This window comes from Yoonia sp. (assembly GCF_017854565.1).
In the GTDB taxonomy this organism is placed as follows: Bacteria; Pseudomonadota; Alphaproteobacteria; order Rhodobacterales; family Rhodobacteraceae; genus Yoonia.
In genome coordinates this window covers 1-56624 of the sequence record NZ_JAFMHJ010000018.1, presented here as the reverse complement: position 1 = coordinate 56624, position 56624 = coordinate 1, and the positions used below count along the sequence as shown (strand labels likewise).

54 protein-coding genes, 1 tRNA gene and 1 pseudogene (1 of these 56 running past the window's edge) are annotated in these 56624 nt (G+C 59.4%); 35 read left to right on the top strand and 21 right to left on the bottom strand.

Annotation, left to right across the window (positions count from 1 at the left end):
• The 3 genes in view from QZ196_RS09440 to QZ196_RS09430 are tightly spaced (at most 59 nt apart) and all read right to left on the bottom strand, a layout consistent with a single transcriptional unit that may run on beyond the window.
• Positions 1-935, bottom strand: partial view of a zinc transporter ZntB gene (locus QZ196_RS09440; RefSeq protein ID WP_296425798.1) — the 5' portion only. Its footprint begins 31 nt before the window's first position; 935 of the gene's 966 nt are visible here — the first part of the coding sequence; it begins with the start codon at positions 933-935; its stop codon lies beyond the left edge, outside the window.
• Positions 932-2182, bottom strand: a complete 1251-nt coding sequence (locus tag QZ196_RS09435) for a sodium:proton antiporter (protein ID WP_296425797.1) — start codon at positions 2180-2182, stop codon at positions 932-934. The genes QZ196_RS09440 and QZ196_RS09435 overlap by 4 nt, the downstream gene beginning before the upstream one ends.
• A gap of 59 nt (positions 2183-2241) precedes the next feature.
• Positions 2242-3069 carry a GNAT family N-acetyltransferase gene (locus QZ196_RS09430; RefSeq protein WP_296425795.1) on the bottom strand — a complete coding sequence of 276 codons (828 nt, stop codon included), beginning with the start codon at positions 3067-3069 and terminating at the stop codon, positions 2242-2244.
• Positions 3070-3099: 30 nt separating this feature from the next.
• Here QZ196_RS09430 and QZ196_RS09425 point away from each other — a divergent pair, with 30 nt between their 5' ends.
• The gene (locus QZ196_RS09425; protein ID WP_296425793.1) at positions 3100-3255 is read left to right on the top strand and encodes a hypothetical protein; all 156 of its coding nucleotides are present in this window, start codon (positions 3100-3102) and stop codon (positions 3253-3255) included.
• Here QZ196_RS09425 and tyrS read toward each other — a convergent pair.
• Complete coding sequence (gene tyrS / locus QZ196_RS09420; protein WP_296425790.1) at positions 3252-4523, bottom strand: tyrosine--tRNA ligase; 1272 nt, start codon at positions 4521-4523, stop codon at positions 3252-3254. The two genes, QZ196_RS09425 and tyrS, sit on opposite strands and share 4 nt — an antisense overlap.
• Positions 4524-4586: 63 nt before the next feature.
• Between tyrS and QZ196_RS09415 the strand changes: the two genes are divergently transcribed.
• Positions 4587-5681 carry an anhydro-N-acetylmuramic acid kinase gene (locus tag QZ196_RS09415; protein WP_296425789.1) on the top strand — a complete coding sequence of 365 codons (1095 nt, stop codon included), beginning with the start codon at positions 4587-4589 and terminating at the stop codon, positions 5679-5681.
• 227 nt (positions 5682-5908) lie between these two features.
• Positions 5909-6538 carry a porin family protein gene (locus QZ196_RS09410; RefSeq protein ID WP_296425787.1) on the top strand — a complete coding sequence of 210 codons (630 nt, stop codon included), beginning with the start codon at positions 5909-5911 and terminating at the stop codon, positions 6536-6538.
• 257 nt (positions 6539-6795) lie between these two features.
• Here the strand turns inward: QZ196_RS09410 and QZ196_RS09405 are convergent.
• Positions 6796-6894: pseudogene (locus QZ196_RS09405) on the bottom strand (hypothetical protein); the annotation flags it as partial.
• Between QZ196_RS09405 and QZ196_RS09400 the strand changes: the two are divergent.
• The 4 genes from QZ196_RS09400 to QZ196_RS09385 are packed head-to-tail and all read left to right on the top strand — an operon-like array spanning position 6893 to position 10914.
• Positions 6893-7048: a hypothetical protein gene (locus tag QZ196_RS09400; RefSeq protein ID WP_296425785.1), complete on the top strand. Its 156-nt coding sequence runs from the start codon at positions 6893-6895 to the stop codon at positions 7046-7048. The pseudogene QZ196_RS09405 and the gene QZ196_RS09400 overlap by 2 nt on opposite strands.
• Before the next feature lie 49 nt (positions 7049-7097).
• Entirely contained in the window at positions 7098-8531 is a 1434-nt protein-coding gene (gene cysS / locus QZ196_RS09395; protein ID WP_296425783.1) for a cysteine--tRNA ligase, read from the top strand.
• On the top strand, positions 8531-10150 hold the full coding sequence (gene cimA, locus QZ196_RS09390; protein WP_296425781.1) for a citramalate synthase: 1620 nt from the start codon (positions 8531-8533) through the stop codon (positions 10148-10150). The genes cysS and cimA overlap by 1 nt, the downstream gene beginning before the upstream one ends.
• On the top strand, positions 10147-10914 hold the full coding sequence (locus QZ196_RS09385) for a squalene/phytoene synthase family protein (RefSeq protein ID WP_296425779.1): 768 nt from the start codon (positions 10147-10149) through the stop codon (positions 10912-10914). Before cimA ends, QZ196_RS09385 begins: the two co-directional genes overlap by 4 nt.
• On the opposite strand, the gene QZ196_RS09380 is transcribed toward QZ196_RS09385, so the two are convergent.
• The 3 genes from QZ196_RS09380 to cobA form a co-directional block, all read right to left on the bottom strand.
• The gene (locus QZ196_RS09380; RefSeq protein ID WP_296425778.1) at positions 10911-12128 is read right to left on the bottom strand and encodes an MFS transporter; all 1218 of its coding nucleotides are present in this window, start codon (positions 12126-12128) and stop codon (positions 10911-10913) included. The genes QZ196_RS09385 and QZ196_RS09380 overlap by 4 nt on opposite strands.
• 40 nt (positions 12129-12168) lie before the next feature.
• A complete protein-coding gene (locus tag QZ196_RS09375) occupies positions 12169-13416 on the bottom strand; it encodes a cobyrinate a,c-diamide synthase (protein ID WP_296425776.1) in 1248 nt (415 codons plus the stop codon).
• A gap of 75 nt (positions 13417-13491) precedes the next feature.
• On the bottom strand, positions 13492-14343 hold the full coding sequence (cobA, locus tag QZ196_RS09370) for a uroporphyrinogen-III C-methyltransferase (RefSeq protein ID WP_296425775.1): 852 nt from the start codon (positions 14341-14343) through the stop codon (positions 13492-13494).
• A 97-nt stretch (positions 14344-14440) separates the two neighbouring features.
• On the opposite strand from cobA, the gene QZ196_RS09365 reads away from it, so the two are divergent.
• The 6 genes from QZ196_RS09365 to QZ196_RS09340 all read left to right on the top strand — a co-directional run bounded on the left by QZ196_RS09365 (position 14441) and on the right by QZ196_RS09340 (position 19068).
• Entirely contained in the window at positions 14441-15487 is a 1047-nt protein-coding gene (locus tag QZ196_RS09365; RefSeq protein ID WP_296425773.1) for a cobalt-precorrin-5B (C(1))-methyltransferase, read from the top strand.
• Positions 15484-16206, top strand: coding sequence for a cobalt-precorrin-6A reductase (locus QZ196_RS09360; protein ID WP_296425772.1), 723 nt, complete (start codon positions 15484-15486; stop codon positions 16204-16206). The genes QZ196_RS09365 and QZ196_RS09360 overlap by 4 nt, the downstream gene beginning before the upstream one ends.
• On the top strand, positions 16203-16832 hold the full coding sequence (locus tag QZ196_RS09355; protein ID WP_296425770.1) for a DNA-3-methyladenine glycosylase 2 family protein: 630 nt from the start codon (positions 16203-16205) through the stop codon (positions 16830-16832). Before QZ196_RS09360 ends, QZ196_RS09355 begins: the two co-directional genes overlap by 4 nt.
• The gene (locus QZ196_RS09350; RefSeq protein ID WP_296425768.1) at positions 16829-17497 is read left to right on the top strand and encodes an alpha/beta fold hydrolase; all 669 of its coding nucleotides are present in this window, start codon (positions 16829-16831) and stop codon (positions 17495-17497) included. Before QZ196_RS09355 ends, QZ196_RS09350 begins: the two co-directional genes overlap by 4 nt.
• A 185-nt stretch (positions 17498-17682) precedes the next feature.
• Positions 17683-18339 carry a diguanylate cyclase gene (locus tag QZ196_RS09345; protein WP_296425767.1) on the top strand — a complete coding sequence of 219 codons (657 nt, stop codon included), beginning with the start codon at positions 17683-17685 and terminating at the stop codon, positions 18337-18339.
• Positions 18340-18480: 141 nt separating this feature from the next.
• Entirely contained in the window at positions 18481-19068 is a 588-nt protein-coding gene (locus QZ196_RS09340) for an HNH endonuclease (RefSeq protein ID WP_296425805.1), read from the top strand.
• On the opposite strand, the gene QZ196_RS09335 is transcribed toward QZ196_RS09340, so the two are convergent.
• Positions 19065-20069 carry a glycosyltransferase family 10 gene (locus QZ196_RS09335; RefSeq protein ID WP_296425764.1) on the bottom strand — a complete coding sequence of 335 codons (1005 nt, stop codon included), beginning with the start codon at positions 20067-20069 and terminating at the stop codon, positions 19065-19067. The two genes, QZ196_RS09340 and QZ196_RS09335, sit on opposite strands and share 4 nt — an antisense overlap.
• 135 nt (positions 20070-20204) lie before the next feature.
• On the opposite strand from QZ196_RS09335, the gene zwf reads away from it, so the two are divergent.
• The 4 genes from zwf to QZ196_RS09315 are packed head-to-tail and all read left to right on the top strand — an operon-like array spanning position 20205 to position 24504.
• Entirely contained in the window at positions 20205-21659 is a 1455-nt protein-coding gene (zwf, locus tag QZ196_RS09330; protein ID WP_296425760.1) for a glucose-6-phosphate dehydrogenase, read from the top strand.
• 54 nt (positions 21660-21713) lie between these two features.
• On the top strand, positions 21714-22385 hold the full coding sequence (gene pgl / locus QZ196_RS09325) for a 6-phosphogluconolactonase (RefSeq protein ID WP_296425758.1): 672 nt from the start codon (positions 21714-21716) through the stop codon (positions 22383-22385).
• A 3-nt stretch (positions 22386-22388) separates the two neighbouring features.
• Positions 22389-23987: a glucose-6-phosphate isomerase gene (pgi, locus tag QZ196_RS09320; protein ID WP_296425756.1), complete on the top strand. Its 1599-nt coding sequence runs from the start codon at positions 22389-22391 to the stop codon at positions 23985-23987.
• Positions 23988-24045: 58 nt separating this feature from the next.
• Positions 24046-24504, top strand: a complete 459-nt coding sequence (locus tag QZ196_RS09315) for a prepilin peptidase (RefSeq protein ID WP_296425754.1) — start codon at positions 24046-24048, stop codon at positions 24502-24504.
• A gap of 42 nt (positions 24505-24546) precedes the next feature.
• Here the strand turns inward: QZ196_RS09315 and QZ196_RS09310 are convergent, their stop codons facing one another.
• Positions 24547-24897 (bottom strand): RidA family protein, encoded by a 351-nt coding sequence (locus QZ196_RS09310; protein ID WP_296425752.1) that lies wholly within the window; start codon positions 24895-24897, stop codon positions 24547-24549.
• 225 nt (positions 24898-25122) lie between these two features.
• On the opposite strand from QZ196_RS09310, the gene QZ196_RS09305 reads away from it, so the two are divergent.
• Positions 25123-25299 (top strand): hypothetical protein, encoded by a 177-nt coding sequence (locus tag QZ196_RS09305; RefSeq protein WP_296425750.1) that lies wholly within the window; start codon positions 25123-25125, stop codon positions 25297-25299.
• Between the two features lie 22 nt (positions 25300-25321).
• Here QZ196_RS09305 and QZ196_RS09300 read toward each other — a convergent pair.
• The 3 genes from QZ196_RS09300 to QZ196_RS09290 form a co-directional block, all read right to left on the bottom strand.
• Positions 25322-25395 (bottom strand) — tRNA-Gly (locus QZ196_RS09300).
• Between the two features lie 104 nt (positions 25396-25499).
• Positions 25500-27530: an ASKHA domain-containing protein gene (locus QZ196_RS09295; RefSeq protein ID WP_296425749.1), complete on the bottom strand. Its 2031-nt coding sequence runs from the start codon at positions 27528-27530 to the stop codon at positions 25500-25502.
• A gap of 101 nt (positions 27531-27631) precedes the next feature.
• Entirely contained in the window at positions 27632-28318 is a 687-nt protein-coding gene (locus tag QZ196_RS09290) for a hypothetical protein (RefSeq protein ID WP_296425747.1), read from the bottom strand.
• Between the two features lie 120 nt (positions 28319-28438).
• Between QZ196_RS09290 and guaB the strand changes: the two genes are divergently transcribed.
• The 4 genes from guaB (at position 28439) to QZ196_RS09270 (ending at position 33633) form a co-directional block, all read left to right on the top strand.
• Positions 28439-29887: an IMP dehydrogenase gene (gene guaB / locus QZ196_RS09285; protein WP_296425746.1), complete on the top strand. Its 1449-nt coding sequence runs from the start codon at positions 28439-28441 to the stop codon at positions 29885-29887.
• The gene (locus tag QZ196_RS09280) at positions 29887-30027 is read left to right on the top strand and encodes a hypothetical protein (RefSeq protein WP_296425745.1); all 141 of its coding nucleotides are present in this window, start codon (positions 29887-29889) and stop codon (positions 30025-30027) included. Before guaB ends, QZ196_RS09280 begins: the two co-directional genes overlap by 1 nt.
• Complete coding sequence (locus QZ196_RS09275; RefSeq protein WP_296425744.1) at positions 30024-31208, top strand: RsmB/NOP family class I SAM-dependent RNA methyltransferase; 1185 nt, start codon at positions 30024-30026, stop codon at positions 31206-31208. Before QZ196_RS09280 ends, QZ196_RS09275 begins: the two co-directional genes overlap by 4 nt.
• 127 nt (positions 31209-31335) lie before the next feature.
• Positions 31336-33633, top strand: a complete 2298-nt coding sequence (locus QZ196_RS09270; RefSeq protein ID WP_296425743.1) for an ATP-binding protein — start codon at positions 31336-31338, stop codon at positions 33631-33633.
• Positions 33634-33665: 32 nt separating this feature from the next.
• Here QZ196_RS09270 and QZ196_RS09265 read toward each other — a convergent pair whose 3' ends face one another.
• Genes QZ196_RS09265 through QZ196_RS09255 form a run of 3 tightly spaced genes read right to left on the bottom strand, consistent with a single transcriptional unit; the run spans position 33666 to position 37028 of the window.
• Positions 33666-34658, bottom strand: coding sequence for a glucokinase (locus tag QZ196_RS09265; RefSeq protein ID WP_296425741.1), 993 nt, complete (start codon positions 34656-34658; stop codon positions 33666-33668).
• Positions 34659-34672: 14 nt separating this feature from the next.
• Positions 34673-35995, bottom strand: a complete 1323-nt coding sequence (locus QZ196_RS09260; RefSeq protein WP_296425740.1) for a GH1 family beta-glucosidase — start codon at positions 35993-35995, stop codon at positions 34673-34675.
• A gap of 1 nt (position 35996) precedes the next feature.
• Entirely contained in the window at positions 35997-37028 is a 1032-nt protein-coding gene (locus tag QZ196_RS09255; protein ID WP_296425738.1) for a substrate-binding domain-containing protein, read from the bottom strand.
• Positions 37029-37309: 281 nt separating this feature from the next.
• Here QZ196_RS09255 and QZ196_RS09250 point away from each other — a divergent pair, with 281 nt between their 5' ends.
• The 6 genes from QZ196_RS09250 to QZ196_RS09225 all read left to right on the top strand — a co-directional run bounded on the left by QZ196_RS09250 (position 37310) and on the right by QZ196_RS09225 (position 44706).
• A complete protein-coding gene (locus tag QZ196_RS09250; RefSeq protein WP_296425736.1) occupies positions 37310-38665 on the top strand; it encodes an ABC transporter substrate-binding protein in 1356 nt (451 codons plus the stop codon).
• An 89-nt stretch (positions 38666-38754) separates the two neighbouring features.
• A complete protein-coding gene (locus QZ196_RS09245) occupies positions 38755-39990 on the top strand; it encodes a sugar ABC transporter permease (protein WP_296425735.1) in 1236 nt (411 codons plus the stop codon).
• A gap of 1 nt (position 39991) precedes the next feature.
• Complete coding sequence (locus tag QZ196_RS09240) at positions 39992-41170, top strand: carbohydrate ABC transporter permease (protein ID WP_296425734.1); 1179 nt, start codon at positions 39992-39994, stop codon at positions 41168-41170.
• Positions 41171-41181: 11 nt separating this feature from the next.
• Entirely contained in the window at positions 41182-42828 is a 1647-nt protein-coding gene (locus QZ196_RS09235) for an alpha-glucosidase (protein WP_296425732.1), read from the top strand.
• Positions 42829-42850: 22 nt separating this feature from the next.
• Positions 42851-43942: a sn-glycerol-3-phosphate ABC transporter ATP-binding protein UgpC gene (ugpC, locus tag QZ196_RS09230; protein WP_296425730.1), complete on the top strand. Its 1092-nt coding sequence runs from the start codon at positions 42851-42853 to the stop codon at positions 43940-43942.
• Positions 43939-44706 (top strand): HpcH/HpaI aldolase/citrate lyase family protein, encoded by a 768-nt coding sequence (locus tag QZ196_RS09225; protein ID WP_296425728.1) that lies wholly within the window; start codon positions 43939-43941, stop codon positions 44704-44706. Before ugpC ends, QZ196_RS09225 begins: the two co-directional genes overlap by 4 nt.
• Here the strand turns inward: QZ196_RS09225 and QZ196_RS09220 are convergent.
• From QZ196_RS09220 to QZ196_RS09210, 3 genes are read right to left on the bottom strand one after another with little or no spacing between them, the layout of a single operon-like run.
• On the bottom strand, positions 44703-45770 hold the full coding sequence (locus QZ196_RS09220; RefSeq protein WP_296425726.1) for a dihydropteroate synthase: 1068 nt from the start codon (positions 45768-45770) through the stop codon (positions 44703-44705). The genes QZ196_RS09225 and QZ196_RS09220 overlap by 4 nt on opposite strands.
• Before the next feature lie 9 nt (positions 45771-45779).
• Positions 45780-46703: a methylenetetrahydrofolate reductase gene (locus QZ196_RS09215; protein WP_296425722.1), complete on the bottom strand. Its 924-nt coding sequence runs from the start codon at positions 46701-46703 to the stop codon at positions 45780-45782.
• 41 nt (positions 46704-46744) lie between these two features.
• Positions 46745-47041, bottom strand: a complete 297-nt coding sequence (locus tag QZ196_RS09210; protein ID WP_296425721.1) for a virulence factor — start codon at positions 47039-47041, stop codon at positions 46745-46747.
• Between the two features lie 250 nt (positions 47042-47291).
• Between QZ196_RS09210 and QZ196_RS09205 the strand changes: the two genes are divergently transcribed.
• Together QZ196_RS09205 and QZ196_RS09200 are read left to right on the top strand one after the other, a co-directional pair.
• Entirely contained in the window at positions 47292-48404 is a 1113-nt protein-coding gene (locus QZ196_RS09205; protein ID WP_296425719.1) for a Ppx/GppA phosphatase family protein, read from the top strand.
• 15 nt (positions 48405-48419) lie between these two features.
• Positions 48420-49145, top strand: a complete 726-nt coding sequence (locus QZ196_RS09200) for an RlmE family RNA methyltransferase (RefSeq protein ID WP_296425717.1) — start codon at positions 48420-48422, stop codon at positions 49143-49145.
• On the opposite strand, the gene QZ196_RS09195 is transcribed toward QZ196_RS09200, so the two are convergent.
• A complete protein-coding gene (locus QZ196_RS09195; protein ID WP_296425715.1) occupies positions 49131-49379 on the bottom strand; it encodes a hypothetical protein in 249 nt (82 codons plus the stop codon). The two genes, QZ196_RS09200 and QZ196_RS09195, sit on opposite strands and share 15 nt — an antisense overlap.
• A 499-nt stretch (positions 49380-49878) precedes the next feature.
• On the opposite strand from QZ196_RS09195, the gene glpK reads away from it, so the two are divergent.
• The gene (glpK, locus tag QZ196_RS09190) at positions 49879-51369 is read left to right on the top strand and encodes a glycerol kinase GlpK (RefSeq protein WP_296425713.1); all 1491 of its coding nucleotides are present in this window, start codon (positions 49879-49881) and stop codon (positions 51367-51369) included.
• 9 nt (positions 51370-51378) lie between these two features.
• On the opposite strand, the gene QZ196_RS09185 is transcribed toward glpK, so the two are convergent.
• A complete protein-coding gene (locus QZ196_RS09185) occupies positions 51379-51975 on the bottom strand; it encodes a gamma-glutamyl kinase (RefSeq protein WP_296425712.1) in 597 nt (198 codons plus the stop codon).
• 192 nt (positions 51976-52167) lie between these two features.
• Here QZ196_RS09185 and recA point away from each other — a divergent pair, with 192 nt between their 5' ends.
• From recA to QZ196_RS09165, 4 genes are all read left to right on the top strand, one after another.
• Entirely contained in the window at positions 52168-53250 is a 1083-nt protein-coding gene (gene recA, locus QZ196_RS09180; RefSeq protein ID WP_296425710.1) for a recombinase RecA, read from the top strand.
• Between the two features lie 127 nt (positions 53251-53377).
• Positions 53378-56035 carry an alanine--tRNA ligase gene (gene alaS, locus QZ196_RS09175; protein ID WP_296425708.1) on the top strand — a complete coding sequence of 886 codons (2658 nt, stop codon included), beginning with the start codon at positions 53378-53380 and terminating at the stop codon, positions 56033-56035.
• A complete protein-coding gene (locus QZ196_RS09170; protein ID WP_296425706.1) occupies positions 56032-56319 on the top strand; it encodes a DUF1330 domain-containing protein in 288 nt (95 codons plus the stop codon). Before alaS ends, QZ196_RS09170 begins: the two co-directional genes overlap by 4 nt.
• Positions 56316-56558, top strand: coding sequence for a hypothetical protein (locus QZ196_RS09165; RefSeq protein ID WP_296425705.1), 243 nt, complete (start codon positions 56316-56318; stop codon positions 56556-56558). The genes QZ196_RS09170 and QZ196_RS09165 overlap by 4 nt, the downstream gene beginning before the upstream one ends.
• The last annotated feature ends 66 nt before the right edge of the window (positions 56559-56624 follow it).

The window sequence follows — 56624 nt, the reverse complement described above, 5'->3', positions numbered from 1 at the left end:
TAGATTGCCAGCGCCAAGACAACCATCGCCCCGCACAGGACCGCAAAAGCATGCGGGTATGCCGTTCCCGGCAGGCCCGCGACATTGACCCCGAACAGCCCAGTCAGGAAACCCAGCGGCAGGAATATCGCCGCAATCACCGACAGAACATATCCGTTTCGGCCCAGCCGTGCGGAATTTGCCAGATCAAGGTGACTGGTCAACGTCTGAACCCGGTCCCGCACCTCTACGACCTCTTCGACGGATCGGGTGACCCGGTTGGCGGTATCGCGCAGGCGATGCCGCAGCTCGGGTGGGATCACTTGCGTATTCATCCGGGCCAACCCATCCAGTGCATCGCTCAGCGGGCCGATATGGCGCCGCAATTTGATGACGGTCCGGTGCAGGGGTGCCAGTTCCGGCAATTGCAGGACATGCTGATCATAGACCAGCTCCTCCATCCGGTCGGCCTGTTCTTCCAGATTGACCGACACGGTTTCGATCCGATCCACGATGTTTTCGATGATCCGTGCGATCATGCGCGCCGGAATGGCCGGCGCGTCGCCGCTTTCGATGTCGTGGCGCAGGTCATCCATGGCGAACATACGCATGCGCCGGACGGTAACCACCAGACGCGGTGTCACCCACATCCGCAGCGAGACCATATCGGTCAGCTCTGCCCCTTCATTCAGGTTGATGCCGCGCAGCGTCAGGACCAGCCCATTGTCTTGATCGTCGACGCGGGGTCGCGTTTTGGCGGCAAGCAGGCTTCGGGCTGCCATGGGCGGCAGTTGTGTGGCGCACCAGCGGGCCAGCTCAGGTTCGGCAAGGTCAAAGTGTAGCCAGCGGTAGACCGCGTTTTCCGGCGCTACGACGGACGTATCAGGCGCCGATGTCGCAGTGCCGTCGGTCCAGATGTCAAAGCCGCAGATCCGGCTGGGGGCAGGGCCAGTCAACGCAGCAGCTCTGGGGCGCGGCCCATACGCGCGGCCAACTTGGCAACCGTCAGGCCCTGCACGATAATTGAGAAGATGACGACAATGTAGGTTGCCGTGAGGATCATTGGCTTCCATTCGCCATCGGGCAGCGACAGCGCCAACGCGACGGAAATGCCCCCCTTAAGCCCGCCCCACGTCATGATCGGGATAACCCCCTCTGAGAAGGTGCGGAATGGTTTGAGCATCAGCACCGGTACGGCAACAGCCGCCAGTCGCGCGAACAGGGCCAGCGCGATCGCGGCAATCCCTGCGGTCAGATAGGCAAAGTCGAAGGCGATGGCGAAAACCTCGACCCCGATCATCAAAAACAGCACGGCGTTCAAAATTTCGTCGATCAGCTTCCAGAAGGCATCGACGTAGTGGCGGGTTTCTTCGGACATACCGTACCGCGCCCCCACATCCCCGATCAGCAGACCTGCGCAGACCGCCATGATCGGGGCCGATACATGCAGAAAAACAGCCAACTCATAGCCGCCAAAGGCCAGCCCGAGCGTGATAAGCACTTCAAGCGAATAGTCGTTGATCCTGCGCATCACCCGGAATGTGAGCCAACCCAGCACAAGACCCAAGATCGCGCCGCCCAGCGCCTCTTGGAAAAACAGCCGTGCCGCACCGGCAAACCCGGCCCCATGGCCATCGCCATGCGGAAACGCCAACCCAATCAAGACAAGGAAAACCACATAGCCAACGCCATCGTTAAACAGGCTTTCCCCGGCGATCTTGGTTTCCAGCGATTTTTCCAAGTCAGCTTCGCGCAGCACGCCCAGAACGGCAACCGGGTCGGTGGGTGAAATCAGGGCGCCAAAGACGAGCGCGACAAGCAGTGGCATGCCGGTGAGCCAGGAAAAGCCATAGCCGACGATGGTGGTTGATAAGCCGATGCCGATGGTCGCCATCAGCATAACTGGCACCCATTCGCGGCGCAGATCCGATAATTTGACGTGTAGCGCCCCGGCAAACAGCAGCAGACCCAACATCCCTTCGAGCAGCGCCTCTGAAAATTCGATGCCAATGACAGTGCTGCGCACCATGTCGGTGACACCTAAGCTGGGCACCGCAAGGTCAAGCAGCATCACGACAAAAGATGCAAAAAGGGCGACGACAAGGATGCCGATGGAAGACGGCAACCGCAGGAACAGGTAGTTGATTGATCCAAACGCCCCGGCGAGAACGATCAGAAGTGATGTAATTTGCAGCAAATTCATGGGCGTTCCCCGGTGCCGTTTTTCAACGAGTAGCATCTGGATAGGGGGCGTGCCAGCGGCTAGAGCCGTGGTATCTTGATCCATGTGCCGCCAAGCGCCCGGGTCATGGCCCCGCTGCCGATCTTAAAGCGTGCCAGACCCCGTGCATTTTCCGTGTCCACAGTGCCAAGGTCGAGGCGCAGCAGGCCAGAGGCTGCGAACGTGTCAGCGGCATGCAGCAACAGCCGATGATGTGCGGCATGCTGGCGACCTTCCGCATTGGTCCAGCCGATATGATAGGTTGCGACCGGCGCGTGGCAGAGAAACAGCATGGCCGCGACCGTTGCTTGACGTTGCTTTGCGACAAGCACAATGACATCGCGCGGGTTGGCTGCTGCATAGGCGTGGATGATGCGATGGGGCAGCGCCCGATAGCGTTTTGTGCGTTGTTGCGCCAAATCTGCCCGCAATAACCAGCCGTGCCGATCGGGATCAAAGACCGTTTGGCTGATGCGCAGGGGCGCCTGCTGTGCCTTGCGCCAGACGTTGCGCCATTTGCCATGGGCGTTGCGCAACCGGTCGTCGGATGTCCCCGCCAAACACAGCTCGGACACATGCGCAGGGGTCATCACTTGTCTGAAACCCGCCCAACGCAGCACCGGCCCGCCGGTTGCATCGCTGTTGATCATGCCAAGACCCAGCTGCCGCAGCGTGACTGTCTGGGCGTCGTGCGTGGTGGCACCGTCCCAGATGGGGCCGCGCGGCGCGAATTTCAGACCGAAACGCTTGATTGTCAGGACGGGAGCGGCACCGCATGCGTCGGTCATGGCCACATCGCGCCCCAAAAGCCGCAGTGCGGCGGCAAAGTGGGGATGTTGCTGAAGTGGAATGCAGATCGCAGAAGCCATGCCGCTGTTAAGCCATTCGAAACCTAACGCATGATTAATGAACGGATGAAACAACGACCGGATCAGAAAGTGGCGGGTGTTGTCGCGCGGGTGCCGCGACCAACGCCGCTTGGGGCGGCCATTGTGGCCGCCGCCGTCACTGTGCCGCTTGGGCTGATGTGGCTGGTCGCATTGGCTGTATTCTAGCCCAACTGCACCAGCGCGTGGCGCTTTTTGCCAGCGCTCAGTTTGATCGGTTTTGCAAAATCGTCGGAGGTAAATATCTGGCCGGGGTCCTGCGCCGGCGCGTCGTTGATCCGCGCCCCGCCTTCGGCGAACAGCCGTTTGGTATCCTTGCCAGATTTGGCAAGACCGGCCTTCATGAACATCTGCTGGGCCGAAACGCCCGCCTGACCGTCGTGACCGGTCAGAACCAGTTCAGCGATCGTGAATGTGAATGTTGGCAAATCATCCCCTACGCCACCTTTTTCAAACACTTCACGTGCCGTCGCCTCGGCTGCCGCTGCCGCCTCTGCGCCGTGCAGAAGGGTTGTCACTTCGTTGGCAAGGATGATCTTGGCGGCGTTGATCTCGGCGCCTTCAAGCGCACCAAGGCGGTCGCATTCAGCAACCGGCAATTCCGTATAAAGCTTTAGGAAACGTCCGGTGTCCGCGTCTGTGGTATTGCGCCAGAACTGCCAGAATTCATAAGGGCTGAGCAGGTCCGCATTCAGCCAGACCGCGCCGCTGAGCGATTTGCCCATCTTCTTACCGTCACTGGTGGTCAGCAATGGCGATGTCAGGCCGTAAATTTCGTGATCCAGCACCCGGCGGGTCAGATCGATTCCATTCACGATATTGCCCCATTGGTCACTGCCGCCCATCTGAAGCAGACAGCCGTAGCGGCGGTTCAACTCAAGAAAGTCGTAGGCTTGCAGGATCATGTAGTTGAATTCGAGGAACGACAGCGATTGCTCCCGGTCCAGCCGCGATTTGACGCTTTCGAACGATAGCATCCGGTTGATCGAAAAATGCCGCCCGATGTCGCGCAGGAAATCAAGGTAGTTCAGGTCATCCAGCCATTCGGCATTGTTCAGCATCAAGGCACCCGTCGGCCCTTCCGCATAGTCGATGTAGGCCGCAAAAACCTGTTTGATCCCGGCGATATTCTCGTCGATCTGTGCCGCACTCAGCAACGGCCGCTCGTCCGCGCGAAACGACGGATCGCCGACCTTCGTCGTGCCTCCGCCCATCAGCGTAATCGGTTTGTGCCCGGTCTTTTGCAGCCAGCGCAGCATCATGATCTGGATCAGCGAACCCACATGCAGGGACGACGCGGTCGCGTCGAACCCGATATAGGCGGGCACCACGCCCTTGCTCAGTACCTCGTCCAGCCCTTGATAATCGGTGCAGTCGGCCAGAAAGCCGCGCGCGATCATCACGGTCATGAATTCAGATTTTGGATGGTAGGTCATGGTCTTGTTCCCGGCTGTGGCACGGTGCACTCTATAAGCAGGTCATGGGACAAGGGAAAGCGGATGTTGAAAACGGGTGTTGTCACCGCATTGGGTACGATGTCGGGTACGTCGCTGGATGGGGTCGATGCGGCTGTGGTCCGGACCGATGGCGTTGATATCTTCGGATTTGGTCCCACGGCGTACCGTCCCTATACCCGCGCCGAACGCGATACGCTGCGCCGCCATCTGGGTCTGTGGCCTACGGATGATGTGTCGGCTGCGGCTTTGGTCGTCGAGGATGCCCATATCGCTGTCATGGCAGGCTTTGCAGATGTGAATATGGCTGGGTTTCATGGCCAGACGCTGGCCCATGATCCGGCAGGGCGCAGGACCCATCAATGCGGCGATGGGGCACGGGTCGCGCAAGCGTTGGGCTGCCCTGTCGTCTGGGATTTTCGCAGCGATGATGTCGGGCAAGGGGGGCAGGGCGCGCCGCTTGCGCCATTTTATCACTTTGCATTGGCGCGCTGGATTGGGGCGGATGCGCCTGTGGCGTTCCTGAACTTGGGCGGTGTGGGCAATATCACCTGGGTCGATCCGCGCGGCACGGTACCCGAGGCCGCAGGCGCATTGCTCGCGTTTGATACCGGCCCGGCGAATGCGCCCATCAATGATGTGATGCTGGCCCGATTGGGATGCGAATTTGACGAAGATGGCGCATTGGCGGCGCGGGGGATCGCGGATCAGGATATTCTGGCCGATTTTCTGGCGCATCCCTATTTTATCCGGTCGGCACCCAAATCGCTTGATCGGGATGACTTTGCGGATTTCAAGGGCATGGTGGCCGGTCTGCGCGATGCCGATGCGATTGCGACGCTGACGCAGGCTGCAATTACGGGCGTGATCAAGGCCGTGGCGCTGTGCCCATCGGAACCGACCGTTTTGCTGGTCGCGGGCGGAGGCCGCAAAAACCGGACGATCATGGCGGGGCTGGCGGCCACTTTGCCCTGTGACGTGAAGCCGGTCGAAGCGGTGGGGCTTGATGGGGATATGCTTGAAGCACAGGCATTTGCGTATCTTGCAGTCCGCGTTGCGCGCGGTTTGCCGACCTCTGCGCCGACAACGACGGGAATTTGTGCGCCGATATGCGGTGGACGTATTTCGGTCACCGACTGACAACCGATCGCGGCAAAAGCCAGACGTGATGTGGCGATGTTTTGTTGGGCAGTCAGCACAGGAAATATTAGGAATATGTCAATCATGCGCGGGACTTGGCCGATAATTTTCGGGCATTCCGCTTAAATCCGCCGACCACTGACCCGGTCTTGTGGGGGGTATTGAACGCAGGCCAATCGGTACCAACTGTTGCTCACACGACAACAATTCTATTAAGGAGAATAGTAATGAAGCAGACAGTAAAAATGGCGCGTACAAGCATATTGGCTTTGCCGCTGGTTATGATGGGTGGCATCGCTTTTGCCGGCGGTCTGTCCGAGCCGATCGCAACGCCTGCACCAGTGCAAGTGGTCCCGGCACCTGTTCCTGTGCGCGTTGGCTCTGACTGGACCGGCTTTTATGCAGGTGCGCAGCTTGGCTATGGCCAGCTTGATTCGGTCGCCCTGACCGAAGACCCCGATGGCGTTACATACGGTGTCCACGCCGGTTACCTGTACGATCTTGGCAATATCGTTCTGGGTGCCGAATTGGACATTGACGGGACCGACATCGAAGACGTCACTGCGGACGTAAAACTTGATTCCGTCACGCGGGCAAAGTTGCGTTTGGGCTATGATGCGGGCGATTGGCTGCCTTACATCACCGCAGGTGTTGCGCAGGCACGTACATCATCCGGCGCTGCGGCGTTTGACACCGATGACACCGGCGGTTTCGCTGGTCTGGGCGTCGAGTACCGTGTCAACAGCGGCATGCGTGTCGGCGGCGAAGTGCTGCAGCACCAGTTCAACGACTACAACGACACCGGTGTCGATATTGATGCGACAACGGCTGCGTTGCGCGTCTCGTTCCAGTTCTGATCAACTGACCGTGGAAAATGTCGTTCAAATGTTACTTTGAACGCACAGCAAGGGCTCGCAAAACTTATTTGCGGGCCCTGAATATTTTGCAGTGCCCATTGGCCGACACGGCTCACCGTGCAAAGCGCACCCGGTTTTGTCCGGCCGCCGCCTGTCCAAAGCTTTCGCCGGTCATCCCGGTCGCCCTGATATCCAACGCCGTCCCACACCAATGTGTCATGAGCTTCGTCAGAGATCAGCCACAGGTCATGGTCCCGACAGACTTGGGCAATGTCATGAAGTGTCTTTTGCGAATAGACGACCCCGGTTGGGTTGTCGGGCGCGTTGACAAGCCACAATGTCGCACCTTGTGCCATGGCGGCCATCGCATCGGGTGAGGTCGGGGCAGAAATGCTGGACGCTGCGCGATTGGGCTGCTACAGCTTCGCGCATGAACAGAACCCGCATCATTATTTGCTGCATTATTTCCTGCTGACAACTGTCGCGGGCTACTCTTTCACGTTTCAATGAGATACTGAAGTTGTTAAGCCCGCCGGCGAAACCCCGTGCGTGAGGCATTATGACCAATATCCGGCTCCAGAATACGAAAACCCGCAAACGCGAGGATTTCTTCCCCATCGATTCTACCAATGTGCGGATGTATCTGTGCGGGCCCACCGTCTATGATCGGGCGCATTTGGGCAACGCGCGCAATGTCTTGGTGTTTGACGTGCTGTTTCGTTTGCTGCGCCATGTCTATGGGCCGGATCATGTGGCCTATGTGCGCAATTTCACCGATGTCGATGACAAGATTAACGCACGTGCCGCCGAAACGGGCCGCGCCATCGGTGACATCACGGCCGAGACGATCGGGTGGTACCATGACGACATGGATGCGCTGGGGGCAATGCGCCCAACGCACGAGCCGCGCGCGACCGACTATATTGCGCAAATGGTGGCGATGATTGGTGATCTGATCACCAAGGGGCATGCCTATCACGCCGAAGGTCACGTACTTTTCGCTGTGGAAAGCTATGAAAACTATGGCGCGCTGTCGGGGCGGTCGATTGATGACATGCTCGCTGGCGCCAGGGTCGAGGTGGCACCCTACAAACGCAATCCGATGGACTTTGTCATGTGGAAGCCATCGGGTGACGGCGTGCCCGGCTGGGACAGCCCGTGGGGTTATGGGCGGCCCGGGTGGCATATCGAATGCTCTGCCATGGCGTTCGAACTGCTGGGTGCGACGTTTGACATTCATGGCGGCGGCAACGACCTGATGTTTCCGCATCATGAAAATGAGATCGCGCAATCCGCCTGTGCGCATCCCGATGGCGGATTTGCGCGCTATTGGATTCACAATGAAATGCTGCAGGTCGAGGGCAAGAAGATGTCCAAGTCCTTGGGCAACTTCTTTACGATCCGCGACCTTCTTGATCAGGGAATCCCGGGTGCGGTGATCCGCCTTGTCATTCTGGGCACGCATTACAGCAAGACGATGGACTGGACCGAAGCCCGCCGCGCCGAGGCCGACGGCACGCTGCGCAAATGGTACGGGATCTTGCATGGGCACGGCTTTGGCCCTGATCTGATCCGCGCGCTCAAAGCGGATGGAAAATGGCAGGCAGACACAGAATTTCTGGGCGTGCTGGCAAATGATCTTAACACCTATGGCGCCTTGGCGCGGCTGCATGTCTTGTCCAAGGGCAAGACAGCAGGGGCGTTGGCGGGATTTGCACACGGTCTTGAAATGCTCGGACTTGTCAAGGATTGGGCCGCAATCCCGATGTTTGATGGCGCAGAGGCCGGACCGTCGGTGGCCCCGGCCATCGCGGCACGGGTTGATGCGCTTTTGGCGCAACGGGCTGCGGCGCGCGCGGCGCGTGATTTTGATGCCGCTGACCGGGTGCGTGATATTCTGACGGCGGCAGGGGTGCAGGTGACGGACGTGGGCGGACAGGCGACTTGGGTGCCGGGGCCAGACTTTGATGCCGCTATGCTGGGTGATATGTAATGGCAAAAGAACGTCTGTATCTTTTCGACACGACGCTGCGTGATGGCGCGCAAACGCAGGGCGTCCAGTTTTCGGCCAAGGAAAAGCATCAGATCGCGGCAGTGCTGGATGGTTTGGGGGTCGATTATATCGAAGGCGGTTGGCCCGGCGCCAACCCCACCGATACTGAGTTTTTTGCCGATGAACCGCAAACCCGTGCGACGATGACCGCCTTTGGGATGACCAAACGGCTGGGCCGGTCTGCGGAAAATGACGATGTGCTTGCCGCGGTTATGAATGCGGGCACGCCTGCGGTGTGTCTTGTGGGCAAGAGCCATGAATTTCATGTCACCACGGCGCTGGGGATCACGCTGGACGAAAACCTTGAAAATCTGCGCGCCAGCTTTGCGCATATTACCGCAACGGGCCGCGAGGGGCTGTTTGATGCCGAACATTTCTTTGATGGCTACAAGGCCAATCCGGACTATGCGCTGGCATGCATCCATGCCGTCTACAATGCCGGGGCGCGTTGGATCGTGCTATGTGACACCAACGGCGGGACCTTGCCGCATGAAGTAAGCAGGATCGTAACGCAGGTGATTGCCAGCGGTATTCCCGGCGATCATCTGGCGATCCACACCCACAACGATACCGAAAACGCGGTGGCCAATTCACTGGCGGCGGTCTTGGCCGGTGCCCGACAGATACAAGGGACGCTGAACGGCTTGGGTGAACGCTGCGGCAATGCCAATCTGACAACGCTTATTCCGACATTATTGCTGAAGGAGCCGTTTGCCAGCCGATTTGAAACGGGCGTCACGCCTGAAGCATTGAAAGGGCTACGCAAAGCATCACGCCTTTTGGATGACATCCTAAACCGTGTACCCGCCAAACAGGCACCCTATGTCGGTGCATCCGCCTTTGCGCATAAATCGGGTTTGCATGCCTCGGCGATTGCAAAAGACCCCAGCACGTACGAGCACGTGGACCCCGCCACGGTGGGCAATACGCGGATTGTGCCAATGTCGAACCAAGCGGGGCAATCGAACCTCAAGGCGCGTCTGGCCGATGCCGGACTGGACGTCGAAGTGGGCGACCCGGCCCTGGCCCGCATTGTAGAGCGGATCAAGGAAAAAGAAGCGCAGGGGTATTCCTATGACACCGCGCAGGCAAGTTTTGAGCTGCTGGCCCGCGAAGAATTAGGCCTGATGCCGGCATTCTTTGAGGTGAAACGCTACCGGGTGACCGTTGAACGTCGCCGCAACAAGCGTGGCAAGATGGTATCGCTGTCCGAAGCGGTCGTTGTGACCAAAGTGCGCGGCGAAAAGTTCCTTAACGTCAGCGAAAGCCAAGGACCCGACGGGCAGGATCAGGGTCCGGTGAACGCGCTTTCGCGTGCGCTGGCCAAAGATCTTGGGCCTTATCAGGACATCATTGATGATATGCAGCTGGTCGATTTCAAGGTCCGCATCACCAATGGCGGCACCGAAGCTGTGACCCGCGTGATTATCGACAGCGAAGACGGGCAGGGCCGCCGCTGGGCCACGGTGGGCGTCAGCGCCAACATCGTCGATGCGTCGTTTGACGCGCTGGTCGATGCGATTAATTGGAAACTTATCCGGGACGGAGCCAAAGCGTGAGTTTTGACGCCTGCGCTACCCTTGTTCACAAGGCCGACCCCGAGCGGTTTCGTGCCACCATGGCCACCCCCGTTGCTGCGCGGCGCGTTTTGTTTCCGCTCTATGCCTTCAATATCGAGGTGGCGCGCGCCCCGTGGGTGACCCAAGAACCGATGATCGCCGAGATGCGATTGCAGTGGTGGCGTGATGCGCTGGAAGAAGTTGCAACCGGCGGTTCGGTGCGCAAGCACGAGGTTGTCGATGCCTTGACCGATGTGCTGGATGCCGAGGGCGCCAAATTGCTTGATGGTCTGGTCGCGGCCCGGCGTTGGGATGTCTACAAGGATGCGTTTGAAAATGCCGCGCATTTTGATGACTACATCAACGCGACCTCTGGCCATTTGATGTGGACAGCAGCACGTTTGCTGGGTTCCGCAGACGAAGCAGTCGTGCGTGATTTTGCCTATGGGGTCGGCGTCAGCAACCTGTTCCGTGCGATCCCGCTGCTTGAGGGTCGTGGGCGTAAGCCGCTGGTGGATGGGTCGCTGGCCGGTGTCGCAGCATTGGCGCGGGCCGCGCAGACCCGGCTGGATGCGGGTCGCAACGCGCGCCGGTCGGTTTCGAAATTGGCGGGTGCTGCGTTGTTTGCAGGCTATGCTGCGCGCCCGATGTTACGCCGTGTGATCAAGGACCCGGCGGTTGTCGCACAGGATGCGGTGGCGGTGTCGCCTTTTGCAGATAGTTGCCGCTTGCTACATGTGTCGTTGCGGGGCTGGTGGGTTTAGACCGCGACGCGCGGTTGCCGCACCAGCCAGATCAACGCGCCGCCCGCCAGCACCAGAAACGGCACCATCGCAAGGTTGACCGCGTTCCAGCCTTCGACCGGGGTCCCGCCTGAGCAGTTCATCAGCCCGCCTGACGCAAGCGACGCGACGGTGACCATGCCAAACACGATCATGTCATTCATGCCCTGTACCACGCCGCGTTCCTCTGGCCGATGCGCGCCTGCAAGCATGGTGGTGGCGCCGATAAAGCCAAAGTTCCAGCCAAAACCAAGTAATATTAGTGCCGCGAAGAAGTTGGTGATTGTCACGCCCGACAAAGCCACGGCGCCAGCCGTTGCAAGGATCACCAGCCCCGCCGAGATGATCCGTTCCGCGCCAAACCGCGCAATCAGATGCCCGGTGAAAAACGACGGCACAAACATCGCCAGCACATGCGCAGAGACGATGTCGTTGGCATTGTTCTTGGTAAAGCCGCAACCGATGACGGCCAGCGGTGTGGACGTCATGACAAGATTCATCAGCGCATAAGACACCATACCGCAGATGATCGCCACGACGATCCGTGGATCACGCAGCAACTCGGCGCGGCTACGCGCGATCTTGGCCGCTGTTGTTTTCGGCTCAGAGCGGGTGCCTTTGGGCAAGTCCAGCCAGAGAAACAGCAACATACCGACCAGATTGAGGATCGCTACGGCAAGGTAAGTGCCTAAAAACGGCACGACAAAAGCGTCTTGAACCAGCTTGTTCAACTGTGGTCCGATGATAGCGGATAATAATCCACCCGCCATGACATATGAAATCGCCTTGGGGCGGAATGCGTCCGACGCGGTATCGGTGGCGGCAAAGCGGTAGAAACCTTGCGCCGACATATAAATGCCAGTCAGATAGGACCCCGCTAAAAGCACTGCGAATGAGCCGATGTAAAGCCCATAGGCCGAAATCAGCGCGCCGACAGCCCCGGCAATAGCGCCGATAAAAAAGCCAAAGCGACGGCCGTTTCGCTGCATCAACGGGCTTAGCCACGGTGCGGTCGTCATCGAACCGAAGACGATGAACGAAATCGGCAATGTCGCAAGACAGGGGTTACTGGCCAACATGCCGCCCGCCAGCCCGCCGATCACGAAGATCATCGGCATCTGAGCCCCAAGGATCGCCTGGGCCATGACCAGAACAGCTACATTGCGCCGCGCGCGGGTATCATCGGTATATGTCATGTCGCATCGGTAGCGTCGGTTTCGGCCACTGGCAATGGTCTTACATGCGGTCGATGATATGCGCGAACGAGCCGGACACGCGGCCGTCGATCAACCCCATATCGGGCAGGGTGGCCCCGGCGGCATCCTTGGCGAGAAACAGCGGCGTGCCGCTGGCCCGGACGGTTGTGGCATAGTGAAACTCATGTGCTGTCCAATGCCCGGCGAAAGGTCCCGCGCTTGCGACGATGCTGCGATAGCCCAAGTGGCGTTTGCGTATTGCAAACGACGTGTCCAGCGCCAGAAGGCCCGCCATACGGTGGACGGTGCCTGATGCATCGGTCAACGTGTCACCAAGCACCATGTAGCCGCCACATTCGCCGTAAATCATGGCGGTGCTGCGGCGCAGGCTGGCATGAAATACATCATTTGCGGCCAGCTGTGCGGCGTGCAGTTCGGGATATCCGCCGGGCAGGTAAATCAGGTCTGCGTCCGGTGCGGATTCATTTGCCAAGGGCGAAAAGACCGCAACCTCGGCGCCGGCCGTTCGCCAGTCCTGTAGGATATGCGGATAGCAAAAGGCGAATGCCGCGTCCCGCGCGACCGCAATCCGCTGCGCGGGCGGTGGTTGGGGCGTTACCGCGCAATGAGAGAGCGCGCCGCCGTGCAGGCCCATCAATGCGTCAACGTCGACGGTATCGCGGACCAATGACGCGGCCCCGTTCAGATAGGTTTCCAGATCAGGCCGCTCTTGGGCCTGCACCAGCCCCAGATGCCGCGATGGATGATGCAGATCGCCCCGGCGCGGTATTGCCCCGAATATGGTCACATCCGCAAGCGCGCGGCGCAGCATGTCTTCGTGCCGTGGCGAGCCGACGTTGTTAAGGATGACCCCCGCGATGTTGACCGATGCGTCGTGATTGATGAAGCCATGGACAAGGGGCGCAATTGATCCCGCCATCTTGCCTGCATCGACGACAAGGACGACCGGCAGGTTCAGTATGCGCGCGAGATCGGCGGTGGCACCTTTGCCATCGGGCGGTGCGCCGTCGAACAGCCCCATCGCGCCTTCGATGATCAGCGGAGTATCACCCGCAGCGCGTGATTTGATCTGGTCGGGGTGCATCGCCCATGCGTCGAGATTGATACAGGGTTGCCCACAGGCGGCGGCGTGAAATTGCGGGTCGATATAGTCGGGGCCGGATTTGGCAGCGCGCACCGGGGTCACCTGGCTGATGGCGCGCAGCAAACCCAGGGTCACCGTGGTCTTGCCGCTGCCCGATGCCGGGGCGGCAATGATAAAGCTCATCGGGGGTGGCGGAGTGCGGATGCCTCCGGCGGGAGTATTTTGGGACAAAAGAAAATGCATGTTGCGCGCATCGGATCAGGCAGTTTCGGCAGGGCGGCCGCGCCCGAGTGGGTCGAGGTTGCGCGGCGCTTCGCCGGCGGCCTGACCTTGCCAGTCGAGGACTTGCCGCATCAGCACCGATTGTCCCACGCAGATGATCGCCGGCGGTTCCAATTCCGCAGCGGCAATGTCGTCGACGATCGTACCAAGGGTGGTTTCGAGGACCTGTTGGTGTGCCGTGGTCGCGGTGGTGACGACGGCCACAGGTTCATGCAGACTGCGCCCCGCAGCGATGAGTTTGGCTGCAATCTGGGCGATATGCTTCATGCCCATATAGATCACGATGACTTGGCTGCCGCGCGAAATGCTGGTCCAGTCGAGCGATCCGGGGGTGTTTCCCGATTGGTCGTGGCCTGTCACAAAGGTGACGGATTGATTGACGTCGCGGTGGGTGACCGGAATCCCCGCATAGGCCAGTCCGCCAATTCCTGCACTGATCCCCGGAATAATGCGAATCGGAATGCCATGTTGAACCAGCGTCTGCGCCTCTTCGCCGCCGCGCCCAAAGACGAACGGGTCGCCACCTTTGAGACGCAGCACTTTTTTGCCCGCCCGTGCCAAATCCACCAGCCGGAGCGAGATATCGCGCTGTTTGGCTGAGGGTTTGCCGCCGCGTTTGCCAGCATAGATCCGTTCGGCCTGTGGTGCCCAGTCAAGGATCGCTTCTTGCACAAGTGCGTCGTAAATCACCACATCCGCCTGTCGCAGTGCATTGGCGGCATGCAGCGTCAACAGTCCCGGATCGCCCGGGCCGGCACCGCACAGCCAAACCCAGCCGGGTTGCATTTGGGGCCATGCGTGGACCGGAAGGGGGACTTGTGGACTCATCGTTTCTTTATGCCGCTGAATCGATTGTTTGGAAAGGTGACAAACGACCCAAGAATGCGGATTGGCGGCATGGCCGGGCGCGCCTATAGTCGGACCGATGATCAGGAAGCCAACAGGAGAATTGCGCCGCGGCTGGACCACGGGCGCTTGCGCGACCGCAGCCACCAAGGCGGCGTTGATGCGGCTGTGGGGCGATGCCTTTCCCGCTGAGGTAGAGATCGTTCTGCCCCGGGGCGAGACGCCGGTGTTCGCGCTTGCCTTGGCGGAAGCCGGAGATGGCTGGGCGCGGGTCGGCATCACAAAGGACGCAGGCGATGATCCGGACGTGACCCATGGTGCGCTGATTGTCGTGACCGTTGCCGCAGCGTCAGGGGGCGGGGTCGTGTTTCGTGCAGGGGCTGGCGTCGGCACGGTGACAAGGCCGGGGTTGCCAATCGGCGTCGGCGAACCGGCAATCAATCCCGTGCCGCGTCAGATGATGCAGGCCGTCGTGGCCGATATGGCCGCGCTGTTCGGTCAAACACCCGACGTGACCATTGAGGTATCCATTCCCGGCGGGCAGGAAATCGCGCTCAAGACCTGGAATCCACGTTTGGGGATTGTCGGCGGGCTGTCCATCCTTGGCACGACAGGGGTGGTGCGGCCTTTCAGCTGCGCAGCTTGGATCGCGTCGATCCATCGCGGCATTGATGTGGCGCGTGCTGCGGGGCTGACCCATGTGGCGGGTTGTACCGGTGCCACGTCCGAACGGGTTGTGCAGGCGCTGTATTCCCTGCCTGATCATGCGATGCTGGACATGGGCGATTTTGCTGGCGGGATGCTGAAGTATCTGGCGAAACATCCGGTGCCCCGCGTGACCATCGGCGGTGGGATCGGCAAGATTACCAAGCTGGCACAGGGCGCGATGGATTTGCATTCGGGACGCTCGCAGGTGAATTTTGCAGCCTTGGCAGAGATGATGGGTAACCCCCGGCTTGCCGCAGCAAACACGGCGCTGGAGGCCTATGAAATTGCCGGAACCCCGCTGGCAGAGGCGGTCGTCGCTGCGGCAATGCGCAGACTGCAACAGCGTTTTGGGGGCGTCGTATTCGACGTGGTCGTGATTGACCGGGCTGGCAACATATTGGCGAGGGCCGGGGGATGACATTGCTGCTGCTGGCAGGTTCAGGGGATGCCCGCCGGGTTGCGCAGGGGTTGGTTGGGTGCGAAATCATCGCGTCTCTGGCCGGTGCGACGCGCACGCCGGACCCCTTGCCGGTGCCGACCCGCATAGGCGGATTTGGCGGCGAGACAGGGTTTCGGCAGTTTGTCGCAGAGGCCGGGATCACCGCAGTCCTGGATGTCACCCATCCTTATGCTGTGCGTATCACAGCGCGCACGGCGGCCGTATGTCGCGATTTGGGCTTGCCGTTCTTGCAACTGCTCCGCCCAGTGTGGGTGCCGGAGCCGGGTGACCGCTGGACCGAGATCGCGCGGGAGGAGGACGCCGCAGCCCTGATCGACCCAGATGCCACCGTTTTTCTGGGCACGGGGCGGCAAACGCTCGAACACTTTGTCAATCTGCAAGGGCGGCGCGTCATCTGCCGTCAGATTGACCCGCCCGACGGCCCGTTCCCGTTTGCGGGCGGAGAATTTCTTGTTGGGCGGCCGCCTTTTTCGGTCGAAGACGAGGTCGCGTTGTTCGATCGGCTGGGCGTTGACTGGCTGATCGTCAAGAATGCCGGCGGTGCGGCCAGTCGGTCCAAGCTGACAGCGGCGCGCATTCTCGAGATACCGGTATTGATGCTGGCCCGACCGCCGTGTGGGGATTGGCCGCAGGTCGCAACCGTGAACGCCGCACTGGATTGGGTGCGTGCCCTGTGATCGAACGGGTGATCACAGGCGATGCTTGTATCGCTGAAGGTGCTCAATGGCTTTGCACGCGCGAGCCGCGTTTCGCGCGTGCCATGGACGGTTTGCCGGTCTTGCCTTTGAGGCTGAAACCTGACGGCTTCGCCGAATTGCTGAACGCAATGGTCAGCCAGCAGGTCAGCGTCGCGTCGGCCAATGCGATTTGGCGGCGGATGGTTGCGGCGGGTATGGTCGAACCGGGGCCGATCAAAGCGGCGTCCGAGCAAGAGCTGAAGGCCTTGGGGCTAAGCCGCCAAAAGGTGCGCTATGCGCAGGCGCTTGCTGCTGCCGGGATCGACTATGACGGCTTGCGGCAAATGCCGACAGACGATGTGCGCAGGACGTTGATCGCTGTGCCCGGTATTGGCAGTTGGACGGCTGAAGTTTATACCATGTTCGCGTTGGGGCGGGCCGACGTCTTTGCGCCCGGTGATCTGGCATTGCAGGAGGCGGCAAAGCTGATATTTGATCTGCCGCAGCGGCCCACGGACCGCGTGTTGCGCACGATGGCGGCGAACTGGGCGCCTTGGCGGTCGGTTGCAGCCCGGATCATGTGGGCCTACTACAAGCACATCAAACAACGGGAAGGCATCAGATGACACGAGGATTACAGGCGCAGCGGCGCGAACCGGTTTCGGGCGAAATTCGGTCCTGCGTTGTGTTCTTGCATGGCTATGGGGCCAATGCGGCCGATCTTATCGGACTGGCAGATCCGTTGGCCGAACACCTGCCCGATACGCTGTTTATCGCGCCTGACGCGCCCGAAGACTGCGCCGGATCGCCAATGGGTTTTCAGTGGTTCCCAATCCCGTGGATCGACGGATCAAGCGAGGAAGAAAGCCGCGCGGGGCTGGAACGCGCAGCTGCTGATCTGGATGCATTTCTGGATGGCATCATGGTCGACGAAGACCTGCTGCCAGAACAGGTCATCGTGCTGGGCTTTAGTCAAGGCACCATGATGGCGCTGCATGTGGTGCCCCGCCGCGAAGACCCGATTGCCGGACTTGTTGCGATTTCAGGGCGCCTGCTGCAGCCCGAACTACTGGTCGATGAGGTGGTCAGCCGTCCTGCGGTTCTTTTGATCCACGGCGATCAGGATGATGTGGTGCCGCCCCAATCGCTGCCAGAGGCCGCGACTGCGTTGGAAGCGGCGGGTTGGCAAGAGGTATTTGGCCATGTCATGAAGGGCACCGGTCACGGTATTGCGCCCGATGGCCTATCGGTCGCGCTGGCATTCATGCGTGAACGGCTCGGCCAGGAATAAGCGGTTTGGACGCGCGTGATGCAGGCGATGATCGAGGGGCGTATTTCGTGCGTTAATGAAATTGTCACTTCTGCCGGGCGATAAAAAGCAATGCAGCCCGCCCGTAATTTCTGTGAGTCCCCCCCCATTTGTGTCCTTCATCGCTCGTTCGACGTATTGCCCCGCAGAGTGCCGTTGGATGGGCCGTGCGTCTTGCCGTGATACTTGCGCTTGGTGTCGCGGTTTGCATCACGGCAGATATTTTGCTGGGGGGGCGTCCGGTGGGGCCTGTCTGGCATGACATGCAGCCTGTCGCGCTTGTCGGGCTTCCCTTGGCGACGGGTTTGTTGTGGGCGGTCAGGCGCTTGGATGCGCTGCAACGCCGCATTGACCAGATCGGCAAGACTGATCCCCTGACAGGGTTGTATAATCGACGCACATTTTTGGACCGGACCCTGCGGGCACTGCCACAAAGCGGTATGCTTTTGATGCTGGATATTGATCACTTCAAGGCCGTGAATTTGTGCAGAGGGCACCAGATAGGCGACCTGTGTCTGATGGCATTGGCGCAGCGGTTTCGTGAACTGACCTGCGATACCGATATTCTCGGTCGCTTGGACGGTGCCGTGTTTGCGATTTACCTGCCCGGCGCCCCTGTCGAGCTTGGCCGCGACATCGGTGACCGGCTTAGCGAGGGGTTGTCGATTGTCGCGGACTGCCGCCTGCTACAGGCGACAATTTCTGTGGGGGCCGTGGTCGCCGATGGCCGAACCCCGCTGCGCGATGCAGACATCATGCTGGAACGGGCCAAATTGCAGGGCCGTGCCCGGATGATCCTGCAAGATACGCCGATTGCTGCCTGATGTGGCATCTGTGGCCCGGCTTTTTCGCCGCATATCGTGGGGCTTGTCACATTTCTGACGCGATATATAGTGTTCATCAAGACGACTGCGGGAACGCCGCGTTTGCACAGTTCCCGCGACCTGTCGTGTGGGATGAAAGATATGACGCAAGCAGACTTTAGAACTGAATTTGTGCGCGCAGCGGGTGCACTGAAACACTACCCGGCACTGGTGCTGAATGCGGACTATCGTCCGCTGTCGTACTACCCGTTGTCACTCTGGCCCTGGCAAGAGGCGATAAAGGCGGCCTGGCTGGATCGTGTCGATATTGTCAGTGAATACCAAGAGGTCGTGCGCAGCCCGTCCACGGTCATTCGTATTCCGTCCGTTGTTGTCCTCAAGGATTACGTCAAGCCGCAAAAGCAGGTCGCCTTTACCCGGTTCAATCTGTTTTTGCGGGACGAATTCTCCTGCCAGTACTGCGGCGCAAAGGGCGATCTGACCTTTGATCATGTCGTGCCGCGTGCCAGCGGTGGCGTGACAAGCTGGGAAAATGTCGTCGCAGCCTGCTCGCCATGCAATCTGCGCAAGGGGTCGCGGTCTTTGCGGCAGTCGGGCATGGCGTTGTCCAAACCGCCCCGTCGCCCGGCATCAGAGCAATTACATAACGTCGGGCGTAAATTCCCGCCTAACCATCTGCACGACAGCTGGCTGGACTATCTGTATTGGGATGCCGAACTGGAGGCCTAGAACCTGAACCATCGCTGGCTTTGCCATGAAAAACGATTCAGCCGCTGATGGAAATCCCCGATCCGCCCGGTCGCCGCACGTCGCCGCGCGCCGTCCTTGGGCCTGCTGATGATATCACACAAGAATGCCTCAAGGGCTGGCAGATGAATGTCGCCCTGCTGCTGGCCCAACGGCATCGGGTGCGCGTTTACCATTTGCAGATATGCGTCGTCATCAGCATCCAGACGCAATACTTCGTCTACAATGTCATCCATGGACCTGAAATCATGGCCATTTATAAAGGCTGCGGGATTGAAATCTTCTGCGGCACGCGGATTGCCCAAGTAGATTGGCACACAGCGTGCCGCCAATGGTTCCATCAATTTTTCGGTCGTATAGCCGGGATGGCCCGAGTTTTCGAAGGCGATATTAAACTTGTACTGACCAAGAAGTTTTCGTTTGGCTGCGGGCCCGGTCAATCCCTCGATCCGCTGCAGGTCATCCAATGCTGTGCTGTTGCGCAGGTGGCGGCCAGTCGAATCGGCGGGTTTACGTGCGTTCAACCGCGCAAACATGTCGTCTCTTTCGGGCATGGCGCGCGCGTTCGAGACCGTGAAATTGCAAAAGCGGTGCTTTTTCCCACGGTCTTCATGGCTCAGGGGTGCGCGCGCATCCCACAGGCTATGATATGCGTCATAGAACGCAAACAAGGGGACGCGCAGGTAGCGATCACCAAAGGATAAGTGGTCAAAGCCGATGCCGTAGTCGCAGAAGTTCAGATCCGGCAACAGGTTCTCGGATGTAAACATGATGCTGATAGCGTCCGGATGGCGATAATGTTCGGCGGTGACGCGGCAATCCTTGTTGCCTGCCGATTCCGAAAAAACCGAGCAAATCAGATAATCAGGGGCGTCGGATGTCAAAATGACGTCAAAGTTTTTGGCGATCAGCCGGTAGAAAACGCTACGCTTCGGCTCAAAGCCCGGCCAGAAATCGGAAAAGTGTAGTCTGATCTGTTTCATTGTGGCCCGCTTTTTGACATCTATTACCGCGTGGCGGTCTTTTGATGAAGTGCAAACATTGTAGACATGTGGCAAAATATGCAGTAGCCAGCCGTTGTTAGCGCTAACCTATGTATTTGCAAAGCGGAGGAAACGATGGTTTCTCGCGTCATTCCGGTCGAAACATTTGATCTTGTGATCTTTGGTGGGACGGGCGATCTGGCCCGGCGCAAGATTTTGCCAGGCCTGTTTCGCAGGTTTCGTGCGGGGCAAATGCCCCAGGATGCCCGGATCATCGGTGCTGCCCGATCAGATATGGACACAGCCGGATATCGCGCGATGATAGCAGAGGCCGTCGCCGAATTTGGCGGCGAAGAATCTTACGATAATAATGGTTTGTCGGCCTTTCTTGATCGTCTTTACTATGTGGCGATTGATGCAAAGGGTGACGGTGGCTGGTCGGAACTGGCGGCGTTGGTGCGGCAAGACGTCGTGCAAGCGTTCTACTTTTCGGTGGCGCCATCGCTGTTTGGCGACTTGGCTGAAAGGTTGCACAGGCATGCAATCGCGAATCCGCACAGCCGCATCGTGGTCGAAAAGCCGTTTGGCCGCGATCTGCAAAGTGCCCGTGCGCTGAACGCCACGCTGGCCGCGCATTTTGACGAAAGCCAAATCTACCGGATTGACCATTACCTGGGCAAGGAAACGGTGCAGAACCTGATGGCGGTGCGGTTTGGCAACGTCCTGTTCGAGCCGCTTTGGAACAACCATTACGTCGATCATATTCAGATCACAGTCGCCGAAACGGTCGGCGTCGGGGGGCGGGGTGCCTATTATGACAAATCTGGCGCGATGCGCGATATGGTGCAAAACCACCTGATGCAACTGCTGTGCCTGATCGCGATGGAGCCCCCCAGCCAGTTCGGCGCGGATGAGGTGCGCGACGAAAAGCTAAAAGTTATCAGGGCGTTGCAAGGCGTAGATCATCACCACATCATCCGTGGCCAATATGATGCAGGCCCCGACGGCCCAAGTTACCGTGATGATGCAGAGGACCCGCGCAGCTTTACCGAAAGCTTTATCGCGATGCGCTGTCATATCGCCAACTGGCGGTGGGCGGGCGTGCCGTTTTATTTGCGGACAGGCAAGCGGATGAAATCGCGCGCATCCGAAATTGCCGTGGTATTCAAGGACCTTGGCCATTCGATCTTTGAAGGTGACGAGGCGCGGCACCGCAATATCCTGTCGATCCGCCTGCAGCCAAACGAAGGCATGGATTTGCAGGTGACGATCAAGGAACCCGGCCCGGGGGGCATGCGTCTGATTGATGTGCCGCTCGATATGACCTTTGCCGATGCGTTGGGCGACGACGTCGAAGACGTCACCGACGCCTACGAGCGGCTGATCATGGACGTGATCCGCGGCAACCAGACCCTGTTCATGCGCGGTGACGAGGTCGAGGCGGCGTGGGCCTGGACCGATCCGCTGATCAAAAGCTGGGAAACGCGCGGCGATGTGCCCAAGCATTATGATTCAGGATCAAATGGGCCTGAAGATGCGATGATGCTGATGCACCGCGACGGTCGGAAGTGGCGTGACATCAGGGGCTGATTTTGCCACGGTCAGGACACTGCGCACTGACATATCACTACGGGGGAACGGGCGATGAAAGTCATCGAATATCCAGATGCAGAAATGATGATGATGATTCTGGCAGATACGCTGGCCGGAGAATTGAAGACCTGCCTTCTGACGCATGATCATGCCTCATTTGCCGTGCCGGGCGGTACGACACCGGGGCCTATTTTTGATTCCCTGTGTGGCGTTGATCTGGATTGGAGCCGGGTCCACGTCATGCTGACCGATGAACGCTGGGTCCCCGAAAGCTCTGCGCGATCCAACACACGCCTGCTGCGCCAACGCTTGCTGGTCAATAAGGCGGCGTCTGCGTATTACGTGCCGCTTTATGCCGACGCGGACACACCCGAAGAAAAGTTGCCGGAATTGGCCGCAGCACTGACACCAGAGCTGCCGCTGTCGCTGGTTTTGCTTGGCATGGGGGCGGATATGCACACCGCATCAATTTTTCCGGGCGCCGATCAGCTTGATCTGGCTTTGCACGGCGATGTCCGCCTGGTCGCCATGCGCGCGCCGGGCGCACCAGAGCCGCGCGTCACGCTGTCTGCGGCAGTGCTGAACGATGCAATCAGCCGTCATATTGTAATTGTCGGGGGTGAAAAGCGCGCGGCGCTTGAACGTGCCCAAAGTCTTACCCCCGAAGAGGCGCCTGTGGCGGCTGTTTTGAATGGGTCAATCGTACACTGGGCGGAGCGTTGAGCGATGTGGAATGACCTGAAAAAACATCATGCGCAGGTGGGGCATCGCAGGTTTGAAACCTTGCTTGACGGCGCACGTGCGGCTGATTTTTCGGCGCAGGCAGGTGATATGCTACTGGATTACGCCAAGACCAATATTGATGCGACGGGCCGCGCCTTGCTGTTTGATCTGCTCGCGCAGACCGGCGTTGCCGCCAAGCGTGATGCAATGTTCGCCGGTGCGCCGATCAACGAAACCGAAGGCCGCGCGGTGCTTCACACGGCGTTGCGCAACCTCGATGGCGGTCCGGTGGTCGTGGACGGCGTGGATGTGATGCCGGAGGTATTGCAGACACTGGACAGGATGGCGGCCTTTGCTGCGGCGGTCCGCGATGGTCGGTTCGCCGGGCAGGGCGGCAAGATTACGGATGTGATCAATATTGGCATTGGCGGCTCTGATCTGGGTCCCGCAATGGCCACGCTTGCATTGGCCCCGTATCACGACGGGCCGCGCTGTCATTTCGTCAGCAATGTGGACCCTGCCGATATTGCGGGTGTGTTGCGTGGCTGTGATCCAACGACGACATTGGTGATCGTCGCCTCCAAGACATTCACCACCATTGAAACCATGACCAATGCGCGCACGGCGCAGGCTTGGATGGGGCAAACGGTCCGCGATACCGGGGCGCAGTTTGCGGCCCTGTCGACGGCTGCAGACAAGACTGCGGATTTCGGTATTGATCCATCACGCGTCTTTGGTTTCGCGGATTGGGTTGGCGGACGCTATTCGATGTGGGGCCCGATTGGTCTGTCGCTGATGATTGCGATCGGCCCGGATGCGTTTCGCGCGTTCTTGCGCGGCGCACAGGCAATGGATGTGCATTTCAAGAGCGCGGCGTGGCATGAAAACCTGCCCGCACTACTGGCGTTGGTGGGCATATGGCACAATCAGGTTTGTGGACATGCGACGCGCGCTGTACTGCCTTATGACAATCTTCTCAGCCGCTTACCGGCCTATCTTCAACAGTTGGAGATGGAAAGCAACGGCAAGGGCGTCAACATGGACGGCGCCGATCTGACTGTGCCCTCCGGCCCTGTCGTTTGGGGCGAACCGGGGACCAATGGCCAGCATGCGTTCTATCAGCTGATCCATCAGGGCACCCGCGTGGTCCCTTGCGAGTTTCTGGTGGCTGCACGCGGCCACGAGGATGATTTACACCATCAGCACCAGTTGCTGGTCGCCAATTGTCTGGCCCAGTCCGAGGCATTGATGCGCGGTCGCGATCTGAATGCGGCGCGCGCCAAACTGGCGGGTAAATTCACCGGTGCCGAACTGGACCGCCAGGCCAGGCACCGCGTCTTTCCCGGCAACCGGCCCTCGGTGACGATCGCGTATCCGCAGCTGACGCCATTTGTGCTGGGCCAGATCATCTGCCTTTATGAACATCGCGTTTTTGTCGAAGGTGTGGTGCTGGGCATCAACTCGTATGACCAGTGGGGTGTGGAACTGGGCAAAGAGCTTGCGACCGCCCTTCAACCTGTTGTCGAGGGCGTGCAGGGGACGCAGGATAAAGATGGCTCAACTGCCGCACTTGTTGGTTTTCTGCAGCGCGCCGGGGTGTAGTCGGGCGGTCGGTTTGACATAAGCAACGGTGTGGACCCGCAAAAAGGAAAGACCCAAGATGATTGCGCACTATGTTCCCTTTGCAATCGGTGCAATTTTGATAGCCGCGATCGTGATCGAACTGCGGACAGGACGCATTCCGAACTGGCTGACCTTGTTGCCGTTCATCGCGTTTATCGGTGTCGCGGCGACGACGCCTGACAAGGCCGCTCTTGGCTGGCAGTTGGGGTTGGCCGCTGCCGTCTTCGCTGTCGGTATCTTGCTTTTTGTTTTTGGGGGTTTTGGTGCCGGCGCTGTCAAACTTATGGCGGGTCTTGCACTTTTTGTCCCATTGGACAAAGGCGGTTATGCGTTGATCGTCTTTGGCGCGACCTTGTTTGTCGGGACGTTCGTGATGATCAATCTGCGCAGAATGGTGGGGTCACCCGACAGCAATTGGAACGTGCTGGCGAAAAATGTCCTCCCCATGAGCGTCCCAATCGGGCTGGCCGGGCTCGCGGCGCTGTTCTGGTTGTGACCGCAGCCAAGCCGTAAGGTGGGTTTTAACCCACCCTGCGGTTTAGATGGCTGCAGTAACGATAATTTCCACATGGTAATCTGGCGTGGCCAACTTGGCCTCTCCGGTCCAGCGCGCAGGTGCGTGCCCCTCAGGTACCCAAGCATCCCATGCTGCGTTCATCTCAGCAAATTGGGTGCCGATATCGGACAGCCAAATCTGCGCGGTCAACAGCCGGGTCTTATTGGTGCCCGATTCGGCCAGAAGAGCATCAATTTTCGACAAAATATCAGCAGTTTGCCCTGTAATTGAGGCACCGGGAACGCCAACCTGTCCTGCAAGGTAGGCGATGTTGTTGTGAACAACGCATTGGCTCATCCGTGGACCAGTGTGAAGGCGGGTGATATCAGGCATAGTCATCTCCGGTTGTTGCTAAATACGGCGTATATGTGATGAAGAACGTGATATGTTCAATTGCCAATCCACAACCGGCGCTGCATTAGCGAAAGAAGATGACAGGAACCTAACAATTCATCAAAATTTTTCACATTTGACTGTCCTTTTGTACACAATCACCAAATCGCCTAATATAAGCCCAAAATCGTGTTGATGACGGACGCATTGATAAGGAAAGAAAACATGTCGGAGCAATCAATGGCAAGATCATCAAATGATGCGGCCAAAGCGTTTTATGGCCAAAGCGAAGCCGCCTTTGCGGAACATATCAAGCAGCTTGGCGCGGTGGATCCACGTTTAATCAAAGCATTCGAGAGGACGCGAGAGACCTTTCTCAAGAACACCTCAAGATTTCAGTAGTCACTGAACTGACAGGAGGTGCTGGAGCGGGTAACGGGAATCGAACCCGTAACTGAAGCTTGGGAAGCTTTCGTGATACCTTTTCACCATACCCGCATCGCATGTCATGATGTAGGGAATGTCTGACGGGCGGTCAATTGGATATCGCGCATGAACCCGATAACTCTTGGGGCATGATATCGCACTTGATCGCCCGACGGTTAAGTGCGCCGCCGCCGCCGCCCGGTTCTGTCACCCGCAGTGTTGTGGTTCACCTTTGGCAGGTCCACGATGCTGTTAAGGATCGGGAACGGTTCGACCGCATTGGGAATGTTCGACGCATTCACAAAGTGTTCCTGAAATCGCGGCTCGATCGCGGTTTCGATCTTATGGATCCTGTGGACGGTTTCTTCGATTTCACGCCGCGCGTCGGTGTTCAGCAGCGCAATCCGCGCGCCAGTGCCGGCAGCATTGCCCGCGCTGGTCACTTTATCCAAAGGCGCGTCGGGTATCATGCCCAGCACCATGGCATGCAACGGGCTGATGTGCGCGCCGAACGCGCCCGCCAGAACGACCCGGTCCACCTTATCCACGCCGAATTTATCCATCAGCAGCCGGGCCCCGGAATACAGTGCCGCCTTGGCCATCTGGATCTGCCGGATGTCGGTGTTTGTCACCGTGATCAGGGGCCCACCGTCGGCTGTGCCGTCATAAAGCAAATACGAATTGGTGCGCCCATCGGCAAAGCAATTGGGCGATCCGGTCTGCGCGGCCGACCCGATCAGGCCGGGACCATCCACGATCCCTGCGATGCGCATTTCCGCGACCACTTCGATGATGCCGGACCCGCAGATCCCGGTGATGCCCGTCTGCGCAATGGCGGTGTCGAACCCGTCTTCGTCCGACCACACATCGCTTCCGATGACTTGGAATCGGGGGCGTTTTGTGACTGAATCAATGCGGACATGTTCGATGGCGCCGGGTGCGGCGCGCTGGCCGCTGCTGATCTGCGCGCCCTCAAATGCCGGGCCGGTGGGGGATGAACAGGCAAGCACCTTTTCGCGGTTCCCCAATAAAATCTCGGCATTGGTGCCAACATCGACGATCAAGACAAGGTCTTCGGATTTGTCCGGTGCCTCCGACAGGGCGACTGCGGCGGCGTCTGCGCCGACGTGGCCCGCGATGCACGGCAGCAGATACACACGTGCCGCAGGGTGCAGGTTCAGATCCAATTCCGTTGCGCGCAATGACAGGCTTTCGGATGTGGCCAGCGCGAATGGCGCCTGACCCAACTCATAGGCGTCAATTCCAAGGAAAAGGTGGTGCATCACCGGGTTGCAGACAAAAACGGCGTCAACGATCAAATTGCCATCAATTCCGGCTTCTTCGGCGATTTGCACAAAAAGCGCGGTCATGCCTTCGCGCACCGCGGCGGTCATTTCGGCCGCACCTGTCGGGTTCATCATACCATAGCTGACGCGGCTCATCAGATCCTCGCCAAAGCGGATTTGCGGGTTCATGATGCCCGAAGACGCGATGACTTCGCCTGATTGCAGGTCACACAGGTGGGCCGCAATCGTGGTCGATCCAAGGTCCACGGCAAGGCCGTAGATCGTGCCTTCGTAAAAACCGGGCCAGACATGGATGATCCGGGGACTAAACACCGCATCGCCATGATGCACGGCAACGGTGACTTTCCAGCCGCCTTTGCGCAGGGCAGGTTGCAGGGTCCGCAACACACCCAAATCTGCCTCAAGGGGGGGCAGGTCCCAATCCCGGCGCAGCGCGATAATCAAACGCTCCAGATCGCCAGACGGGTCGTGCATGTCAGGCTCGGCCACTTCGACGTAATACAGCCGTGTCGATGGATTCATGACGATGTCGCGCGCCTCGGCGCGTTTGCGCACGACTTGTTTATGCACCTGGCTTTCGGCGGGCACATCAATCACCACATCGCCCTGCACGGTTGCCTGACATCCCAAACGGCGGCCTTTTTTCAGCCCCCGCTTGTCGTCGTATCGCGCCTCAACGCTGTTCCACGGCGACAATGCGTCATCGGCAACGGTCACGCCATGCTTTGAGAATTCCCCATAAGATGGCGTGATTTGGCATTTCGAACAAATCCCCCGACCGCCGCAGACACTGTCAAGATCAACGCCCAACTGCCTTGCGGCGGTCAAAACCGGGGTCCCGACGGGGAACCGGCCACGCTTGCCGGATGGGGTGAAAATAACGAGTGGATCAGTGCTCATATCAGGTGCCTGTGCTTGTTGCGCCGAACATAGCTGGGATGCCGGCAGAGGGAAGACCCGAACCCGTCATAATGACTATGTGAAACGTCATGTTTTCGCGGTCATTCCAGAACGGTCGTCCCCAGCAGCCAAACGGCAAGCGGGACGGGCAGGGTGGCCAGCGCAACCGTCAGCAGGGTCAGCCCGGTCTGAAACAGCCGGCTTAGCCCCGTGGCCATCATGATCCCGCCACCGCCGCCAATAGCGATATTGCCCGGAATGTTGATCAGAAGGGCCAGCGTGACATAGCGGTAGCGTACCAGAAACGGCGCCAGCCAATTGGGCAAACGGTCATTCAATGTCGCAAGCCGCTGGTCGCTTGGTCTGTTTTCGATCCGCTGCAGCACGGCTGACAGCCGGAACAAATACAGGTCTTCGCAGGTCTTGATCAGCCAGTTCAGCGCAACGTATTGCCCCGTCAGAAACGCGAGCGACATGCCAGACAGGGTTGCCAGATAGACGAAGGGCGCAGCACTTGCCCCTTCGATCACCAAGATTGCGATGCCAATCTCGACCCCCGGCACAAATGGTATAGCGATCAACAGCGCGTAACCGACCAGAACCGTCGCGATCAGCCCCGTCATCGCGCGGGCTGCGGCGCTCGCTTCCAGCAGGGCAATGCGCGTCGTCAGGGCATCCAGCCCCAGTTTGACCAGCAAAGCCACCGCCAACACAACGGCAAGCCGCAGTGCCGTCCGCAGCACGGCGTGCCGTCTTGGCGCATTATCGGGCGTGTAATCGTGTTTCATGGCGCACCTTGCTGCTTGCCTGCGTCCGCCGCAAGTGATGTTTTACACGTTTTGGTCTTTCAGCGCAGCCATATCCATGCGATAGCGCGGTGCCAACGAAGCTACCATTGGAGACGGTTGATGGAAATTCGCGAGGCGCTTACCTTTGATGATGTTTTACTGGTGCCGGGGGCGTCAAGTGTCCTGCCATCGACGGCGGATACACGCACGCGCGTGACCAATGCGATCAGGATGAACATCCCGCTTTTGTCCAGCGCCATGGACACCGTGACCGAAAGCAAAATGGCCATTGCGATGGCGCAGGCCGGCGGCATCGGTGTGGTCCACAAGAACCTCAGCATCGACGAACAGGCCAAGGAAATTCGCCGGGTAAAACGCTTTGTGTCCGGCACGGTTTACAGTCCTGTCACGCTGCGCCCCGATCAGACGCTGGCCGACGCCAAGGTGCTGATGGACCGCTACCGGATTACCGGCTTTCCGGTCGTGGGCGAGGGCGGCAAGGTCATTGGCATTGTGACCAACCGCGATATGCGTTTTGCGCAGGATGACGCGACGCCTGTCAGTGTGATGATGACCACGGATAATCTTGCCATCCTGCACGAACCTGCCGACCTCGACGAGGCGCGGTCGCTGATGCAAGCGCGGCGGATCGAAAAGCTGCTGATCACGGATGGCAAGGGCAAGCTGACGGGGCTGCTGACGCTTAAAGACAGCGAACAGGCCGTGCTGAACCCGATGGCGTGCAAGGACGGCTTGGGAAGGCTGCGTGTTGCTGCGGCCTCCGGCGTGGGTGATGCAGGTTATGAACGCAGCGCGGCTCTGGTCGAAGCGGGTGTCGACATGATCGTGATTGATACTGCCCATGGTCATTCCGAAGGTGTGGCCCGCGCCGTGGAACGTGCCAAGATGCTGTCGAATGACGTGCAGATCATGGCAGGCAACATCGCAACTTCCGAGGCGGCGCGCGCGCTGATCGGGTCGGGTGCGGATGCGGTCAAGGTCGGCATCGGCCCCGGATCAATCTGCACGACGCGCATGGTGGCAGGGGTCGGCGTGCCACAACTGACCGCGATCATGGATTGTGCCGCCGGTGCGGGCGATGTGCCGGTGATTGCGGACGGCGGCATCAAATTCTCTGGCGATTTCGCCAAGGCGATTGCTGCGGGCGCGTCCTGTGCCATGGTCGGCTCGATGATCGCGGGCACCGACGAAAGCCCCGGCGAGGTGATCTTGTATCAGGGCCGGTCCTTCAAATCCTATCGCGGAATGGGCAGCCTCGGCGCCATGGCCAGCGGCTCGGCTGATCGGTATTTCCAAAAAGAAGCCGCCAGTGACAAGCTGGTGCCAGAGGGTATCGAGGGGCAGGTTCCTTATAAAGGTTCGGCTCATGCTGTCATCCACCAGCTGGTGGGCGGTTTGCGCGCGGCGATGGGCTATACTGGGAATGCCACGATTGATGAGATGCGCAAGAATTGCAGCTTTGTGAAAATCACTGGCGCGGGCCTGAAGGAAAGCCATGTGCACGACGTGCAGATCACCCGCGAAAGCCCCAACTACCGGATCGGCTGATGAACGGCGTCGCACAAGATCGGGCTGGCGCGGTCAAGGTGGTCTGCCTGACCGCTGGCGTCGGCCCGGTGTCGGCAAGCCGGATCGCGGCATTGCATCCGGTGTCTGCCGGCGTGGCATATCGCCGGGTAGCACTGTGACCCCCGGCGCGCGGGTTGCCGCAGCCATTGGCGTTCTCGATGACATTCTGCATGGTGCGCCTGCGGAACGGGCACTGACCGGCTGGGCGCGGGGCAGCCGATTTGCCGGTTCCAAAGATCGCGCAGCCGTTCGCGATCACGTGTTCGACGTGTTGCGCGCCAAACGATCACTTGCCGCGCGCGGTGGTGCGATGACGGGGCGGGCGCTGATGTTGGCGCTTGCCATGCGCGATGGGCTGGATATTGCGGCGCTATTTCACGGTGAAGGCCACGCGCCGCAGCCCATGTCGGACGCCGAGCGTGATCACCTTGCCACCTCCCCCGCCATGACCCTCGCCGAGGCGCATGACATACCCGAATGGTTGTGGCCGCTGTGGCTCGACAGCCTTGGTGACAATGCCCAAACGGCGGCGGCTGCACAGCAAACCCGCGCGGATGTCTATTTGCGGGTTAATCGCACGCGCGGGACGGTCACGGACGCGATCGCCACGCTCGCGGCCGACGATATCACCGCCGTGGCCCATCCGTCGGTGCCCTTTTGCCTGCGCGTGACGGGCAACACCCGCCGGATCAAAAACGCAGGCGCCTATGTGGACGGGCTGGTCGAACTACAGGACGCCGCCTCGCAATTCGCGGTGTCGGCAGTGCCGGTTCCCCCCGGTGGCCGCATTCTGGACTATTGCGCCGGTGGCGGCGGAAAGGCGCTGGCCTTTGCTGATCAGCATGGCGCACAGGTTTTTGCCCACGATATCGCGCCGCGCCGCATGAAGGATTTGCCGGTCCGCGCCGCGCGCGCGCAGGTGCATGTCGCGCAATTGCAAACCGCAGTCTTACCCCAGGCACCGCTGTTTGACGTGGTGTTTTGCGACGCACCCTGCAGCGGGAGCGGGACATGGCGCCGCACACCGGACGCAAAATGGCGCCTGACCGTCGATGATCTGGCCGCGCTGCATGACACACAAGATCAGGTCATCAGCGCTGCGGCACGTTTGGTCGGCGCATCCGGCATGTTGGTTTATGCCACCTGCTCGGTGTTGGAACACGAAAACGACGCGGTCGTTGCGCGGTTTCGTGCGGCACACTCCGGTTGGCGGGTCGTTGCCACGCATCACCTGTTGCCGGGGCCTGACTGGGACGGCTTTTTCATGTGCTGTATGGCCTGTGACGAAATCAATCTATGATTGCATTAGGTATTGGGCTATTCAGGGATTAATGGTTAGTTAATCCTTGGTGGGCTACTGCTGAGTGGATGAGTAATGAGGTTCGGTCGTGCCCGTAGATCAGTCTTTTGAGATAGATAGTGGCGTAATGCCGAAACGACGACCATCGCTGTCGCTGCGCCTGTTGCTGATTGGCCTGCTCTGTATCGGCGCAGCCGCTATCGCAACGTCAGCACCTCTGCGCCTTGGACTGACCGTCGGGGGCGCGACGTTGATGCTCTTTGGGGCGGGGATTTTGATAAAGCCGATGCTGTCCAATTTGCGCAGCACCCGGTTAGACGCGGTTGCGATGACACTGATTGCGCATGACTCCGACACTGCGTTTCTGACCGGGATTGACGGTCTCGTGCGTTATGCCAATCCGCTGGCGACCGATCGGTTCGGATCCTGCATTGGGCAACCTCTGAACACCGTGCTTCATGCGGTGCTGGCCAACCCAGAGGGGGTTTTGCTCCGTTTGCAACAGCGCGTCATGGCCGACGGCGGTGCCAAAGAAGACATCATTACATGCAACGGGCGCTTTCGGCTGGGCGTTTCGAACGTGGACAAAGGCTACTTTCTATGGCGGCTTTACGATCTTGGCGATGGGGCCAAACCGTCACAGGCATCGGATGCGCATATTCTGCCGCATCTGACGGCGGATCAAAATGGCGCGGTTCTCCGTATGAACGACGCTTTTCGCACCATGCTCGGCCGACGCCCCGCGTCCCTGTCAGAGGTGTTTGACGACCTGCCGCTGCGGTCTGGTCATGTACATACCATGCGCGCCGCCGCTGGCCGGATTCGGGCCGTGGTCGCTGAAACCGACGGTCCCACTGGCACCAAAGAGATATTTCTTCTGCCCGGCAATGCCGCACAAAACACGCCGCGGTCTTACGGCGCTGGCTGGGATGCGATCGAGGATTTGCCGGTGCCCTTGATGAAAGTCGCCCGCACCGGTGACGTTCTTGCTTCAAACCGCGAGGCGCGACAGTTGCTCAACATCGCATGTACCGAGGGCAAGAGGATGGCCGACATGCTTGATGGTTTAGGTCGTCCGATCAACGACTGGCTCCGTGAGGCGTCAGAAGGGCGCGGTGGTCATATCTCGCAGTTCCTGCGCGGTCGCGGCGAAAATCAGGATACATTTGTGCAAGTTACGTTGAATATCTCCGACGATTCCGCAGACTCGCATCTGATCGCCGTGCTGAACGATGTGACGGAATTGAAAACGCTCGAAGCGCAGTTCGTCCAAAGTCAAAAGATGCAGGCGATCGGCCAGTTGGCAGGTGGCGTTGCGCATGATTTCAACAACCTGTTAACCGCAATTTCAGGCCATTGTGACCTGCTGCTGCTGCGCCACGATGAGGGTGATCAAAACTATTGCGACCTTATCCAGATTCATCAAAACGCAAATCGCGCGGCAAGCCTTGTGGGCCAGCTATTGGCATTTTCACGCAAGCAAAACCTCCAGCCCGAGATCATTGACCTGCGCGATACCTTATCTGACCTCACACATTTGCTGAACCGGCTTGTCGGCGAAAAGGTGACGCTGTCATTGCACCACGATCCGGCTCTGGCGCAGATCAAAGCCGATAAGCGGCAGCTTGAGCAGGTCCTGATGAATCTGGTGGTCAATGCACGCGATGCAATGCCAGCCGGGGGCGAGATTGAAGTCGTGACCGAAAATCTGGTGCTGAAATCGCAGATGGTGAAAGATCGGGCCGTGGTGCCGCCGGGAGAATATGTGGTTGTCAAAGTCATTGACGCCGGACACGGAATTCCGCCAGAAAAACTACCCAAGATTTTTGAGCCATTCTACACGACAAAGCGTACCGGCGAAGGCACCGGATTGGGTCTGTCGACCGCCTATGGGATTGTGAAACAGACGGGCGGCTATATTTTCGCGGAAAGCGAAGTGGGCGCAGGGACCCAGTTTTCGTTACTGTTTCCTAGCTATGATCTGCCGGTGGCAGAACCGCTGGAAATCTCCAGAGCTGGGCCGGAACTGATGAGCAGCAAGGCAGACGGTGTCGTCCTGCTGGTCGAGGATGAAGCCCCCGTGCGCGCCTTCGCATCGCGGGCCTTGCGGTTGCGCGGTTATACAGTGCTCGAGGCGGATTGCGCGGAGGCCGCGCTTTATCTCTTGGCGGACCCTGATCTGAGCGTGGACATATTCGTGACCGATGTGATCATGCCCGGCAAGGATGGGCCGACGTGGGTACGTGAAGCGCTCATCCATCGGCCTGATACCAAAGTCGTCTTTGTATCGGGCTACGCCGAGGACGCATTCGGCGACGATCAATCCCGTATTCCCAATTCTGTTTTTCTGCCAAAACCGTTTTCTCTCAATGCGTTGACCCAGACAGTTCAGGGCCAGCTCCAATCACGCACGGTTATCCACTAGCACCTGTTTCCGGCGGGCCGTAACATAATGTCTTAGCGTGCGTGATCGTTCGGTTCGTTTGACAGGGCCACTAAATGGGCCGCCGATCCCGTTAGCGCGGCGTAGTCGTCTTCGATCACGTGGACTGCGAAATTGCTCATAAATCCGGCAAATCGTCCTTTGTCCCGAAACGCGTCTGCAAATCCAAAAGCGGTTAAATGCGCGGCAAACGCACGGGCAACCCCCCCAACAAGATAGACACCACCAAAAGGCAGTTGGATCAGGGACAGATTTCCGCACACCGTGCCGAGGATACGCGTAAAGAGGCGCGCGGCGTCGACGGCACGCGGATCGCTGCCGTCAGCACAAGCCGTCATGATATCCTTGGCGGCTGCTTCGCGCGGGTCGTTTGCCTCATGGCCCAAAAAGGCATAGACGCGTTCCAATCCACGCCCTGACAGCACGTCTTCAACGGCGGGAAATCCATGGGCTGTCGATACGAATTGGCACAACCGCAGCTCCATCGCGTTGCGGATAGGTAAATTGGCGTGACCGCTTTCCGATGGCGTAACAATCCGCCCATGGGCCAGATCAAACACCGGGGCCGCATTGAAACCGGTGCCGATGCCGATCACCAGTTTGGCCGCGTTTGGTTGCACCTCAGGTCCCGGCATAATCGTGCGAATATTGGCGGGGTCCAGATGCCCCAGCGCGTGACCCTGCGCTTGCAGGTCATTCAGGATCGCCACGGTTTCAGCCTTGGTCGCGCGGGCCAGCGTTTCTTTGTCGATCGTCCAGTCCAGATTGGTCATCGTCGCGCGCCCGTCACGCACCGGACCGGCCACCGCGACACAGGCTGCCTTCGGATCGACGCCACCTTCATCGTCAATATAGCGGCGCAGCACCGATTCGAGGCCGGGAAAGGCGTTGTTGCTGTACCGCCTGATGGTACCCTGCACGATCCGGCGCCCCTCGGCCAGGGCAACACGGGTGTTGGTGCCGCCAATATCGGCGACCAGCGAATAGGTATTTGCGGGATGACCCATGGATACGGTGTTCCTTAGCGCGCGATGGCGGATTTAAAGGCGTGATAGGACGCTTTGGGCGTCCGTTTCAAGGTATCGAAATCCACATGGATCATCCCAAAGCGTTTTTCATAGCCAAAGGCCCATTCGTAATTGTCCAACAGTGACCAATAGAAAAAGCCCTGCACGTTTGCACCATCCGCGATGGCTTGCTTTGTCGCAAGGACATGGTCAGAGATGAATTGCGCCCGCGCAGGGTCATTTACCACTCCACCTGTGATCTTGTCGTCCCATGCCATCCCGTTTTCCGTCACGAAAAGCGGCAGATCGCCAACATAATCGCGCGCCATGCGGGTCAGGAAATGATGCAACCCGGCGGGAAAAATTTCCCACCCCATCTGGGTCTTTGATCCGGGTCCCTCGTGACTGGCCGTGTGCGGCCAAGGCGCGTCTGGTGCCGCCGCGACCTGATGTCGGGTGTAGTAGTTCACGCCCAGAAAATCCATCGGTTGGCTGATCTGGGCCATATCGTCTTGCCAGTTGTCGGGCATGTGCGCGCCAAATCCCGCAAGGGCTTCGGCGGGGTAGGTGCCTTTGGTGATCGCCTCGATGAACCAACGGTTAAAGATCGCATCCTGCCGCTGTGCGGCGACGGTGGCCGCAGGGCTGGCATCAAGCGGTTCGGTAGCATCGAAATTAAGCACAATACCGCAGTGCGTCATGTCCTTTTCACGCAGCCGCGACACGCCGATGCCATGGGCCAGCGTAATATGGTGCATCGCACGCGCGGTCGCGCGGATATCGCGCAGGCCGGGGGCATGATGGCCCAGAAAATGCGACAGGTAGGCCACGCACCAGGGTTCGTTGATCGTTGCAATCGCATGCATCCTGTCGCCAATCCGGTCAGTGATCACATCAACAAAGTCGCCGAAATACAGTGCCGTGTCACGATTTGCCCACCCCCCCTTGTCGGCCAACGTCGACGGCAGGTCCCAATGATAGAGCGTCTGAAAGGGCTTCAACCCCCGTTCAAGCATCGCATCGACAAGCCGGTCATAGAAATCAAGACCTTGTGCATTCGGCGTGCGCCCGTCGGGCATCAGCCGCGCCCAGGACGTCGAAAACCGATAGGCGTCCATGCCTGCGTCTTTGAGCAGGTCAAGATCTTCTTCAAACCGATGATAATGGTCACAGGCACGCGCCCCGTCTTCGGCCCGGATCACATTGCCGGGGGTGGCTGCGAACGTGTCCCAATGCGTCGATCCAGCACCGCCAAAGGCGTGCCCTTCAATTTGATATGCGGCGGTCGCAGCCCCAAACAAAAAATCCGGGGGAAAGTCAGTGCGTTTGAAATCCATCCTAATCCTTTCGGGGTGCCGGGCCAGTCGAGCGCCCTACCATTAATTCAGCTTCCAAAAGTACGTTCTGGGGGGCGGCATCAGGGTGCGCGATGGCATGCAGCAGTATCTCTGCCAGCCGCCGCCCCGCATCGCGCACAGAAGACCGGGTCGCCGTGAAAATCGGAATATCGCCACCATTTTGCAGATATGACAACGCATCATCATGGGTGATCACCGAAACATCGCGTCCCATCACCAGCCCGCGTTCCTCGATTGCTCGCCGGACGCCAAGGGCGCTGATCAACGAAGAACATAAAACCGCCGTCGGCGGATCGTCTAGCATCAACATATCACGTGCCGACGCATAGCCGAACACTTCTGTCATCTCGTCAGACCGCATGATGGCGGGGTCGAGAGGCGTATCGTGTGCCGCCAGCGACGCGGCATAGCCTGCGCGGCGGCGATGGGCGAAATCCATCACTTCAAGACCGTTGATCAGCGCGATGCGCCGATGGCCGAGATCGCACAAGAAATCGGTCGCACGATGAAACGCACTGCGGTTATTCACATCAAGCCAAGCATAGGGGATATCACTGCCGGTGGCGCGCCCATGTACGGCAAAAGGCATGCCAAGTTCATGCAGCAGCGCGATCCGCGGATCATTCATCCGGGGGCCGTGGACAATGACACCATCAACGGCGCGGCGCGATTTCAGACCGCGATAGATTTGTTCCTCGTTCGCATCATCCACAATCGACAGGATCATTTCATAGCCATGCCGGGAATAGGTTTCACCCGCGCCCGCGATAAAGTCGCCGAACACCGGATTCACCATTTCATGCTTTGTTGACATCGGAATCACATGGCCGATGGCCAGCGCCTGACCTGTCGCCAGCCCCTTGGCGCGGGTGCTGGGGCGATAGTTGTGCTGCCGCGCCGCCTGTTCCACGCGCTGGCGTGTGGCGGCGCTAACCTCGGGGTAACCGTTCAGCGCGCGGCTGACAGTGGTTTGGCTAAGGCCCAGATTCTGCGAGAGTTCTTTGAGGTTCATGAGACTTGATTATCGTCCAAAGCGCTTTCAAAATATCGGGGTGAAGCTGTTGCGCTGCCAGTTCGGATGGGTTGTCAGCTATTTGACTAAAGCGGTGATGTTAAGATTCCAAGCGTTTTTTGCGCTTTGCAGTGTTGTATTGACACAAGCGGCAAGGTGGTGAACTGTACCGCAATCCAAAGCGCTTTGAGTATTTGATTCCACAGCGCAAGCGATACAGCCGAATGCACGTTAAGTGTAACAAAAGTCACGCGCGACTGGCGCGATTGGGAGGACTATCAATGAAAACGAAACTGTATGCCGGTGTGGCAGCGGTGGCCCTGAGTGCAGGCGCTGCCCAAGCTGCGGGCCATCTCGCGTTTGCTCCCGGCGAAGGCGACTTCAATTGGGACAGCTATAATGCATTTGCCGACAGCGTTGATCTCGCCGGTGAGCAGGTCACGGTGTTCGGCCCATGGCTTGGCCCGGACCAGGCTGTTGTTGAAAGCGTGCTGGCCTATTTTGGCGCCGCAACCGGTGCCGACATTCGCTACACCGGATCGGACAGCTTTGAACAGCAGATCGTGATCGACGCAGAGGCCGGATCGTCCCCAAATGTCGCCGTGTTCCCGCAGCCGGGTCTTGCCGCCGACATGGCAGGCCGTGGTTTTCTTGCGTCGCTGGGCGACGAAACAGCAAAGTGGGTGCAGGATAACTATGCTGCGGGTCAGTCCTGGGTTGATCTGGGCACCTATGCCGGACCTGACGGGACCGACGCGCTCTATGGGTTTTTCTACAAGGTGGATGTGAAATCTCTGGTCTGGTACAGCCCTGAAAACTTCGAAGATGCGGGCTATGATATCCCCACATCCATGGAAGAGCTCAAGGCGCTGACCGATCAGATCGTGGCCGACGGCGGCACCCCATGGTGCATCGGTCTGGGGTCGGGTGGTGCAACCGGCTGGCCGGCGACCGATTGGGTCGAGGACATGATGCTGCGCACGCAGCCACCTGCGGTCTATGACCAATGGGTCACCAATGAAATGCCATTCAACGCGCCAGAAGTCATGGCCGCAATTGAGGAATTCGGCTATTTCGCACGCAATGATGCCTATGTTGCCGGTGGTGCCGGTGCGGTGGCCACAACCGATTTCCGCGACAGCCCAAAGGGTCTCTTTGCCAGCCCGCCACAGTGCTACATGCATCGTCAGGCGTCGTTCATCCCGGCCTTCTTTCCCGAAGGCACCGTTGTAGGCGAGGATGCAGACTTTTTCTACTTCCCGGCCTACGCCGACAAGGATCTGGGCAAGCCGGTTTTGGGCGCGGGTACGGTTTGGGCCGTGACCAACGACAGCCCCGGCGCACAGGCGCTGATTGATTTCCTGCAAACCCCCATCGCGCATGAAATCTGGATGGCCCAGGGTGGTTTTCTGACGCCATACGCCGGCGCGAATACCGCCATGTACAGCAACGACACCAACCGTGCATTGGGCGAGGTCCTGCTGGGCGCGACCACATTCCGCTTTGACGCATCCGATCTGATGCCGGGTGCCGTGGGTGCGGGTTCATTCTGGACCGGCATGGTTGACTATGCCGGTGGCAAAGACGCTGCCGAAGTAGCGGCCGGTATCCAGGCATCCTGGGACGCGATCAAGTAAACGGTGACGTTTGCCGAATAAAATTGGGGCAGTCCGGCGCGGGCCGGGCTGTTTCGCCAAATAATCCATCTCAGGGGGAGGAGACGGCGATGCATCCTGCATTACAGGGTCTTCTGACGATCATCATCGGTGTTGGCGGATGTGTCGGGTATTTTTACTTTTCCAACCAGTTTCTCGACAAGGTGCTGTACCCCGCCAAGGGCGCGCAGGCCGGTCGTAATATCAATCGCGCCAATATGATCCGCCCATGGCTGTTCTTGTTTCCGGCGATTGTCGCGCTTGGTCTCTATCTCGCTTACCCGGTTTTCGCGACATTGTGGTATTCGGTCACCGACCGTGATCAGGGCGGCGCCTTTGTCGGCCTCGCCAATTACCGGCAAATGTTCAATGAGCCCAAATTTTGGGAAGCGATGCGCAACAATATGCTCTGGCTGATCGTGGTGCCCGCCGCATCGACGGCCTTTGGCCTGCTGGCCGCACAGCTGACCGACCGGATCAAATGGGGGTCTTTTGCAAAATCCCTGATCTTCATGCCGATGGCCATTTCCTTTGTCGGGGCCTCCGTAATTTTCAAACTGATTTATGACACGCGTCCCGTAGACCAGAACCAGATCGGCGTGCTCAATGCGGTCTGGTTGCAGTTCGATGGCGGGGCAGGGTCGTTTTTGATCCTGCGGCTGGCGCCGATTTGTCTGTTGCTGTGCTTTGGCGCCATGGTGGCCTATGTTGCGTGGGCGTTCGTCAAACCGATGATCAAACCCGAAGACACGCGGATCAGCGGCTGGACAGTGCCGCTGCGGCTGGTGGTTGGGGCAGGCGGCGCCTATCTGATATTCCTGTCGCTCCGCGCGATCCTTGGGCTGACGACGGCGGCGTTCCCTTATGGTGAAGCGCAGACCTGGCTGACCATTCCGTTCTGGAACTCTTTCTTCCTGATGGTCGTGCTGATCTGGATTCAGACCGGGTTCGCCATGGTGATCCTGTCGGCGGCGCTGCGCGGTATCCCCGAAGAAACCGTCGAGGCGGCGATTGTCGATGGCGCAAACCCGTTTCAGGTCTTTTTCAAGATCAAGATGCCGCAGATTGCGGGGACCATTGTCGTGGTGTGGACCACGATCACGCTGGTCGTGCTCAAGGTGTTCGATGTCGTCTTCGCGATGACCAACGGGCAATGGGGCACGCAGGTTCTGGCCAACTACATGTACACCCAGCTGTTCGTCGCCCGTGACTGGGGCGTTGGCTCGGCCAGTGCGATGATGATCATGCTGCTGGTCAGCCCGATCCTTGTCTGGAACGTCTACAACGCCCGCAAGGAGATGCGCTGATATGGATAACATTGCCGGAAGTAAATCATCCCTGACCTGGGCGGTGCACCTATCGGTTGTGCTGTTGGTCGCGCTGTGGCTCTTCCCGACCGTGGGGCTATTGGTGTCGTCGTTTCGCACGGCAGACCAGATTTCATCGTCCGGTTGGTGGCAGTCACTGTTCCCGACCGAGCAGAACCTGACCCTGCGCACCGCCGATCCCGCCGATCCTGGCGCCCAACAGTTGCTGAACGGTATCTACACCGTCCAAGGCAACCTGTTTGTCGTCGAAGGCAGTGCGGAAACTGCCGCGCAAAGTGCAGCAGAGATCAGTGTCTGGGGCACGTCCAGCCGCGAAATTTCCACCTACCAGCCCGGTGACACCGCCGATCTGGGCGACGGTGAAACACTCACGGTGCAGCATAACGGTGATTATATCTGGGCCAGCCCGACGGAACTGACGGGGCGGGGGCAACGTGCGTTTGTCACCGCGACCACGCCCCCGGAATTCACCCTGAAAAACTATGAAACCGTGCTGATCAGCGGCTCCACAACCGACAGCATGTCCAAGGCGTTCTTCAATACGATGACCGTGACAATCCCCGCGACGATTATCCCCATCGTGATTGCGGCTTTTGCGGCCTATGCGCTGGCATGGATGGATTTTCCGGGGCGCGCAATCCTGATCGCGATTGTGGTTGGCCTGCTCGTCGTGCCGCTGCAACTGGCACTGATCCCGCTCTTGCGCCTGCATCTCGGCATCGGCATCGGCAAGGGCTATCTTGGGGTGTGGCTGGCCCATACCGGCTTTGGGCTGCCGCTCGCCATCTATCTTTTGCGCAACTACATGGTGGGCTTGCCGCGCGACATTATTGAAAACGCAAAGGTCGATGGCGCCACGGATTTTCAGATTTTCACCAAGATCATCCTGCCACTGTCGTTTCCCGCATTGGCGTCATTCGCGATCTTCCAGTTTTTGTGGACCTGGAATGACCTGCTGGTCGCCAAAGTGTTCTTGATCGATTCCACCGGCGACACCACGGTCATGACCAACCAGATCGTCGAATTGTTGGGCACCCGTGGCGGCAATTGGGAAATTTTGGCCACGGCGGCCTTCGTGTCGATCGCGGTGCCGCTTGTGGTGTTCTTCGCCATGCAAAAATATCTCGTGCGCGGCCTGTTGGCCGGCTCTGTCAAGTAAGGAAAACATTGATGAATCTGGCGATAAGCCCTGCGCGTGATGTCGCAATAGACAATGATTGGTGGCGCGGTGCGGTGATCTATCAGATCTATCCGCGCAGCTATCAGGACAGTAATGGTGACGGTATTGGCGACCTGCGCGGCATCGTGCAGCGGCTGCCTTATATCACGTCGCTTGGCGTTGACGCGATCTGGATTTCGCCGTTCTTTACGTCGCCGATGAAGGACTTTGGCTACGATGTCTCGGATTATTGCGACGTTGACCCGATGTTTGGATCACTGGCCGACTTTGATGCGGTGGTCGAAACAGCGCACCGCTTGGGTATCCGGGTGATGATTGATCTGGTGCTCAGTCACACCAGCGACGCGCACCCGTGGTTTGCGCAAAGCCGGGCCGACCGGACCAACGACAAGGCCAATTGGTATGTATGGGCGGACCCGAAACCTGATGGCACGCCGCCCAACAACTGGCTGTCGATCTTCGGCGGGTCGGCGTGGCATTGGGATGCGCGGCGCGAACAATACTATCTGCACAACTTCCTTGTCTCGCAACCGGACCTCAATTTTCACGAACCCGCAGTGCAGGATGCCTTGCTGGACGTGGCGCGGTTCTGGCTGAACCTGGGCTGCGACGGGTTTCGGCTTGATACGATCAACTTTTATATGCACGACGCGGAACTGCGCGACAATCCCGCGCTGCCGCCCGAAATGCGCAACGCGACGATCGCGCCTTCGGTGAACCCGTATAACCATCAGGAACATTTGTACGACAAAAACCACCCCGACAATGTCAAATTCCTCGCGCGGCTGCGTGCCGTCATGGAACCATTCGGCGCCGCCGCCGTGGGCGAGGTGGGCGATGCGCAACGCGGGCTGGAAATCATGGGCCAGTACACTGCGGGCGACGATCTGATGCAGATGTGCTATGCGTTCGAGTTTCTGGCCAAGGATCAACCGACCGCCCAGCGGATCGTCGATGTGATGACCAAGGTCGATGCCGTCGCCGCAGATGGCTGGGCCTGCTGGGCGTTTTCCAATCACGACGTGATGCGCCACGCCTCGCGCTGGAACCTGCCCCCCGCAGCCCAGCGGTTGTTTGCGACACTGATCATGTGCCTGCGCGGATCTGTCTGCATCTATCAAGGCGAAGAGCTGGGCCTGCCCGAAGCAGACGTCGCCTTCGAAGACCTCCAAGACCCCTACGGCATCGAATTCTGGCCCGAATTCAAAGGCCGCGATGGCTGCCGCACGCCGATGGTCTGGGAGCCAAGCAATCAAAACGGCGGCTTTTCCGATGGGCAACCATGGCTGCCTGTCGCCTCTGAACATCTGCATCTGGCCGTCGCCGCGCAAGAGGACGAACCGGGTGCGCTGCTGCACCACTACCGCAAGGCGATTGCGTTTCGCCACAGCCACCGCGCCCTTGCCGTCGGGGATCATGATGGGCTGCGCGCCACCGGCGACGTCGTGTTCTTCACACGGACTGACGGCGACCAGACGATATTCTGCGCGTTCAACGTCAGTGAAACACCCTCTGATTTTGACCTGCCCGCGGGTGCGTGGACACCGATTGGTGCCGGACTGGGCAGTGCGCATGTTTCTGCGGACGGACGATTGCATCTGGGGCCTTGGCAGGTTTGCCTTGCCTTGAAGACATGAAACGAATTGGGGACCGATAGATATGGCTGATCTGAAACTGACCAATGTTGCCAAAACCTATGGCGGCAAGGTGGATGTGCTGAAGAACATCAATCTGGACATCAAAACCGGTGAGCTGATCGTTTTCGTCGGTCCCTCGGGCTGCGGGAAATCAACGCTGTTGCGGATGATCGCGGGTTTGGAAAAGATCACAGGCGGCGAGCTGCAAATCGACGGGCAGGTCGTCAACGGCGTACCCCCCGCCCAGCGCGGCATCGCCATGGTGTTTCAGTCCTACGCGCTTTATCCGCATATGACCGTGCGCGACAACATGAGCTTTGCGCTGAAACTGGCCAAGAAAACCCCCGCAGAGATCACAGAGGCCGTCGACCGTGTGGCCAGGATCCTGCAATTGGAAGATTACCTTGACCGGCTGCCCAAGGCCCTGTCGGGCGGGCAACGCCAGCGTGTCGCGATTGGCCGGTCGATCGTGCGCGACCCAAAAGTGTATTTGTTTGACGAACCCCTGTCGAACCTTGATGCGGCCCTGCGCGTCGCCACCCGGATCGAGATTGCCCAACTCAAGGAATCAATGCCCGACAGCACGATGATCTACGTGACCCACGATCAGGTAGAGGCCATGACACTGGCGACCCGCATCGTCGTGCTGGCCGACAAGGGCATCGCGCAGGTCGGCACCCCGCTTGAACTCTACGAGCGGCCCGAGAATGAATTTGTCGCGCAATTCATCGGCTCGCCTGCGATGAATATCCTGCCCGGCAAGATTATCGAAACCGGCGAACGAACGACGATAAAACTCGACGGCGGCGGCATCGCGGTGTCCGCTGTCGGGACCAATGCCGCCGATAAGGGGTTGCAGGTCAATATCGGCGTCCGCCCCGAGGATCTGGTGGAAACCACAGGCGAACGCTTTATTTTCGAAGGCAAGGTGAACTTTACCGAAGCGTTGGGTGAAGTGACGCTGCTGTATTTTGAACGCGTTGGCGACCATAATGCGGTCATCGGCAAACTGCCGGGTATTCATACCGGCCTGCGTGGTAATACCGTGCGGCTCACGGCGGACGCGGCCAAGGTGCAGGTATTTCACAACGGCCAGTCGTTGTATTACCGATGAAAACCCCTGAAAATAAACTCAAGACGGCGCTGCAGGCGGGTAAGCTCCAGCATGGGCTGTGGCTGGCAACGGCGTCCCCGGTCGTGGCTGAACTCGCGGGTGGTGCCGGGTTCGACTGGTGCCTGATCGACGGCGAACATGGGCCCAATACCGTGCCGCAAATGCTGTCCCAAGTGCAGGCCCTTGCGGGGACCGGCACAGCTGTCGTCATCCGCACCGCCAGCGCCGAGGTTTGGATGGTCAAACAAGCGCTTGATCTCGGTGTACAGACCGTTCTGGTGCCGATGGTGGACAATGCCGCCAAAGCCGCCGAAATGGCACGCGCCATGCGCTATCCGCCCGATGGAATACGCGGGATGGGGGCGGCACTTGCGCGGGCCTCTGGTTATGGCGCGATTGCAGATTACCCCCACACCGCCAACGCGCAGATGTGTTTTCTGGTGCAGGCCGAAAGTGCTGCCGCCGTCACAAACATCGACGCCATTGCCGCAACCAAAGGCGTGGACGGCGTGTTTGTCGGTCCGGCTGATCTGTCGGCGGACATGGGCTACCCCGGCCAGCCCGACCACCCAGAGGTGGACAAGGCCATTGATCACCTGATCGCGCGCACATTGGCTGCGGGTAAAATCGCGGGCATCATTACCTTCGATGAAACCCGCTTTGCCCGCTACGCCACCCAAGGCGTGACGTTTTTGGGTGTCGGCGGTGACGTCACGGTCTTGGGCAGCGCGCTGCGCGGTCTGGCGCGGCGCGTCAAAACCTAATCCCGCCGGCGGCGCCCGGTACGGGCGCGGCCTTCGCCTTCTTTGACGGGCGCGCGGTTGAATTTAATCCACTCGCCCCCCGACGGGTCATTGTTCGTCAAAAAGTTGGCCGCGCGAATGGCCTCCATTTCTGACCCGGCCCGTGCTTTGGTCGACCCTAAACCGGTCAGATGGCAGAAAAGCTCCAGATCCATGCCCTCGGGTATGATGATCCCGGCAGCGGCCAGTTCGGCCATTCTTTCTTCGATCTTCTTGGCGGCGACGGGCAGGGCGATCGGGTTCATGATCGCCGATGTCATGCCTGCCGTCATTGCCATGGGCAAAAAGGCGTTGTTGATCCCATGGCGATTGGGCAGGCCAAAGCTGATGTTTGACGCGCCGCAGGTCGTGTTCACACCCAGCTCTTCGCGCAGACGCCGCACCAGAGTGAAAACCTGCAACCCCGCAGTCCCCATCGCTCCGATTGGCATCACCAGCGGGTCAACCACGATATCATGGGCCGGAATGCCAAAATCGGCGGCCCGTTCGACGATCTTTTTGGCCACGGCAAAGCGCACGTCGGGGTCCTCGGAAATCCCCGTGTCATCGTTTGAAATTGCGACGACAGGCACGTTGTATTTCTTGACCAGCGGGAGCACCAGTTCCAGCCGCTCTTCCTCGCCGGTGACGGAATTCAGCAGCGGGCGGCCCTCGCACGCGGCCAGTCCGGCCTCAAGCGCGCCGGGAACCGAACTGTCGATGCAAAGCGGGGTATCGACAACGGCCTGCACCCGTTCGATCAGCGCCTTCATCAACGGCGGCTCGACAAAGTTGTTATCGGCATAGCGCGGATCTTGGGCCATCATATTGGTGAAAACGGCGCCAGAGTTGATATCCAGAATATTGGCCCCGGCGGCGGCCTGGGCGATGGCATCCGCCTCGACACGGCTGAAATCGCCGCGCTCCAGCTCGGCGGCCAAAATCTTGCGGCCGGTCGGGTTGATCCGCTCTCCGATCACACAAAACGGCTGGTCAAAGCCGATGATCGCTGTTTTGGTTTTGGATTCGACAATCGTGCGGGTCATAAAAAGTCCTTAAACTTGAGAGGCAGGAACAGCAGAAGCACCGCCCTGCGCGATGGCCCAATTGGCATTCGCTTTGATTCCGCCCAGCGGGAAGAAATGCACATGGGTGATATTGAAGTCGGGATTTGCCGCCTTGTGCGCCGCCAGTTCGGCCAGCACCTCGGTCGGCTCGTACGGCAGCAGCAGCTTGGTCACGTCCATCGCCCGCTTCTGCAGCACTTTCAGCGATGGCCCAACCCCACATGCGATGGCGAATTTGATCAGGGTCTGTAGCTTGGCAGGCCCGGCAATGCCGATATGGATCGGGATCGTGATACCGGCATCGCGCAGACGGTCGGCCCACGCGATGATCGGTCCCGCCTCGAATGCGAACTGCGTGGCAAGCGCCATCTGCGCGTCGCTCGTTTCGCTGAATGTCTGCTTCCAACGCAGTGCATCCATGACTATCTTGTCCGTGCCATCGGTGTCGATGTCGCGGTTGCCTTCGGGGTGGCCCGCCACATGAAGGCGCTTGAAATCACGAAAAAGCCCGGTCTCCATCAACTGCATGGAACTGTGAAAATCGCCATGCGGCTTGGCAACGCCACCGGCCAGCAGCAGCCCCTGATCGACGCCTGCTTCGCCTTGATAGCGGGCGATCCAATCGGCCAGCATTGCCTTGTCTTGAATGATCCGCGCGGGGAAATGCGGCATCACCTTGTAACCATCGGTCGCAAGCCGCTTGGCGGTTGCCATCATGTCTTCGATCAGTGTGCCCTCGATATGGGCGATATAGACACGGGTGCCCGCAGGCAGCAGGTCACGAAAATTTTCGACCTTCTCTGCGGTACGCGGCATCACCTCGATGGAATAATCCTGCAAAAATGCCTCGACATCGGGGTTCACACCCGGAGTTTCGGCCTCTTTGCGCTTCAGAAACGGGAGCAGGGACATAACGACCTCCGAGATGCGATTGGGAATGAGGGCAGGTTTTTTCAATTCCAGCCGTCGTTTGCGATAAGGGTCTTGATACGGTCTTGGTCGTATTCGGCATCAATCCGGGCAGCGGCGGTCGCGGCAGCCTCGGCATCGGTTCCGTCAGCGGGGTAGGGGGCCGCCTTGCGAAACCCGGACATGTAATCATCTGATTCCGCCGCACCGGATTTCATCGCGGCGCGGTCAATCGCTTGCTCGAACCGTTCGGGCAACGGCAGCTTGGTGCCTTTGCGACCGCGGCCGACAATGATCTGCGCGGGGATATCGCGCCAGTAAACGATGGTGACGTCGGGCATATGATTCCCCCTCGACTGATGTTGCATCGGTTCTACCACTCGGATCGCGCGCCCAATGTCGATTTTCGACATGACGGACGCCCAGAGCGACGGTGTCGGCCTAACCCGACAAGCCGGCGCCGACCAGTGCCGACAGCCCTCATAATCCTCATGTCCAAGATGCGGCATATTCACGAAGCCAATCACTGGGCTTGCGTGGCGGCCCGTCCCAGCCTAGCTTGGGGATAACTCGAAATGGAGGGCGTAACAAATGGCGCCCAAGCGTCCCAACGGTGCGGGCGCGTTCCCCAAAGCGGTCGATAGCCCCGCGCCAACACGGCCTGATCCGGCGACGCTTTATGCAGCGTTGGATTTGGGTACAAATAGCTGCCGGATGCTGATTGCCCAACCCAAGGGCAGCCAGTTTCATGTGGTCGACAGTTTCTCGAAATCTGTGCAATTGGGGCAAGGCCTCGAAAGCACGGGCAGGCTTTCGCGCGCGTCGATGAACCGGACGATTTCGGCCATGCGGATTTGCCGCGAAAAGCTGAAACGCCATGGTGTGCAGCGGATGCGCCTTGTCGCAACCGAGGCGTGCCGCCGCGCGCTGAATGGCGACAATTTTATTGCACAGGTCCGGCGCGAAACCGGGCTGGATCTGGAAATCATCAAGCCCGAAGAAGAAGCACGCCTTGCGGTGATTTCCTGTGCGCCATTGGTCAGCATGAACACCGAACAGCTGCTGGTGGTTGATATCGGCGGTGGCTCGACCGAATTGGTCTGGATTGACCTGACACATGTGCCCAAGCGCGAACGGCCCCGTGCGATCATGCGCCTGCACGCGGGCTTCCGCGCCGATCCCGGTCCCTTTGCCGCAGCCAAGGTCGTGGACTGGATATCGGTCCCGCTTGGCGTGGCCACGCTGCGGGATCAGTTTATGGACGTCGAAGACGACGCCGCACGCTTTGCCTTGATGAGCTGGTTTTTCGAAGAAAACCTCGCGGAGTTTTCCCCCTATGCCGCAGCTCAGGCGCGCGAAGGGTTCCAGATCATCGGCACCAGCGGCACCGTGACCACCGTCGCGGCCAGTTATCTGGGCCTCAAACGCTATGACCGGACCAAAGTTGACGGGCTGCGCATGACCACCGATCAGATTGATGCCGTCATTCGCGACTACCTGTCACTTGGTCCCGCAGGCAGGCGCGCCGATCCGCGCATTGGCAAGGATCGGCAGGCGTTGATCATGTCGGGCTCGGCGATTTTGCAGGCGCTGATGCGGCTGTGGCCCACGGATCGTCTGTCTGTGGCGGACCGTGGCCTGCGCGAAGGCTTGCTTTATGCACAGATGTCGGCTGATGGGGTCTTGGAAGACACGCCGTTTTAGCTGTAAGGCATAGGTATGGCTAATAAACCGACAAAAAACACATCCGGACGTGGACAACGTGATCTGACCGTCAAGGTCAAGACCGCCCGCGGTCGCAAGCTCAGCTCGACCATGTGGTTGCAGCGGCAGTTGAACGACCCCTATGTAAAACGCGCCAAGGCCGACGGATACCGTGGCCGGGCCGCGTATAAAATTCTGGAACTCGATGAAAAGTATCGCTTTCTGGTGCCCGGCGCCCGTGTGGTTGACCTTGGTTGCGCGCCGGGTGGCTGGTGTCAGGTCGCGGTCCCGCGCGTGAACGCGCTTGGTGAACGGCGCGGCAAGCCGCAGGGCTACATTCTGGGGGTTGACCTGCAAGAGGTGGAACCGATCGCAGGCGCTGAAATTCACCAGCTCGACTTTATGGAAGACGACGCCGACAAACAGGTGGTTGCCTGGCTGAACGGCAAGGCTGATGTGGTGATGTCGGACATGGCCGCCTCTGCGTCTGGCCACAAACAGACCGATCACATGCGCATCATCGCCCTGTGCGAGGCCGCAGCGTATTTTGCCTTTGACGTCTTGGAAGAAGGCGGCACATTTGTCGCCAAAGTGCTGGCTGGTGGCGCCGAGGGTGATTTGCAGAAACTGCTCAAATCCCGGTTCACCAAGGTGGCGAACGTCAAACCACCTGCGTCGCGCTCGGACAGTTCGGAAAAATTCGTCGTGGCAACTGGGTTCAAGGGATCAAACCCAGTATAGCTGCGTTCCCCAATCGGCGCATCTGTCGATCAGCTTCTCTGACGGGATGCGATCCATCACAAAATCATCAACCTGCGCCAATGAAGCGATCCTGACAGGCGTCGTTCGGGTGAATTGCGTGCCGTCCGCGACCAGAACCCGCGCGGCGTCGAAATCCAAAAGATCCCCACCAAGATCAATCACCGATTTACCGATGACCGCGAAATCGACCTTGAACCGTGCGATGGCAAGCAAATAACCGCCGCAGATCACGGCGGATCGTCTGCACCGTCACACCCAGATCATCGGTCAACAGGGTGTGGCGCGCGTTAATAACGAACCATCAGCAAGATTTAATATCTCAATATATGGATGAATATACATTCGCTTTATGTGCGCCCCAGACGCCACGAACATCAACAGGGGCAGGGCTTGTCCCGATGACGCGACGCTTCTGCCACGGGCCAGATACGGTGTAATGATGCAAACGGACTTTGACATTTTCATAATTGGCGGCGGCATCACGACCTGCCGCAAATTGGCTGAAAACGCCTTGGAAAAACTGACCCCGGTGGTGATTCCAAGGTCGCTGACAGCGACAAGCTGGTCATGAATCTGCAAACGTCCTGCCCGTTCCTGACACAGGCGTGGGCGCTGCGCCTGACCCCTGCGCAGATTGCCGCGCTTGATACCTATATGGCGGGTTGAGCGTGGTGCGCAAACACAAGTAGTCTGACAAAAAACCGGGGGGCCCATGACCTATATCCTTGCCATCGACCAAGGCACCACATCCAGCCGTGCGATCATCTTTGACGCGGATATGCGCATCAAGGCGACCGCCCAAAAGGAATTCCTACAACATTTTCCACAGTCCGGCTGGGTCGAACATGACCCCGGCGATATCTGGTCATCGGTCGTGTCCACCTGCCGTGCCGCCATTGAAAAGGCGGGCATCACCGCCGGCGACGTGGCCGCCATCGGCATCACCAATCAGCGCGAAACGACACTGGTGTGGGACCGCAAGACCGGCGCACCGATCCATAACGCCATCGTCTGGCAGGACCGGCGCACCGCCCGTTTCTGCGAAGACCTGCGCCGCGATGGCTTTGCCCCCGAGATTACCTATCGGACAGGTCTGCTGGCCGATCCCTACTTTTCGGGCACCAAGGTGCATTACATCCTCAACGCCGTGCCCGGCGCGCAGGCCCGTGCCGCCGCGGGCGAGCTGTTGTTCGGCACCGTCGACAGCTACCTGATCTGGCACCTGACCGGCGGCAAGGTTCACGCGACCGATGCGACCAATGCCGCACGCACGATGCTTTACGACATCCGCAAAGGCCGGTGGAGCACGACAATCTGCCAGCGGCTTGGTATCCCATTGTCGATGCTGCCCGACGTGCGCGACTGCGCCGCCGATTATGGCACGACGCACCCCGATCTGTTCGGCGCCCCACTGCCAATTCTCGGCGTCGCGGGCGACCAGCAGGCCGCGACCATCGGACAGGCCTGTTTTGCGCCTGGCATGCTGAAATCGACCTATGGCACAGGCTGCTTTGCCCTCCTCAATACCGGCGACACGCTCGTCGAAAGCCGGAACCGACTGCTCGGGACCATCGCGTATCAGTTCGACGGCAAACCGACCTACGCGCTGGAAGGGTCGATCTTTGTCGCGGGCGCCGTGGTACAATGGCTGCGTGACGGGCTTGGTATCATCGGTGACGCCAAGGAAACCCAACCGCTCGCGCAGGCCGCCGATCCGGGCCAGGAGCTGTATATGGTGCCCGCCTTCACGGGCCTTGGCGCGCCGTATTGGGACCCTGGCGCGCGCGGCGCCATCTACGGCCTGACCCGTAATTCCGGCCCCGCAGAGTTCGCCCGCGCCGCATTGGAAAGCGTCGGCTTTCAGACCCGCGATCTGCTGGAGGCTATGAAAAATGACTGGCAAGCCTCTGATGCAAATGATGTTTTGCGGGTTGATGGCGGGATGAGCGCGTCAGACTGGTCGATGCAATTCCTGTCCGATATTATAGGCGCGCCCGTGGACCGGCCACATCTCCTTGAGACCACAGCGCTTGGTGTGGCATGGCTGGCAGGGATGAAATCCGGGGTTTATCCCGATCAGGCCGGGTTTGCCGCGCGTTGGGCGCTGGACCGGCGGTTTGAGCCGCACATGGAAAGTGCTACCCGTGACCGCCGCTATGCCGGTTGGAAAGACGCGGTCGCCCGCACCCTCAGCACGCGATAACTGGCGCGGCTATCGCTGACCCATCTCCCAGACCGCGAACTCACGGGCGCGTTTCTGGCGCAATCTTTGGGCGACGTCTGGCGACAGCGTCAGGTCCATCGCTGGCGAAACATTCTTTTGTTTCAGGCTGATGGACATATCCAGACGGGTTTCAAGATAGCCGATGATCGCGGGCTGGGCCTCGTATTGGAACAAATGCTCCACACCCAGCTCGTCCTCACCGATCAGCAGAAATTTCGCCTGTGACCCAACGGCGGCAAACGGCGCGGGCTGACCCTTGCAATATTCCAGCACGAAATCATCAAAACTGACGCTGCGCGTGCTGTGTTCATGGCCGTCCAGATCGGGGCGCGTGCGGTATCGGTACCAACTGCCCAGCCAGTCAATCGGATGACGCACGACCGCCATCAACTCTGGGGTTTGCCCACCGGCCTGCACAAAGAACGGTCGCAGGAATCGCTTGTAGCGATAGCACGGCGCATGTTTCAGTTGTGGCGGATCGCGCAGCACGATCGACGCGCGCGGCGCCAACGCCCCCTCCAACGCGGTCGATCCGGTTTTGGGAACCGCAAGTAAAACCAGATTTTCTTTCCAGAAAACAAGCATTTGGTGGATGCCTTTCGTCTGCCATCCCCAGTCTCTAGGCCATAAACGAAACTTTAACCACTGCTGCGTCATGGTGAGTACATAAAATTTTAGTTGCAATGTTCTGGTTTTGATCTCATTAACGATGAGAACACAATAAGAACAAAGCAGTAATTGCCGCCCGTGCGGGCGTGTGAAATAAGGACGCGAAACATGGCAACGGCAGATCTCCTCAAAATGACTGACAAAAAAACCGCGGACAAAGAAAAGGCGCTGGAAAGCGCGCTGGCCCAGATCGAACGTCAGTTCGGCAAGGGGTCAATCATGAAGCTCGGCGGTCAGAATCAGATGCCCGCCATCGAGGCGACATCGACCGGCTCCCTTGGTCTGGACATTGCACTGGGCATCGGTGGCCTGCCCAAAGGCCGCGTCGTCGAGATTTATGGCCCCGAATCGTCCGGCAAAACCACGCTGACCCTGCATGTGATTGCCGAAGAACAGAAAAAAGGCGGCGTTTGCGCCTTTGTTGACGCCGAACATGCCTTGGACCCGCAATATGCCAAGAAACTTGGCGTGAATCTGGACGAACTGCTGATTTCGCAGCCCGACACCGGCGAACAGGCGTTGGAAATCGTTGATACTTTGGTGCGCTCGGGTGCTGTGGCGCTTGTCGTGGTCGACTCGGTTGCGGCCCTGACCCCCAAGTCCGAACTCGAAGGCGATATGGGCGACAGCAGCGTTGGCGTGCATGCGCGCCTGATGTCGCAGGCCATGCGCAAATTGACCGGCTCGATCAACCGTTCGGGCTGTATGGTGATTTTCATCAACCAAATTCGGATGAAGATCGGCGTCATGTTCGGCTCGCCAGAAACGACCACCGGCGGTAACGCCTTGAAATTCTACGCTTCCGTGCGGCTGGATATCCGCCGCATCGGTGCGATCAAGGACCGCGACGAGGTCGTCGGCAATGCAACACGCGTCAAAGTCGTGAAAAACAAGGTGGCGCCGCCATTCAAGCAGGTGGAATTTGACATCATGTATGGCGAAGGTATTTCAAAGACCGGCGAAATGTTGGACCTTGGCGTGAAAGCTGGCATCGTTGAAAAATCGGGCGCCTGGTTCAGCTACGGAGACGAGCGGATGGGCCAGGGGCGTGAAAACTCCAAGACATTCCTCAAGGAAAACCCAAAGATCGCGCTCGAGATCGAGGATAAGATCAGGGCGGCGCATGGGCTGGATTTCGATCTGGTAACTGGCGGTCCTGATGATGACGGTGGCGATCTAGTCGATATGTGATCACCGATAAACCTGCCGAACAACAAAGGGCGCTGCAATTGCAGCGCCCTTTTGCGTTGCAGAGTGGACAGTGACGGGGTGCGGGGCTATTTCTTCGCACGACTGACCGCATCTATGAAAGCCCGCCATGACCAGCCTTGCTGATATCCGTTCAACTTTTCTGAACTTTTACGCCAAAAATGGGCACGAGGTGGTGCCGTCCGGCCCATTGGTGCCGCGCAACGACCCCACGTTGATGTTTACCAACTCTGGCATGGTGCAGTTCAAAAATCTTTTCACGGGGATTGAAACGCGCGATTACGCCCGCGCGACGTCCAGCCAGAAATGCGTGCGCGCGGGTGGCAAGCATAACGACCTTGATAACGTCGGCTATACCGCGCGGCATCACACGTTTTTCGAAATGCTGGGCAACTTCAGTTTCGGCAACTATTTCAAGGCCGAAGCGATCCAATATGCATGGGACCTGCTGACCAAAGAGTTCGGGATCGACAAGAACCGCTTGCTGGTCACCGTCTACCACACCGATGACGAGGCGGCAGCGATATGGAAGAACGTCGCGGGCTTCAGCGATGACAAAATCATCCGCATCCCGACCGATGACAACTTTTGGCGGATGGGCCCAACCGGCCCCTGCGGCCCCTGCACCGAGATTTTCTACGATCACGGCGATCACATCTGGGGCGGCCCTCCGGGCTCCGCCCAAGAAGATGGCGACCGCTTTATCGAGATTTGGAACATCGTGTTCATGCAGAACGAACAGTACGCCGATGGCACGATGAAACCGCTTGGCATGCAGTCGATTGATACCGGTATGGGTTTGGAACGGATCGGCGCGCTGTTGCAGGGCAAGCATGACAACTATGACACCGACGTGATGCGCGCCCTGATCGAAGCCTCCGCGCAGGTCACCGCGACCGACCCGGACGGCGACGGAAATACCCATCACCGGGTCATTGCCGACCACCTGCGTTCGACGTCATTTCTGATTGCCGAAGGCGTGCTACCGTCCAATGAAGGGCGCGGTTATGTCCTGCGGCGGATCATGCGGCGCGCGATGCGCCACGCCCATCTGCTGGGCGCCAAGGATCCGGTCATGCACCGTCTGGTTCCCGCGTTGGTGCAGCAAATGGGCGCGGCCTATCCTGAATTGGGCCAGGGCCAGCGCCTGATCGAAGAAACGCTGCGCAACGAAGAGGTGCGGTTCAAGCAGACCCTTGATCGCGGCCTCAAGCTGCTTGATGACGAATTGATCCGCCTGCCCGAAGGGGCCGAATTGCCGGGCGCGGCTGCGTTCAAACTATACGACACCTTCGGTTTCCCACTTGATCTGACCCAGGACGCCCTGCGCGAACAGGGGCGCAGCGTCGATACCGCAGGCTTTGATGCCGCAATGGCCGAACAAAAAGCCAAGGCGCGTGCGGCGTGGTCCGGGATCGGTGCTGCGGCGGATGCGGCGGTCTGGTTCGATATCGCTGACGCCAGCGGCACCACCGATTTTCTAGGCTATGATACACTGAACGCCGAAGGGCAGATTGCCGCGCTCGTCGTCGATGGCGCCACCGTGGCCGAAGCGGATGATACCGTGCAAATCGTGCTGAACCAAACGCCGTTTTACGCCGAATCCGGTGGTCAGGTCGGCGATGCGGGCCTGCTGAAAACGGAAACCGGCACAGCCCGGATCATGGACACCAAAAAAGTGGTCGGTCTTTTCGTGCATGTTGCCAAAGTCACCCACGGCACGATCCGCACCGGCCAAGGTGCCGAGCTGTCGGTCGATCCGATCCGGCGGGCGCACATTCAGGCCAACCACTCGGCCACGCACCTGCTGAACGAAGCCCTGCGCGAAACATTGGGCGATCATATCGCGCAGCGTGGGTCGCTGAATGCGCCCGACAGGCTGCGCTTTGACTTCAGCCATGGCAAACCCCTGTCGCCGGATGAATTGGCCCGGATTGAACAGGACGTGAACGCCGTGATCCGCCAAAACGCACGCGTCGAAACCCGGATCATGACGCCGGATGATGCCCGCGCGATGGGTGCGCAAGCGCTTTTTGGCGAAAAATACGGCGACGAAGTCCGCGTTGTGTCGATGGGCCTGCAACCGGGCTCGGGCAAGGGTGCCGCTGGCAACACCTATTCGCTCGAACTGTGCGGCGGCACCCATGTGCGCCAGTTGGGCGAAATCGGGACCTTTGTGGTCTTGGGCGATAGCGCGTCAAGCGCGGGCGTCCGCCGGATCGAGGCGCTGACCGGGCAGGCCGCACTTGACCATCTGCGCGCCCAGGATGCGCGGCTGACCCAAACCGCAGCGACGCTCAAAGCGCCCGCAGCCGAAGTCGTGGACCGGGTCAAGACCTTGCTGGACGAACGCAAGGCGCTGGCCAACGAGGTCGCACAGCTGCGCCGCGAACTGGCCATGGGTGGCGGCGCCAAGACAGCCGGACCAGCTGCGGTCATCAACGGCGTTGCCTTTCAGGCGCAGGTGTTGGCCGGGGTCACAGGCAAAGACCTGCCCGCGCTGATTGACGAAATGAAATCGGCCATGGGCAGCGGCGTTGTCGTGCTGATCGCCGATACGGGCGACAAGGCCGCCGTGGCCGTTGGCGTGACCAGCGACATGACCGACCGCGTGTCGGCCGTGGATATCCTGCGCGCCGTCACGCCGGAACTGGGCGGCAAGGGCGGCGGTGGTCGCGCTGACATGGCACAGGGCGGCGGTGCGTCCACCGCCAACGCAGATGCGGCGATTGCGGCCGCGAAAACGCTATTGGAGAACCTGAAATGACAGCCCTTTGGATTGCCCACGTGACCGTCACAGACGAAGCCGCCTATGGTGAATACGCCAAGCGCGCGACAGGTGCCATTGCCGATCACGGCGGCGTATTTCTTGCCCGTGGTGGCAAGCATGAACAACTCGAAGGCCCCGACCGGCCCCGCAACGTCGTCGCCCGTTTTCCCAGCCTGCAAGCCGCGCATGACTGCTACTATTCGGATGCCTACCAAGAGGCACTAGGCTTTGCCAAAGGCGCATCACAGCGCGAACTGTCCATCGTCGAAGAGATCGCTTGAAAGGCCATCTTGCCGAGATGATGGCGCGTCACGCACAGCCGGGCCGGCTGGACTGGATCGGGCTGCGCGGTGAACGCTATGGGGTGATGCGCGTCGTTAACGCGGCCATTGTGACCGATGCAGGCTTGGCTGGTGACCACGCCTCGGCGGGCAAAAAGGCGGTGACGCTGATGCAGGCCGAACATCTGCCCGTCATCGCACAGCTTGCGGGCAGGGACTCTGTTGCACAAATCGGCTGATGGCCGAGGTACCCCTTTCCCTGGACAGACTTATCCCACGGTCTCTGTGACGGGTATGCCGAGCGC

What these genes read in the sequence shown, in the direction of transcription:
- QZ196_RS09210 (WP_296425721.1), bottom strand. Translation starts at nt 47,041, where the DNA reads ATGCCCGACGTCACCATCGTTTACTGGCGCGATATCCCCGCGCAGATC.
- QZ196_RS09335 (WP_296425764.1), bottom strand. Translation starts at nt 20,069, where the DNA reads ATGAAACAGATCAGACTACACTTTTCCGATTTCTGGCCGGGCTTTGAG.
- guaB (WP_296425746.1), top strand. Translation starts at nt 28,439, where the DNA reads ATGGAAATTCGCGAGGCGCTTACCTTTGATGATGTTTTACTGGTGCCG.
- recA (WP_296425710.1), top strand. Translation starts at nt 52,168, where the DNA reads ATGGCAACGGCAGATCTCCTCAAAATGACTGACAAAAAAACCGCGGAC.
- QZ196_RS09425 (WP_296425793.1), top strand. Translation starts at nt 3,100, where the DNA reads ATGATTAATGAACGGATGAAACAACGACCGGATCAGAAAGTGGCGGGT.
- QZ196_RS09365 (WP_296425773.1), top strand. Translation starts at nt 14,441, where the DNA reads ATGATCAGGAAGCCAACAGGAGAATTGCGCCGCGGCTGGACCACGGGC.
- QZ196_RS09315 (WP_296425754.1), top strand. Translation starts at nt 24,046, where the DNA reads ATGATTGCGCACTATGTTCCCTTTGCAATCGGTGCAATTTTGATAGCC.
- QZ196_RS09245 (WP_296425735.1), top strand. Translation starts at nt 38,755, where the DNA reads ATGCATCCTGCATTACAGGGTCTTCTGACGATCATCATCGGTGTTGGC.
- QZ196_RS09205 (WP_296425719.1), top strand. Translation starts at nt 47,292, where the DNA reads ATGGCGCCCAAGCGTCCCAACGGTGCGGGCGCGTTCCCCAAAGCGGTC.
- glpK (WP_296425713.1), top strand. Translation starts at nt 49,879, where the DNA reads ATGACCTATATCCTTGCCATCGACCAAGGCACCACATCCAGCCGTGCG.
- QZ196_RS09360 (WP_296425772.1), top strand. Translation starts at nt 15,484, where the DNA reads ATGACATTGCTGCTGCTGGCAGGTTCAGGGGATGCCCGCCGGGTTGCG.
- QZ196_RS09265 (WP_296425741.1), bottom strand. Translation starts at nt 34,658, where the DNA reads ATGGGTCATCCCGCAAATACCTATTCGCTGGTCGCCGATATTGGCGGC.
- QZ196_RS09215 (WP_296425722.1), bottom strand. Translation starts at nt 46,703, where the DNA reads ATGTCCCTGCTCCCGTTTCTGAAGCGCAAAGAGGCCGAAACTCCGGGT.
- QZ196_RS09270 (WP_296425743.1), top strand. Translation starts at nt 31,336, where the DNA reads ATGCCGAAACGACGACCATCGCTGTCGCTGCGCCTGTTGCTGATTGGC.
- QZ196_RS09170 (WP_296425706.1), top strand. Translation starts at nt 56,032, where the DNA reads ATGACAGCCCTTTGGATTGCCCACGTGACCGTCACAGACGAAGCCGCC.
- QZ196_RS09290 (WP_296425747.1), bottom strand. Translation starts at nt 28,318, where the DNA reads ATGAAACACGATTACACGCCCGATAATGCGCCAAGACGGCACGCCGTG.
- QZ196_RS09340 (WP_296425805.1), top strand. Translation starts at nt 18,481, where the DNA reads ATGACGCAAGCAGACTTTAGAACTGAATTTGTGCGCGCAGCGGGTGCA.
- cobA (WP_296425775.1), bottom strand. Translation starts at nt 14,343, where the DNA reads ATGAGTCCACAAGTCCCCCTTCCGGTCCACGCATGGCCCCAAATGCAA.
- QZ196_RS09410 (WP_296425787.1), top strand. Translation starts at nt 5,909, where the DNA reads ATGAAGCAGACAGTAAAAATGGCGCGTACAAGCATATTGGCTTTGCCG.
- QZ196_RS09200 (WP_296425717.1), top strand. Translation starts at nt 48,420, where the DNA reads ATGGCTAATAAACCGACAAAAAACACATCCGGACGTGGACAACGTGAT.
- cimA (WP_296425781.1), top strand. Translation starts at nt 8,531, where the DNA reads ATGGCAAAAGAACGTCTGTATCTTTTCGACACGACGCTGCGTGATGGC.
- QZ196_RS09255 (WP_296425738.1), bottom strand. Translation starts at nt 37,028, where the DNA reads ATGAACCTCAAAGAACTCTCGCAGAATCTGGGCCTTAGCCAAACCACT.
- QZ196_RS09235 (WP_296425732.1), top strand. Translation starts at nt 41,182, where the DNA reads ATGAATCTGGCGATAAGCCCTGCGCGTGATGTCGCAATAGACAATGAT.
- tyrS (WP_296425790.1), bottom strand. Translation starts at nt 4,523, where the DNA reads ATGACCTACCATCCAAAATCTGAATTCATGACCGTGATGATCGCGCGC.
- QZ196_RS09250 (WP_296425736.1), top strand. Translation starts at nt 37,310, where the DNA reads ATGAAAACGAAACTGTATGCCGGTGTGGCAGCGGTGGCCCTGAGTGCA.
- QZ196_RS09220 (WP_296425726.1), bottom strand. Translation starts at nt 45,770, where the DNA reads ATGACCCGCACGATTGTCGAATCCAAAACCAAAACAGCGATCATCGGC.
- QZ196_RS09185 (WP_296425712.1), bottom strand. Translation starts at nt 51,975, where the DNA reads ATGCTTGTTTTCTGGAAAGAAAATCTGGTTTTACTTGCGGTTCCCAAA.
- ugpC (WP_296425730.1), top strand. Translation starts at nt 42,851, where the DNA reads ATGGCTGATCTGAAACTGACCAATGTTGCCAAAACCTATGGCGGCAAG.
- QZ196_RS09295 (WP_296425749.1), bottom strand. Translation starts at nt 27,530, where the DNA reads ATGAGCACTGATCCACTCGTTATTTTCACCCCATCCGGCAAGCGTGGC.
- QZ196_RS09280 (WP_296425745.1), top strand. Translation starts at nt 29,887, where the DNA reads ATGAACGGCGTCGCACAAGATCGGGCTGGCGCGGTCAAGGTGGTCTGC.
- pgi (WP_296425756.1), top strand. Translation starts at nt 22,389, where the DNA reads ATGTGGAATGACCTGAAAAAACATCATGCGCAGGTGGGGCATCGCAGG.
- QZ196_RS09225 (WP_296425728.1), top strand. Translation starts at nt 43,939, where the DNA reads ATGAAAACCCCTGAAAATAAACTCAAGACGGCGCTGCAGGCGGGTAAG.
- pgl (WP_296425758.1), top strand. Translation starts at nt 21,714, where the DNA reads ATGAAAGTCATCGAATATCCAGATGCAGAAATGATGATGATGATTCTG.
- QZ196_RS09350 (WP_296425768.1), top strand. Translation starts at nt 16,829, where the DNA reads ATGACACGAGGATTACAGGCGCAGCGGCGCGAACCGGTTTCGGGCGAA.
- cysS (WP_296425783.1), top strand. Translation starts at nt 7,098, where the DNA reads ATGACCAATATCCGGCTCCAGAATACGAAAACCCGCAAACGCGAGGAT.
- QZ196_RS09435 (WP_296425797.1), bottom strand. Translation starts at nt 2,182, where the DNA reads ATGAATTTGCTGCAAATTACATCACTTCTGATCGTTCTCGCCGGGGCG.
- QZ196_RS09415 (WP_296425789.1), top strand. Translation starts at nt 4,587, where the DNA reads ATGTTGAAAACGGGTGTTGTCACCGCATTGGGTACGATGTCGGGTACG.
- QZ196_RS09375 (WP_296425776.1), bottom strand. Translation starts at nt 13,416, where the DNA reads ATGAGCTTTATCATTGCCGCCCCGGCATCGGGCAGCGGCAAGACCACG.
- QZ196_RS09310 (WP_296425752.1), bottom strand. Translation starts at nt 24,897, where the DNA reads ATGCCTGATATCACCCGCCTTCACACTGGTCCACGGATGAGCCAATGC.
- QZ196_RS09400 (WP_296425785.1), top strand. Translation starts at nt 6,893, where the DNA reads ATGGCGGCCATCGCATCGGGTGAGGTCGGGGCAGAAATGCTGGACGCT.
- QZ196_RS09305 (WP_296425750.1), top strand. Translation starts at nt 25,123, where the DNA reads ATGTCGGAGCAATCAATGGCAAGATCATCAAATGATGCGGCCAAAGCG.
- QZ196_RS09260 (WP_296425740.1), bottom strand. Translation starts at nt 35,995, where the DNA reads ATGGATTTCAAACGCACTGACTTTCCCCCGGATTTTTTGTTTGGGGCT.
- zwf (WP_296425760.1), top strand. Translation starts at nt 20,205, where the DNA reads ATGGTTTCTCGCGTCATTCCGGTCGAAACATTTGATCTTGTGATCTTT.
- QZ196_RS09240 (WP_296425734.1), top strand. Translation starts at nt 39,992, where the DNA reads ATGGATAACATTGCCGGAAGTAAATCATCCCTGACCTGGGCGGTGCAC.
- alaS (WP_296425708.1), top strand. Translation starts at nt 53,378, where the DNA reads ATGACCAGCCTTGCTGATATCCGTTCAACTTTTCTGAACTTTTACGCC.
- QZ196_RS09380 (WP_296425778.1), bottom strand. Translation starts at nt 12,128, where the DNA reads ATGACATATACCGATGATACCCGCGCGCGGCGCAATGTAGCTGTTCTG.
- QZ196_RS09430 (WP_296425795.1), bottom strand. Translation starts at nt 3,069, where the DNA reads ATGGCTTCTGCGATCTGCATTCCACTTCAGCAACATCCCCACTTTGCC.